The following is a 56,548-nucleotide window of genomic DNA, read 5'->3' on the forward strand; positions in this document are numbered from 1 at the left end:
GAGATCCCGGAGAACGTGTACGCCGGGCTGAAGGCGTCGCCCGTCACCGATGTGCACATCTTTGGCCGCCGCGGCCCCGCCCAGGTGAAGTTCACGCCGCTGGAATTGCGGGAGCTGTCCCATTCACGCGACGTGGACATCGTGCTCTAYGASGASGACTTCGACTTTGACGAGGCCTCCGATGCCGCSATCAAGACCAACAACCAGGTCAAGACCATGGTCAACACGCTGACCAACTGGCTGGCCGAGGAGCACGATCCGACGCGGGTCCCGGCGTCCCGSCGCCTGCACCTGCACTTCCTGCACAMSCCGGTGGAAATCCTGGGCSAAAACGGGAAGGTCAGCGCCATCACCTTTGAGCGCAMYGAGCTGGACGGCACCGGCAACGCCCGCGGCACSGGCGAGCTGCTCACCTACCCGGTGCAGGCCGTCTACCGGACCGTGGGGTACTTTGGCTCGGCCCTGCCGGACGTGGAGTTTGACGCCCGGCGCGGCGTGATCCCCAACGAGGCCGGTCGGGTGCTGGACGGGGACGGCGCTCCCGTCCCCGGGCTGTACGCGACGGGCTGGATTAAGCGCGGCCCCGTCGGCCTGATCGGCAGCACCAAGGGCGACGCCCTGGAAACCATCGGCTGCCTGCTCGAGGACCGGATGAGCCTGCCCGTGGCGGWGCACCCTGGCGAAAACGAGATCGTTCAGCTGCTGGAATCGCGCGGCGTGATCTACACCACGTGGGAGGGCTGGAACAAGCTGGACGCCCATGAGCGCCACCTGGGTGCCACCTACGTGCCCGAGCCGGGCCTGGAGGTCGTGCGCGAACGCGTCAAGGTCGTCGACCGCGAACAAATGGTCAACATCTCCACCAAATAGGCCCGCCCCACCGGTGCCGGGACCACGCGGCAACAGGAAGCAGGCGCACGTGCCCCATTTCGACCTCGTCATCATCGGCACCGGGTCCGGCAATTCGATCCCCGGCCCCGAGTTTGGGCACTGGAGCATTGCCATCGTCGAGGACGGCCTCTTTGGCGGGACCTGCCTGAACGTCGGCTGCATCCCGACCAAGATGTTCGTGCACCCCGCCGAGCTCGCCGCGGCATCCCGGCACGGGCGCCCGCTCGGCGTCGAGCTGACCCTGGACGCCGTCGACTGGGCCGGGATTCGCGAGCGCATCTTCGGGCGCCTCGACGCCATCGAGGCCGCCGGGCGGGCCTACCGGGAGGGGCCCGAATGTCCCAACGTGACCGTGTTTGCCGGGCGGGGCGCCTTCACCGGGCCCAAGACGCTGCGCATTGCCAAGCACGACGGCGGGACCGTCCAGATCACCGGCGAGAAGTTTGTGCTGGCCGCCGGGTCGTGGGCAGTGGTTCCCGAGATCCCCGGGCTGGCCGACGGCGGCGTGCCGTTCCACACCTCGGACACCATCATGCGCCTGGAGGCGCTGCCGGAGCGCCTTGCCATCCTCGGCGGCGGGTACATCGCCGCGGAGTTCGCCCACGTGTTCTCCGCCTTCGGGGTGGACGTCACCCAGATTGCCCGCGGGCCGCGGCTGCTGCGCGCCCAGGACACGGACATCTCCGAACAGTTCACGAAGGAGGCATCCGCCCGGTACCGGGTCCTGCTGGAGACAACCGTGCGATCCGTGTCCCGGTCCGGCGCGGGGGTCCTCCTGGACGTGGCGACCCGTGAGGGGCCGCAGCGCATCGAAGCGGACGTGCTGCTGGTCGCCGCCGGGCGCCGGCCCAACGGCGAGCACCTGGATGCTGCGGCGGCGGGGATTGAGTTGGACGGCCGTGGCCGCGTGATCGTGGACGACTTCCAGCAGACCACCGCCGAGGGCATCTACGCCCTGGGGGACGTGTCCTCGCAGCACCAGCTCAAGCATGTGGCCAACCATGAGGCGCGTGTGGTCAAGCACAATCTGGCCCATCCCGGCACCCCGATCCGGGCGGACCACCGTTTCGTCCCGGCTGCGGTCTTCGCCGATCCGCAGATCGCGTCCGTGGGGATCACCGAACGGTATGCCCGCAAACACAACATTCCCTATCTGGTCGCCACCCAGGCCTATGCGGACATTGCCGCCGGCTGGGCCCGGGAGGACACGGGGCACTTTTTGAAGGTGCTGGCCGACCCGGCAACCGGACAGTTGCTGGGCGCCCACGCGATCGGACCCGAGGCGGCCACGGTCATCCAGCCGCTGATCCAGGCCATGTCCTTCGGACAGTCCGCCCATGAGGTGGCCCGCGGCCAGTACTGGATCCACCCGGCCCTCTCGGAGTTGGTGGAGAACGCGCTGCTCGGGCTGGGCGCGCCGCAGGACTGAGGTGGCTGCCGTGCCGGGGGCGCCAAGGGACGGGATTTGCATCTCACATAGTGAGAAGGGCTCGGTGTAACAAGATTTTTCTGCTAGTGCTTCGGTAAAGTCGTGGGGTTGAAAAAAACCGAAGATTAAGCGATTTCCATGAACTTGTTCCGAACTAAATCCATTGAGCACTCCATCTCCGACGCCGATGAGCCCGGCCGCACCCTGAAACGGACCCTGAGCACCTGGGACCTGATGATCATGGGCATTGCCGTGGCGGTCGGCGCCGGCATCTTTTCGGTTGGGGCCAAGGCGGCCGCAAGCTACGCCGGCCCGGCCGTCACCGTCTCCTTCGTGCTGGCCGCCGTCACCTGTGCGCTGGCCGTGATGTGCTACGCGGAATTCGCCACCGCGATCCCCGTCACCGGCAGCGCCTACGTATTCACCTACGCAACCATGGGCGAGCTCATGGCCTGGGTCATCGGTTGGAACCTCATCCTGGAACTCCTCATGGCCGCCTCGGTGATCGCCAAGTACTGGGGCGTCTACCTCAGCGACTTCCTTCAGGTGATGCACCTCGACATTCCCGCCAGTGTCTCCCTGTTCGGGCTGCCCGTGTATTGGGGGCCGCTGGTCGTGGTGGCCGCGTTCACCGTGATACTGGTCCTGGGCACCAAGCTCTCCGCCCGCATCAACAACGTGTTCACCATGATCAAGATCGGCATTGTGCTGTTCGTGATCGTGGTCGGGTTCTTCTATGTAAAGTCGGCCAACTTCGCCCCGTTCGTGCCGGCCTCCCAACCTGCCCCGGCCACCGACGCCTCCTGGGCCACGCAGCCGTTCCTGTCCTTCCTCACCGGCGCCACCCCGGCCATGTACGGTTTCACCGGCATCATTTCCGGCGCCGCCCTTGTCTTCTTCGCCTTCATCGGCTTCGACGTCGTCGCCACCAGCGCCGAAGAGGTGAAGAACCCGGCCAAGACCCTGCCGCGGGGCATCTTCGCCGGCCTGGCCGTAGTCACCGTCTTGTACATTCTGGTCACCCTGGTGGTCACCGGCATGGTGTCCTACAAGGACCTGGCCGCGGAGGCGGAGCCGTCGCTGGCCACGGCCTTCCACCTGGTCGGGGCGGACTGGGCCGTCGTGATCATCTCGCTCGGCTCGCTCATCGGCCTGACCACCGTCATCATGGTGCTGCTCATGGGCCTGGCCCGGGTCAGCATGGCCATGAGCCGCGACGGGATGCTGCCCCGGGCGCTCAGCCGCACCTCGGCGAAGCGGGGCACGCCCGCCCGCACGCAGATCCTGTGCGGCGGCGTCGTCGCCCTGCTGGCCGGGTTCACGCCCGTGGAACTCCTGAGCGAGATGATCAACATCGGCACGCTGAGCGCCTTCGTCATGGTCAGCATCGGCATCCTGGTGTTGCGCCGCAAGCGCCCGGACCTCAAGCCGTCGTTCAGGGTTCCGTTCGGCCCGGTGATCCCCGTCGTCTCGGCCCTGCTGTGCATCTACTTGATGTTCAACCTGGCCACCGTGACGTGGGTGTTCTTCGCCTGCTGGGTGGGGCTCGGGCTGATCATCTACTTCTCCTACGGACACTGGAATTCGCGCCTGGGCCGCAAGCAAGCGAGCGCTCTTGCGGAAAAGGTGCCGGTCGGGTTGAGCCGCTAGCGGCCAAACCGGCATCGCCGGGGCGCCGTTGTGGAAATCCGCTGGGGAATGAGCAACAGTGGATGTCTGCAACGGCGCCCTTTGCATGGTGAGGAGGTCAACATGCGCACGACCGTGACGGATATCGCGGACCTGGCCCCGGAGGCCGTCCTGCTGGCCGGGGCGGGCCGGGCCATCTTGCTGCAGCTGGCCAACCCCGCCGTGGGGCACGCCGTGGCCCGGCACTCCGGCTTTGCCGCGGACCCCCTGCCCCGGCTGCACCGGACGCTCAGCTACGCCTATGCGCTCACCAACGGCACCCCGGCCCAGCAGCGCCTGGTGAAAAGCCGTGTACAGCGGGCGCACCTGCCCGTCGAATCCGCCGGCTCCGTGCCCCCATATTCCGCCGCCGACCCGCAACTCCAGTTGTGGGTCGCCGCCACCCTGTACGAGACCACCATGCGCGTGCACGACGCCGTGTTCCCGGCCCTGCCCCCGGACGTTGCCGAGACGGTGTACCGCCAACATGCCGTGCTGGGCACCGCCCTGGGCATRCCCGCCGATCTGTGGCCCGCCAGCCGCCGCGACTTCGCCGCATATTGGGAGCGGCAGGTGGCGGCGCTGTCGGTTGACCCCACGATCCGCGGCGTGGCCCGGGAGTTGCTGGCCGCCCGGCAGGCGCCGCCCTGGATCAGGACACTCATGCCGCTGGCCCGCTTCATCACGGCGGGGCTGCTCCCCGCCGGCGTGCGGGAACAATACGGCCTCTCCTGGTCGCCCCGGAAGGAGAAGCTGCTCGCGGCAACCTTCCGGATGGCGGCGCTCCTGGTCCGGGTGACCCCGACGCGCATTCGCCACGCCCCCATGCGGCACTACATGAAGCGTCTGCGCTGACTTTCCCCATGTGCGGCATGCGCCGACTTCCCCATGCCGCAGGCGCCGGCCCTACGGCGCCGCGTACCGGATCACCCAGTCCACGAGCGGACGCAACTGTTCCCACCGGGCGGAAATCTCCTGCTGCGCCCCGGCCGTGGCCAGCCAGTCCGGCCGGCCCAGCACGACGGAGCCGCTGAGCGTCTTGTGCTTGAGCAGCTCCGCCCGGGGATGATCCTTCGCAAAGCCGCGCGGCACCGTCTTGAGCAACTCCCCGTCGACTGAGAAACCGGCCTCCGCCAAGGCGCGGACGATGGTGGCCAGCCCGGCCCCGCTGGTGGGCGCATCCACGGCCATGCGGAACCGGGCCAGCTGCGCGGGGGAGTGGGAGTGGTAGCCGCCGCCCACGAGCAGGCCGTCGGCGCTAACCTGAACGTAGAAGCCAACACCCTCGTAGTTGGACACAAAGGCGCCCTGGGCGGTCTTGTACGGGGACTTGTCCGGTGAAAACCGCACATCCCGGTACGGCCGGAAGATCTTGGCCGGGCCAAAGACCGGGGCCAGTTCCGCCAGGAGGCTTTCCAGCGGCAGCTTCACGACGGCGTCGTACTGATCCTTGTGGGCCAACCACCAGTCTCGGTTGTTGTTGTCCTCAAGTTCGGCATAAAACTCGATCGCTGCTGTTGGAATGCCGGCAAATGTCCTCATACTTTGGATAGTACGGAAACCGGGTGGGCAAGACCAGAGGGACCACCGACGCTGTGGACGGCGGCGGGCCGGGTGTGCCTGTGGAGGACGACTCGCCGAACAAGACTTTATTGGACTCAGTCCAAAAAGCATGAAAGGGTGGGGCACATGGTCGAACTACGGAATCCCGAGGACATGTTGCGGGCCGCTGCGCTGCGCGTGACCCGTCCGCGGGTTGCCGTGCTTGAGGCGGTCCGCGCCCATCCGCACGCTGACGCCGACACCGTCCTTGGGGCGGTTCGGACGCAGCTGGGCGCGGTGTCCCGGCAGGCCGTCTATGACGTGCTCGGGGCACTGACCGACGCCCATTTGGTGCACCGGATCGAGCCGGCGGGTTCGCCGGCCCGCTATGAGGCCCGCGTGGGCGACAACCACCATCACGCGATCTGCCGCTCGTGCGGGGACATCGCCGACGTCGACTGTGCCGTCGGCGCGGCGCCGTGCCTGCACGCCTCCGACAGCCACGGATTCACCATTGACGAGGCCGAGGTCATCTACTGGGGCACCTGCCCGAACTGCACCGACGCCAAGACCTAACACCCTGCAAAACCAAACAATCCCACTAGGAGCAAACAATAAACATGGCTAACGACAACACCTTGCCGCTGACCACCGTTGCCGGTGCGCCGGTTGCCAACAACCAAGACAGCCTGACCGCCGGCCCCCGCGGCCCCATGCTTCTGCAGGATGTTTGGTTCCTGGAAAAGATGGCCCACTTTGACCGCGAGGTCATCCCCGAGCGTCGCATGCACGCCAAGGGCTCGGGCGCGTTTGGCACGTTTACGGTCACCAACGACATCTCCCGCTACTCCAGCGCCAAGATCTTCTCCGARGTGGGCAAGCAGACGGAGATGTTCGCCCGCTTCTCCACCGTGGCCGGTGAGCGCGGCGCCGCCGACGCCGAACGTGACATCCGCGGCTTCGCCGTGAAGTTCTACACCGAGGAAGGCAACTGGGACCTGGTGGGCAACAACACCCCCGTGTTCTTCYTSCGCGACCCGCTGAAGTTCCCCGACCTGAACCACGCCGTCAAGCGCGACCCACGCACCAACCTGCGCAGCGCCGAGAACAACTGGGACTTCTGGACGAACCTGCCCGAGTCCCTGCACCAGGTCACGATCGTCATGTCCGACCGCGGCATCCCGGCGTCCTACCGCCACATGCACGGCTTCGGCTCACACACCTACAGCCTGATCAACGCCGAAGGCGAGCGTTTCTGGGTCAAGTTCCACCACGTCAACCAGCAGGGCATCAAGAACCTCACCGACGAGGAAGCCGGGGCCCTCGTGGGTGCCGACCGCGAATCGCACCAGCGCGACCTGTTCGACGCAATCGAGAACGGCGACTTCCCGAAGTGGAAGCTCATGGTCCAGATCATGCCCGAGGCCGACGCGGAGACCTACAAGTACCACCCGTTCGACCTGACCAAGGTCTGGTCCAAGAAGGACTACCCGCTGATCGAGGTGGGCGAATGGGAACTGAACCGCAACGCGGAGAACTACTTTGCCGACGTCGAGCAGGCCGCCTTCTCCCCGGCCCACGTGGTTCCCGGCATCAGCTTCTCCCCGGACCGCATGCTCCAGGGCCGCCTCTTCTCCTACGGCGACGCCCAGCGCTACCGCCTCGGCGTGAACCACCACCAGATCCCGGTGAACGCCCCGAAGAACCCCGTCAACTCCTACCACCGCGACGGTGCCATGCGCGTGGACGGGAACCAGGGCCGCACCCCCGGCATCGAGCCGAACTCCTACGGCCGCTGGGCCGAGCAGCCCGCCTACGCCGAGCCCGCCCACGCCGTTGGTGCGGTGGCCGACCGCTTCAACTACCGCCAGGACGATGCGAACTACTTCGAGCAGCCCGGCATCCTCTTCCGCGAAAAGATGACGCAGGAGCAGCGCCAGGTGCTCTTCGAGAACACCGCGCGCGCCATCGACGGGGCATCCCAGGCCACGATCGAGCGACACATCTACAACTGCACCCAGGCGGATCCCGCCTACGGTGAAGGTGTTCGCAAGGCGATCGAGGCCCTGCAGGCGTCCAAGGGCTAGGTTCCCATGACACTGCCCGGGACCGGCCCCCACGGCCGGTCCCGGGCAGTCTTGTCTCTCGCGGCCGACGCCGGCACGCCCGGTGTGGCAGACCCCGCCCCGCGAAGCAGACCCTGGCCCGCGAGGTAGTGGCTGGGCAACAGCGTTCTTGCGGCCAATGGTCTGTGTCGCGGCGCGGGGTCGTCTTCGCGAGCGGGGGCCCGTGTCGCGGCCGTCCCGCCGTGCCGGAGGGGCCTCAGGCCAGGAGGTGTTCGCGGCCAAACATGGCGGCGGCGGCGCGGGCGGAGGGCGTTCCGGCGTCGAGGTCGGCGCCGGCGGCCCGCAAGGCGGCCACCACGGCGTCCTCGCCCTTGAACAACGCCCCGGCGATGGGGGTTTGGTCCCGGTCATTGCGGATGTCGGGGTCGGCGCCACGCTTCAACAACATGCCGACCGTCTCGATCCGGCCGTTGTAGGCGGCGAGCATCACCAGCGTGTTGCCGCCGTCCCCCACCACGTTTGCGTCCAGTCCGTGGTCCAGGAATTCCGCCAGCTCCGCCGTGGCCCCGTCCCGGGCCAGGTCCATGGCCATCCGCACCAGTTGGGCGCGCTGATCATCGTTAAGAGTGGGTTCATTGCTCACGCCTCAAGCCTAGGCGATCGCGGCCCGCAGGTCCCGCCGTGGCCCGGACCCGCTCCCGGCCCACACTAGGATAAAGCCGTGCCCAGACTCCTTGCCGACATCACCCCGCTGCGGGAAAGCCCGGCATATCTGCGGCTGTGGGTGGGCAACGGGTTGTCCTCGATTGGCACGCAGCTGACCGTGGTGGCGGTCAGCCTGCAGGTGTACGACCTGACCGGCTCCACGCTGGCCGTGGGCATGCTGGGCCTGGTGGCCCTGATCCCGCTGGTGTTTTCCGGGCTGTACGGGGGCTCGATCGCCGATGCCCACGACCGCCGCACCGTGGCCCTGCTGTCCTCCACCGCCCTCTGGCTGGTGACGATCGCCATCGCGTTGCAGGCCTGGCTACAGCTGGAGGCCACCTGGATCCTGTACGCGCTGGTGGCCGTCCAGTCGGCGGCGGCCGGCGTGAACGGCTCAGCCCGCAGCGCGATCGTGCCCCGCCTGGTGCGCCTGGAGCTGCTGCCGGCCGCCAATGCCCTGAGCATGATCGTCATGGGCCTGGGAACCACCCTCGGCCCCTTGCTGGCCGGCATCCTGGTGGCCAACGTCGGGTACGGCTGGACGTATACGGTCGACGTGCTCACCTTCACGGCGTCGCTGTGGGCGCTGTTCAAGCTCCCGCCGCTGCCGCCCCTGCCCATCCACGGCGGAGACGGCACCATCCGGCGCGCCGGCCTCACATCGGTGCTGGAGGGGTTCCGGTTCCTTGGCAGCCGGCACAACGTGCGCATGACGTTCCTGGTGGACATGTGCGCCATGGTCTTTGCCCTGCCCCGCGCCCTCCTCCCGGCCATCGGTGCGGTCTGGCTGGGCGGCGGCGAGCAAACGGCGGGCCTCCTGCTGGCCGCCATTGCCGCCGGTTCCTTCCTGGCCGCGCTGTTGTCCGGTCCGCTGGGCCAGGTGCGCCGCCAGGGGCTGGCCGTCATTTGGTCCATCACGTTGTGGGGTGCGGCCATTGTGGCCCTGGGCGGCACCGTCCTGGCCGCCGGTCACCGGGACGACGCCGGGACCTCGCCCTGGCTTGTGGGTGCGGTGGCGGCGCTGGTCGTCGCGGGGGTGGCCGACTCCATCAGCTCCGTGTTCCGCTCCACCATTTTGCAGTCCGCCACCCCGGACCACCTCCGCGGACGGTTGCAGGGCATTTTCGTGGTGGTAGTGACCGGCGGACCCCGGCTGGGCGACGCCTTTGCCGGCACCGTGGGGCAGTGGCGCGGGGAGGGATGGGCGGCCGTCATCGGCGGTGCCCTCTGCATTGCGGCGGTCTGGGGGCTGGCCGCGTGGCAGCGCGGATTCGTGCGCTACGACGCCCGCCACCCGGAGCCTTGACCGGGAGCCCCGCCGGGAACATTGCCCCGGCCAAAATCGTTGACAACATAAGACGACTTAAGACAACAGGGACGGATGCAACGGGAGGACAATCGGTGCACAGGCATTTCAACGGGCTCAAGACCGCGGCCCTTTTCGGGGTGCTGTGGGCGGTACTGCTGGGCATCGGCGCGACCATCGCCGGCGGGACGGGCAGCTCCGCGCCGCTGTGGATCTTCGCGCTGATCGGCGTCGGCACCACGGCGTACGGCTACTGGAACAGTGACAAGATCGCCATCCGGTCCATGCAGGCCTACCCGGTCACGGAGGCCCAGGCGCCCGGGATCTACCGGATTGTCCGCGAGCTTTCCGTCAAGGCCAACCAGCCCATGCCGGCCATCTACCTCTCACCCACGCAGGCGCCCAACGCCTTCGCCACGGGCCGCAACCCGCAGAACGCGGCCGTGTGCTGCACCGAGGGCATCCTGGACCTGCTCGACGAGCGCGAACTGCGCGGCGTCCTGGGCCACGAACTCATGCACGTGTACAACCGCGACATCCTCTCCTCTTCGGTCGCCGCCGCGGTCGCCGGGGTCATCACCTCCGTGGCGCAGCTGATGCTGTTCTTCGGCGGGGGCGACCGCCGGAACGCCAACCCGATCGCCATGATCGCCATGGCGCTGCTGGCCCCGCTTGCGGCCTCCATGATCCAGCTGGCCATCAGCCGCACCCGCGAATACGACGCCGACGAAGACGGCGCCCGGCTCACCGACGATCCCCTGGCCCTGGCCTCCGCGCTACGCAAACTCGAACTCGGCGTCCAGCGCGCACCCCTGCCGGAGGACCAAAAACTGGTCAACACCAGCCACCTCATGATCGCCAACCCGTTCCGCAACGGCGGCGCCCGCAAGCTGTTCTCGACCCACCCGCCCATGGCCGATCGCATCGCCCGGCTGGAGAAGATGGCCGGCCGCCCGCTGCAATAAGCCCCTTCGTGAGGGCCCAACGCAGGTGAGGGCCCAACGCAGGGGACGGGCTAGGCGAAGGCGGCGAGGATCAGGGCGGCGTGTGTCAGCGACGCCCGGTCGGTGGTGGCGTGGACGGCCAGCCGGATCCGGTCCGGGCCGTGCAGGGTGGCCGTGAACCCGGCCAGGGCGAGGGCCGTGTGGGCCTCGGCGGCGTTGCCGTCGGGAAAACCGGCCACCACGATCCCGGCCCGCCGCGCAGGGTCCCGGGGCGAGCGGACGTGCACGCCGGCGTCGGCCAGGCGCTCAATCAGGAAAGCCGCGGAGTCCTCGACGCGGGCGGCAATCCGGGCAACTCCCGCCTCCTCAATGAGCTCCAGGGCCGTGGCGAAGGCGCCGGTGGCAAACGGGGACAGGTTGGAGACGTTGAACTTGAGGGCGTCCTGGCGGGGCGCGTGCTCGACGGCGTCGTAGCGTGTGGGGTTTACAACGCCGTTCCAGCCGCCCAGGGCGGGACGGATGCGCTCCAGCCCGGCCGCCGAGAACGCCATGGCACCGGCACCCCAGCCGCCGCGCACCCACTTTTGGCTGCCCGTCACCAGGGCGTCGGCCACGGACCAGTCGATGTCCGCCACGCCAAAACCCTGGATGCCATCCACCAGCAGCAACCGGTCCGGGCCCATGGCCTCGCGGATGCCGGCCAAATCGGCACGGTAGCCGGTGCGGAAGTCGACGGCGCTGACGGCAACCGCCGTCGTCTCCGGCCCCAGCGCCTCCCGCACCAGCTCCGCCGTGACATGCTGCCCGACCCCGCCCATGAGGCGCACGCGGGCGGCCCCGGCCTGCCCCGCACGCAGCCACGGGTAGACGTTGGCGGGAAATTCGCCCGCCCCGACCAAGACCTGGCCGCCGTCGAGTCCAAAGGCCAGCTGAAAGAGCCCGTAGGAGGCCGCCGGGATCAAGGCGACCCGGTCAAACGCAAATCYGCTCAGGCGGGAAAAGACCCGCCGGGCCCGCACATCCTCGGCGTGCAGGCGCTCGCTGGCCCCGACGCCGCCGCCCGCGGCCAGGGCCATCAAGGCCGAGGCCGTGGCCAGGACCCGGCCGGACGGCGGGCCGTAGCTGGCGAAGTTCAAATAACCGGGCTGCTCGCCAAACGCCGAAAGATAGTCCGGCGGAAGCACTGACGATGACTGCATGGCGGGGCGTCCTTTGCGTGGAGGGAGCGGCCGTCTGCCAGGTTCCGGCCACGCACCAAACGTTAGCGCACCCGCCGGGTTGCGCAAGCGCGGTACTGACCCGGCCGGCCGGTGGCCGGGATCGTTCCTTTCGCACCGGGCAGTAGGACAGAATGGAGGCATGCGACTGATTTTGATTCGGCACGGCCAGACGCCCAACAACATCCTGAACCTGCTGGACACCGCCGTCCCCGGGGCGGCCCTGACCCCGCTGGGCCACCGGCAGGCGGCCGCGGTGGCGGGCGATCTCCGGGACGAGGAAATCAACGCCCTCTACGTCTCCAACCTGACCCGCACGGCGCTCACCGCGGCGCCGCTGGCGGCGCAGCGACAACTGGCCCCCCGAGTGCGGGAGGGGCTGCGCGAGATCAGCGCCGGCGACCTCGAGCTCAGGGGAGACCGAGACTCCCTCAAGGCCTACCTGGGCACGGTGAGGTCCTGGCTGTCCGGCGACCTGGCCGTCCGCATGCCCGGCGCCGACACCGGCCACGACGTCCTGGCGCGCTTTGACGCGGTGGTGCGGGAGGCGGCGGAGGCGGCCGACGGCGGGGCGGTCGCCATGGTCAGCCACGGTGCCATGATCCGGTTCTGGGCCGGCTACCGCGCCACCAACCTGGACTGGACCGACGTCAAATACCATGAGCTCTCCAACACGGGCATCGTCTCGCTGGAAGGCACGCCCGGAAAAGTTTCCGGCCGCGGCGGCTGGAAGATCACCCAATGGCGCGGCACCCCGGCCGGCGGGTTGACCGGCACGGACTTTGACGGGCCGACGGCGGACCTCGCCGCGAGTGAAATCGTCACCGGCCATGACCAGGGGTAAGCCCGGGACCCCCCGCCCGGGAGGCGGGTCCGGCCAGGCGGGCGCGGCCACCGGTCCTGCGGGCGCGGGCCATGCCCCCCACTCTTCGGCACTTGCGGTGCAGGCGCCGTTCAGCACCGTGAACCTGTGGCGGCTGAAGAAGCTCAGCTGGGTGTGGCTGGCCACCGCCGCCGTGTGCATCACGTTGCTGGCGGTGGGCGCCCCGCTCAACATGACCCTGTACCGGATGGTGCTCCCGTTTGGCCTGGGCATGGCGATCTTGCATTCGGCGTCGCTGGGGCTGACCGCGGCCCGGCCCGCGGCGGGCGTGCTGGTCTCCCTGGTGCCGATGGTGATCATGCCCCTGGTCTCGGATCCGCACGGCGCCGTGCCCATGCCGTTCAGCGTGGTGGCGATGGTGACCCAGGTGCTGGTCATCTGCGTGGCCGGGCTGCGCAGCCACTGGATGCTGGCGGCCGGCGCCTGGCTGGCCAGCGTTGGCGTGGGGGTCAGCTCCAACTACCTGTCCCTGCCGGGCGGACAGTCCGAGGGCGCCCAGATCAACGTGGTCATCTTCGCCGCGGTTTCCGGCGGGCTGATGGTCTCCGCCGTCGTGGCCCAGCAATGGCAGCACCTGCGGGCGGAACTTGCCGCGGAGCGCACCCTCAGTGCCGAGGAACAATCCCGGCGCCGGCTGGCCGAGGAGCGCACCCGGATCGCCCGCGAGCTGCACGACGTCGTGGCGCACGGCATGTCCGTGGTGGTGGTCCAGGCCACCACCGCCACGTACCGGCACCCGGGTCTGACGGAGGATCTGAAGCGGGAGTTTGAGGACATCGCGGACAACTCGCGCCGCGCGATGGCCGAGATGCGCAGCATGCTCGGCTCGCTGCGCAACGCCGAGGCCGGGCGCGAGATGGGTCCCCAGCCCGGGCTGGGCGACCTGCCCGGGCTGGTCGCCTCCGCGCGCACCGCCGGGGTGGCCGTCGCCGAGCCCGACCTGTCCGGCGTCGAGGTGGGCAGCGTGGGCGAGGTCATTGCGCTCACGGCCTACCGCATCGTGCAGGAGGCGCTGAGCAACGTCATCCGCCACGCCCCGGGCGCCACGGTGCATATTTCCCTGGCGACAACCCAGGACCGGCTGAAGGTGACGGTGGTCAATTCGCCCTCCGCCCTTGGCTCGGTCATGGCCCAGCTGGACCGCGGCTCCCACGTGGGGCAGGGGTTGATCGGCATGCGGGAGCGGGCGACGATCGTCGGAGGCGCGGTCACCGCCGTGCCGACGCCCGGCGGCGGCTTCTCCGTCGTGGCGACCCTGCCGCTGATCAGCATCAACAAGGCCCGGACCGGAAAGATCGCAACGTGAGCATTCGAGTATTGGTGGTGGACGACCAGGCCATGGTTCGGGAGGGATTCGCCGCGCTCCTGGGCGCCCAGGCGGACATCGAGGTGGTGGGCCAGGCCGAGGACGGGGCCGCGGCCGTGGAACTGGCCGCCGAGCACCACCCCGACGTGGTGCTCATGGATGTCCGCATGCCCGTCATGGACGGGCTGGAGGCGGCCCGGCGGATCCTGGCCCGGAGCGGCGACGACGCCCCCGTCCATGTGCTGATGCTGACCACCTTTGACGTGGACGACTACGTGTACGACGCCCTCCGGCTCGGTGCCAGCGGCTTCCTGCTCAAGGACGCGCTCGCCGAGGACCTCGTGGCGGCCGTGCGCATCGTGGCCGCGGGCGACGCCCTGCTGGCGCCGTCGGTGACCAGGCGGCTCATTGAGCAATTTGCCCAATCCGGCTCCCGCCCGGCACCGTCCCGCGAACGGTTGTGCGGGCTGACCGAACGCGAACTGGAGGTCATGACGCTCATTGGGCGCGGGTTCTCCAACCAGGAGATCGCGGCCGCGCTCTTCATCGCCCAACAAACCGTCAAGACCCATGTGAGCAAGATCCTGGGCAAGCTGGAACTGCGGGACCGCGTTCAGGCCGTGGTGCTCGCCTACGACACCGGACTGGTCGAGCCCGGCGGCTGATCGGCCGGCGGCTGGGTGATCTTGAACATCGCCCCGGTGGGGTCCGTCAGTCCGGCAATCCGGCCAAAGGGACTGTCCTCCGCGGGCCGGACCACCGTGGCACCCAGGGCGAGCGCGGTCGCGACGGAGGCATCGACGTCGTCCACCTGGAAGTACACCTGCCAGTTGGAGGGGACCTGCTCGGGAAGATCGTTGCTGGCGTCCAGGATGCCGGCCTTGGCCGCGTCACCCGCGCCCAGGGTCACGTACCGGAACTGGGGGGTGTCGCCAAGAACGCTGGTTTCCCAGCCAAACACGTCCTGGTAAAACTTCACGGCCGCCGGATAGTTCTTGCTCCAGAGCTCGTGCCAGACGGCCGCGCCGGTTTTGGCGTGGGCCTGGAAGCCGGTGTGGCCGCCGAATTCCCACACGCCCACGGCCGCGCCGCCCGGATCGCCCAGCATGGCCATCTTGCCTTGTTCGGGCACGTCCATCGGGGCCATGTAGGTCACGCCGCCGGCCGCGGTGGCCGCGGCGACGGTGGCCGCGATGTCATTCACGCGCAGGTAGGTCGTCCACATGTCCGGGTAGCCGCCGTCGTCCTGGTTGCTTTGCATCAGCCCGGCCACGGTCTTGCCGTCCTTGGACGCCACGATGTAGCCGCCGTACGTTTCCTCGTCCCCGACTTCGTACGTCCACCCGAAAAGCGCCGCGTAAAACGCCCGGGCCCGGGTGGTATCGGAGGTCATGAGGTCCACCCAACAGGGGGCTCCGGCCGGAATGTCTATGGTGCTCATGGGAACTCCTGCGCAAGTGACGGAATGGGAATAGTGCAGAGCCTATGCGCTGCGCCATGGCCGGACAAGGGTGCAGGGGCGCCCGCCGGCTGGGAGTTCACCGGGTGTTTGTTCGCGGCTAGCGCAGGTTCACGAACTGCAGGTCGGCCTCGTCAAACTTGCGCAGCAGCGCCATGACCTCCTGGAGGTCGTCGCGGCTCTTGGAGCTCACGCGCAGTTCATCGCCCTGGATGGTGGACTTGACGCCCTTGGGCCCCTCCTCGCGGATCAGCTTGTTGATCTTTTTCGCCACGTCCTGGGCGATGCCTTCGACGATCCCCGCTTCCAGCCGGTACTCCTTGCCGGACGCGTACGGCTCCCCGGCATCGAGCGACTTCAGCGAAATGCCGCGCTTGATCAATTTGGATTCAAAGACGTCCATGACGGCCTTGACGCGCTCCTCCGAGTTGGCCTTCAACAGGATCTTCTCCCCGCTGAAGTCGATCTCCGCGCCGACGCCCTTGAAATCGTAGCGCTGGGCGACTTCCTTTTGGGCCTGGTGCAGCGCATTGGCGACCTCTTGCTTGTCGACCTTGCTCACGACGTCGAACGTTGACTCACTGGCCATGGTTCCTCCACTTGCTCGCGGTTTTGACTACCTAGATTTGCCTTCTAGCCTAGCTGGCCCGGCCGCCGGCGCCCCGGTCCGTGCGGCCGCGCGCCGTTCACAGTTCGCTCCAAGCGGACGTTCGGCGGGAGCACATTCGCCCCCGGCATCGTTGTGCCCTGTAAGAGCACGGCAACCAGGAGGACCGATGAGCAAGCCACGACGTACGACGCCGGCACCCGCCACCGCGGCGCCCGCGCCCCTGCCTGTGGGCGGGGCCAAGTCCCGTCCGGGGGTGAAGGCAAGTGTCGGCACCGCGGTGGCCGCCGCGACCCTGGCGGCCGTCACCGTGCTGTCCGCTCCGGGCACCGCTCCGGCCCCCGCCTCCGCGTCCGTGACCTCGCGGATTGCCGGGGTGCAGGAGGACATGGCCCGGGCCGTGGCCCTGCGGCAGGTGACCGCCGAACAGGCCGCATTCCTAGAAAACCAGCTGGTCCGGCGGATCCAGGCCGGTACCTAGGGGGAGATTTTCGCGGCCGATTTGCCCGATTCGATTCTTGGCCAAATTCCTTGTATTGTTTTACTGCTCCCACTTGCTGGGTGCGGGTGCCGGACTCCCTGGGAGTGCGGCAGAGAATGGCAGATTACCCGAGTGGCCAAAGGGGGCTGACTGTAAATCAGCTGGCAACGCCTTCACTGGTTCGAATCCAGTATCTGCCACCATTGAAAAAGCCCGGAACCTCACGCCACGCCGTGACGTTCCGGGCTTTTTGCATTTCTCCGGCCGCCAAGGCCGCCGAAACCCGGGGAGCGGGACCCGGTTGCGCCGCGGCGAACTACAGTTAAGCCATGAAATTCGTCGTGCCACTCGTCATCCTTGTGATCGTTTGCCTCGCAGTCATCCTCGTGGCCCGGGTGCTCGGCCGAAAAGGCACCGGTCCGCAGGGCGGGCGGGACGTCGTCGCACCCCGGGCGCGGAAGGCGCGCGGCACGCAAGCCACGCGCAAGGGCGTCCAGATCACCCGCAGCATGGCGGCCGAGGCCAGTGCCCGGCTCACGCCCGAGCAGCACCGAAGCATCTATTCACTCATTGCACAGCAGCAGGTGGTCGGTGCCATCAAGGAATACCGGCACGCCACCAAATCCTCACTGCGGGAGTCGGCCGCGGCGGTGACGGCCCTGGGGCAATTCCCGCAGCCGGCGCCGGAGCCCGGCTGGAGCGCCCCGGCCCCGCCCGCCCGCACCGGCGTCCCGGCCGGGTACCGCTACCGGGCCATCGTCTCCCGTGGCGAGGAGGTCCGCGAGGTGGCCAGCACCCGGCTCAACGAGGACATTTTCCAGCAGATCCGCTCCCTCGCGCTGGGCGGGAATTACGACGACGCAGCCGCACTGCTGCGTCGCCACGCCGACATTGCCGAGGACCAGGCTCGGGAATTCGTTTCCATGATTGGCCCGGAGGAGTAGCCGCCCGGTGCGGCGGCAGTTCTTAAACACGCGTGCCCGATCCCTGGACGGGGCCGGGCCTTGGCATTGGGTGGCACTTATCGAGACGCGGGGGACCCCGCTTCCAAGGTGAAGCCGTCCTGGTGATGGATCAGCTGTCGTCCCATGCCGGCGTCGAGCTGGATCCACAGGCACTGGCGGTCGCGGGTCACGGTTTCCACGCGGCCGGACAGCCGCCAGCCGCGGTCATTGACGAGGGCCACCGGCTGGTCCGGGGCCAGGGCGGGCCACAGTTCGTGGTCGCCGAGGTGGTCGATGGAACGGTGATGGCTGGGTCGGGTCATGATTCCTCCAGGTTCTTGAGATGGCTAACACCGCAATCGTGCCCGCTCGGGGTGAACGAGCCGTGAACTCGGGGTGTCGTGGGGTCCTGGCGGGAGCGGGCCGGCGGGCAATCGGCGGCGTCGATCGCAAAGACGAGCGAATCAAGCCATGTCCCGCGGATCAGCCGGTCATTTTTGCGGTGGCCCACCTGTTGCATGCCCAGCTTGCGCAGGACGCCGGCGGAGGCGGTATTTTCCGGCCGGCAGGTGGCCGTGATGCGCCCCAGGCGCAGAGTGGAGAAGCCGAAGGTGAGCATGGCCCGGGCCGCCTCCGTCGCGTAGCCGTGGCCCCAGCACTCGTGGCCCAGCACGTACCCGATGTCCGCCTGGTTGCCGGCGCCCAGCGTCAGGCCAATCGAACCGATGGGCGGGCCGGCCGCGACCGTGACGGCCAGGGTGTAGCCGGTGCGCGGGATCGCCCGGGCAGTCTTGGCGCAAAAGTCCAGGAAGTCTCCGGTGTCCCGTCGTGTGTTGGGGCCCCATTCCACGAAGATCGACGTCCGGGGGTCGGAGGCAAAGGCATGCACGGCGTCGAAGTCCGCTTCCGTGAACTCACGCAAGACCAGGCGCTCCGAACTCAATTCCATGGGGCCATCCTAGTTCGCCTTGACAGTTAGGCAATCTAATTATTAGACTGCCTAACTATGAGTGAGGAACTTCTGCAGTTGGCGGGGCGCTACCGCGACATCCTGCGCCAGGCCGTCTACCTGGTGCGCTCCCTTGATGCCGACGGAGAGCTCACTACGCGCCAGGTCAGCACCTTGAACATGGTTGCCGCCGATCCCATGCGGGTCAGCGCGATCGCCCGGTATTCGGGCATTCGGGTGCCCAGTGCCACCGAGCAGGTCATCAAGCTCGAGGCCGCCGGCCTCGTGGAGCGCATCGCCGATGACTCCGATGCCCGCGTGGTTCTGGTCCGGCTCACGGACGCCGGCCGGGCGCAGCTCGGCGCGGCCAACGCACGGCGCAACGCAACCATCGCGGAGGCGCTCGAGACGCTCAGCGACGAGGAACGCCTCGCCATATCCAACGCCATTGCCGCCATTGCGAAGCTCAACGCGGCACTGACCACCTGAGCGGCATCCTGCCCACCAGGTATTTGAACCAGCCATAGAGGAGAAAACGTGCAGGCCAAGACGGCGGAAAGCACAACCCGCGGGATCGAAACCGCACGTGTCGATGAGAAACTCTCGATGCTCAAGCAGCCCAGGGCCGTGTGGGCGGTGGCCTTCGCGGCCGTCTTCGCGTTCATGGGCATCGGACTGGTTGACCCGATTCTGCCGGCCATCGCGGCGAACCTGCGGGCCACGCCCAGTGAGGTTTCACTGCTGTTCACCAGCTATTTCTTGGTCACGGCCATCGCCATGCTGGTCACCGGATTTGTTTCCTCGCGGATCGGCGGCAAGAAGACGCTGCTGATTGGGCTGTCCGTGATTGTGGTCTTCGCGGCCCTCTCCGGCATGTCCAACACGGTCGGTGAGCTCGTCGGGTTCCGGGCCGGCTGGGGGCTGGGCAATGCGCTGTTCGTGGCGACGTCGCTGGCAGTCATGGTGGGCGTTGCCTCCGGCGGTGCGGCCACCGCGATCATTTTGTACGAGGCCGCGCTGGGCCTGGGCCTGTCCCTTGGCCCGCTCATGGGCGCGCTGCTGGGCGGCTGGCAATGGCGGGCGCCGTTCTTCGGCACGGCAACGGCCATGGCCATCGCGTTTGTGCTGTTGATCATCTTGCTGCCCGCGACACCGGCGCCCGCGAAGAAGACCCGGCTGCGCGATCCGCTGCTGGCGCTCGGGCACAAGGGCCTGCGCACCACCGCCGGCAGCGCCCTGTTTTACAACTACGGCTTCTTCACCATCCTGGCGTTCGTGCCCTTCATCCTGGGCTTTGACGCCTACGGCATTGGGTCGGTGTACTTCGGCTGGGGCGTGGCCGTGGCGGTGTTTTCCGTTTTCGTGGCGCCACTTGTACAGCGCCGGTTCGGCCCCACGCGGGCCCTCATGGGATCGCTGCTGGGCCTGATGGTCGTGTTGGCGGGACTGGCCCTGGCCGCCGGGCACTCGGTGCCGGCGATCGTGGCCCTGACGATCATCTCCGGGGCGCTGCTGGGCATCAACAACACGCTCTTCACCGAACTGGCCATGTCCGTCTCGGACTCCCCGCGGCCCGTCGCCAGCGCCGGCTACAACTTCGTGCGCTGGATGGGCGGGGCCATGGCGCCGTTCCTGGCCGCGAAGATCGCCGAGCACTCCAACGCAAGCGTCACGTTTTTCGTCGCCGCCCTTGCGGTCCTGGTCAGTGCCGCCGTCATCTTTGGCGGACGCAGGTACCTGACGGCACACGAGCCCCACGGAGTGTAGGGCCGCCCGGGCGCTCACGCGCTGAGCGAAATTTATAGCCAGCCTTCAGGGCCGTCCCGTACCGTTGGGGGATGGCTACAGTTGATATCACCACCGAGTCCTTTGGCCCCACCATTGAAGGCAACGACATCGTGTTCGTTGACTTCTGGGCCTCCTGGTGCCAGCCGTGTGTGCGGTTTGCGCCCACCTACGAGTCCGCGTCCCAGAAGCACGACGACGTCGTCTTCGCCAAGGTGGACACCGAGGCGCAGCAGCAGCTGGCGGCCGAGGCAAACATCACCTCAATCCCCACGCTGATGGCGTTCCGCGAGAAGGTGCTGGTCTTTGCCCAGCCCGGCGCCCTGAACGGCGCCCAGCTCGACGAGGTCATCACGGCCGTCAAGGGCTTGGACATGGCAGATGTGCACGCCGCGGTCGCCAAGGCGCAAAGCGAAGGCAAAGCCGCCGAGTAACTCCTCCGCCCGTCCTCGAGTGCGTAGATAATGACCCCATCCGGCCCGGATGGGGTCATTATCTACGCACTCGCCGTGCCGGCCGGTCAGCGCCGTTCCCACGCGACCGGCTCGGCCAGGAGCGCGCTGAGGGACTCGTTGAGATCCTGGAGGGCGATTCCCTTGCCGTGCATCTCGAGATCCTGCTCGGACGCCCACTGTTCGGTCAAGACGATTCTCGTCTCCGACTCCTCGGTGATTTCATACCGGAGGCACCCCGGCTCCTCCAGGACCTGCTCGATCGCGATGTCCAGGGCGAGCTTCACGCGGAAGAATTCGCCGTCATTGGGGATGAAGATGGCCTCAAGGTTGATGATCTCACTCATGGGATCAGCCTAGGCGACGGACCCGGCGGGCCGGGACAGGGTTCCAAAGTGTGAACGCGCCGCGAGCCTAGCGGGCGGACACGCTCAGTGCCGGCGGTGGTCCTGGATGGTCATGCGGGGGCCGAACGCCGGCTTGCGAAAACCACTCAGGTACAACATGCGCACCACCCGCTGCCGGTGCCCGCGCCACGGCTCCAACAGCTCGAGCATGCCGGCGTCATCGACGGCCCGCCCGGACAGCGCCCACCCCACATAGGCCGCCAGGTGGTAGTCGCCCACGGCCACCTGGTCGGGATCCCCGTGCGTCCGCTGCGTCACTTCCGCCGCCGTCCACGGCCCGATCCCGGCAATGGCCTGCAATTTTGCGGCGGCGTCCGGGGCGGGCAGCCGGGCCAGCCGTTCCAGGCCCGACGCCGATCCCAGGATTCGCATGACCGTCGCCGAGCGCTGTGGCCCGACCCCGGCCTTGTGCCACTCCCAGGACGGGATGGCGGCCCACCGCCTTGGGGTCGGGGCGACCAAGAGGTCGGCCGGGATGCCCGCAATGCTGCCGGCGCCGGGGGCCGGGGTGCCAAAGGTGCGCAGCAGCGTCGCATAGCCGCGGTGGGCCTCAAGCGAGGTGACCTTTTGTTCCACAATGGCCGGGACCAGCGCGTCAACCACCCGCCCGGTGGCGGGCAGGCGCACGGCCGGGTGCCGGCGTCGGGCCTCCCTGACAAGCGGGGGCAGCGAGGAGGCGAACCCGGGGGAGTCAAAGAGGGACCAGTCGTCATGGGCGCCCAGCAGCGCCGGCACGCCCGCGAGCGCGTGGTCCGCCCCGGGTCCCCAGGCGCGTGCGTGCACCGTGGTGCCGGCGGACCGGAGGCCCAGGGTGGCCGGGCCGTCGGGGGTGTTGAAGGCCAGCCAGGCCCCGTCCGGACCCAGGCGAACCGTGCGGTCCGCGGGGCCGCGGCCGATGATGCCCAGCGTCTGGTGCAAATTGTAGGGTCCGCCGGCATCCCAGGCCAAGGCGGGACCGGTGTGCGTGGCGGTGGCGGTCATGGTTCCATGGTCGCACGCGGAGCCGACGGCCGGTGGCACGAGGCTCGGAGTGCACCCTATATTGGCCAGTAGCGATAGTCGTTAAGGATGGGGTAAAGATGGCTGCTTGGTCGACGGTTGGATTCGCCATAGTGCTGGTGGGCCTGGCGGTCCTGTTCACGATCCTGCGCCGACGAGGCGGTGCCGACCCCACGCACGACGGATACCGGGCAACCACGGTGACCCGGGTGGCCAAGGTGACGCGCGCCGTCGCATTTCTCTTCGTGGCGGTCAGCACCGTGGGGGCGGCGAGCGAGGTTGCCGCCAATTCCTTTAGCCCGATGGTCAGGGTCACCCTGCCGGTCCGGGAATTTTGGCCGGCCACGCCGGCCGGGGTGGAACTCTACAACCAGCACGCGCAGGTGGTCGGCGGCGGTTTCACGCAGGCCGTGGTCAGCGTGCACGGCCTGGACCTGGCCACCCGGATCTGGCTCACCGCGGGAACCCTGCTCCAATGTGCGGTCGGGGTCATCGTCGGACTGCTGATTGCCGATCTCTGCCTGGGCGTCTTGAACAAGACCCTGTTCCGGCCCGGGCTGATCCGCGGGATTCGCCGGATCGCCGTCACCGTCCTGGCCGGCGGCATCGCCTGGCAGCTCTGCCACCTGGTGGGCGGAAATCTCGCCGCCCGCCAGGTGCTCGGCGCGTCCGGGCAGGACATCGGGCTGCCGACGGCCGGGTTTGCCTGGGACATCAACTTCTGGCCGATCGGGGCGGCGATGGTGCTGTTTGTGCTCGCCGCCGCGTTTCGCCACGGCGGCATGGTGCCCAAGGATGCCGCGGGCCGAACCGGCGGCTGACGACGTGCCGGCCGTGCCGCCGTCGTGCCCGGCCAACAGCACGTGACCCGCAATAGATGTCGAAAACCGCCCCGAAATTGACGATTTCCGACATCTATCGCGGGTCAGATCATAGGGCGGAGACGCGGCGGGCCGTCTGCTCCAGGACGTCCCGGCACGCCAGGATGGCCGGACGACGCCGGCTGGCGCGCCGGGCGGAGGTGAAGACCGTGCGCCGGGGCAGGCCGGGCAGGTCGATGAGCGTGAGCGCCGGCGGCCGGCCGGTCCACATGAGGTCGGGGAGCAGGGCCACGGCATTGCCGGACTCAATGAGCCGGATCTGGGCCTGGAGGTCGGCGGTTTCAAAACGGACATCGGGCTCAAAGCCGGCCTGCCGGCACGCCTGCTCGGCCCAGTGCCGCGACGCCGCCCCCCGCGGTTCCATGACCCACGGCAGTTCCGCCGTATCCTCGATGTGCGTGATCGAGCCGCCGCGCAGCCGGGCCATGCCGCCGGAAACGCCCGCCGGCGGGACGGCCAGCCGAATGGCATCGGTGGTCAGGACCACCCGATCCAGCTCGGGGTGCCGAGGAGCGGCATGGCCCGGGTACTGCTCGGCCACCACCAGGTCAAAGTCCCGCGCCCAGGTTTCATACAGCGCCGTCTCCGGTTCGCGCTGCGTCATCTCGATCCGGACGTCCGGATAGGTCGCCGCCATGGCCGTGAGCATCTCCGGCAACAGCGCCAAGGCGGCGGACTGGAAGACGGCCAGTTTCACCGTCCCGGTCACCGAGGTCAGCGAGGCGGACATGTCCGCCTCGGCCCGTTCGAGTGTTTCGAGGATTTCCGCCGTGTGCGCCACCAGGATCTCCGCCTGCGCCGTCAGCTGGACGCGCCGGCCCACCTTGCGCAGCAGTTTGACGCCCGCTTCCTTCTCCAGCTGCGCCAGTTGCTGGGACACGGCGGACGGGCTGTATTGCAGGGCCAGGGCCACGTCCGCCAGGGTGCCGCGAATCTTCAATTCACGCAAGAGGCGCAGGCGCTTGACGTCCAGCACGGGACCCTCCTCATAAGTTAGTGGAATTGACTCATAATCATCATAAATCACCACTTTTACTTATTGAATATTCCTCGCATACTGAGGGTGGGGGAACCGTTGCCGCGTCACCGCCGACGYGCCGACCGGCCCCCGCCGCACCCGCCTGAGCCCAGTAGAAAAGAACGCACCAACGACCATGACCAGCCCCATCACAGCGGCCACCGCCGCGAACATTCCGGATCCCGGCGACGATCTTGCCGAGGAAACCATCGCCCTTGTCCGGCATTGGCTCACCGAGGCCGCCAAGATCCCTGCGGATGTTTCGGCCCAACGCCTGGCCGGGGTCCTCAAGGACCCCAACGGACTGGACTTCACCGTCGGGTTTGTCGACGGCGTGATCCGCCCCGAGGACCTGGCCGTGGCCGGCCGCAACCTGGCCACGCTGGCCCCCAAGGTGCCGGCTTTCCTGCCCTGGTACATGCGCGGGGCGGTGCGCCTCGGCGGCGTCATGGCCCCGGTCATGCCGCAAATCGTCATCCCGATCGCGCGCAAGGTGCTCCGCGAGATGGTGGGCCACCTGATCGTCGATGCCACCGACGCCAAGCTGGGCCCGGCCATCGCCAAGATCCGCCGGGGCGGGGTGGATCTGAACATCAACCTCCTGGGCGAGGCCGTCCTCGGCGAACACGAGGCCGCCCGCCGCCTGGAAGGCACGCTGCGCCTGCTGGCCCGGAACGACGTCGACTACGTCTCCATCAAGGAATCCTCCACCGTGGCCCCGCACTCCCCCTGGGCCTTCGAGGACGCCGTCAACCACGTGGTGGAGAAGCTCACGCCCCTGTACACGCTGGCCAATTCCTTCCCCAAGCCCAAGTTCATCAACCTGGACATGGAGGAATACAAGGACCTGGGCATGACCATCGCCGTATTCAAGCGCATCCTGGACAAGCCCGAATTCAAGACCCTCGAGGCCGGGATCGTGCTGCAGGCCTACCTGCCGGACACCCTGGCCGCCATGATCGAGCTCCAGGAGTGGGCCGCCGCGCGCCGCGCCGCCGGCGGCGCGGCCGTCAAGGTGCGCATCGTCAAGGGCGCCAACCTGCCCATGGAACAGGTCCAGGCCTCCGTCTACGGCTGGCCGCTTGCCACGTGGGGGACCAAGGCGGACTCCGACACCAACTACAAGCGCATCGTGAACTATGCACTGACCGCCGAGCACATCAACAACGTGCACATCGGCGTGGCCGGGCACAACCTCTTCGACGTCGCCCACGCCTGGCTGCTCGCCAAGGACCGCGGCATCGCCACCGACACCGGCCAGCTGGAATTTGAGATGCTGCTGGGCATGGCCACCGGCCAGGCCGAGGCCGTCCGCCGGGACGTCGGCTCCCTCCTGCTCTACACGCCGGTGGTCCACCCCGGCGAGTTCGACGTCGCCATCGCCTACCTCATCCGACGGCTGGAGGAGGGCGCCAGCCAGGACAACTTCATGTCCGCCGTGTTCGAGCTTTCCGAGAACGAGGCCCTGTTCGAGCGCGAGAAGAACCGCTTCCTGGCCTCCCTGGCGAAGCTGGACACCGACGTCCCCGCCCCCAACCGGGTRCAGGACCGCACCGCGCCCGCCCGGCCGGCGGCCACGGATGCCTTCGCCAACACCCCGGACACGGACCCGGCGCTGCCGGCCAACCGCGCCTGGGGCCGGGAGATCCTGGCCCGCATCCCGTCCTCGACCCTGGGCAACGACCTTGTGGAATCCACGCGCGTCGGCGACCTCACCCAGCTCAACGCCATCGTGGACACCGCCCTGGAGCACGGCCAGGCGTGGGGTGCCATGACCGGCGCCGAGCGCGCCGCCATCCTGCACCGCGCCGGCGACGTGCTGGAGTCACGGCGCGCCGAGCTCATGGAGGTCATGGCGCACGAAACCGGCAAGACCCTCGACCAGGGTGACCCGGAGGTCAGCGAGGCCATCGACTTCGCCCATTACTATGCCGAGCGGGCCAGGGAGCTGGACGCGGTCGACGGCGCACGGTACGTCCCGGCGCGGCTGACCGTCGTGACGCCGCCGTGGAACTTCCCCGTGGCCATTCCGGCCGGCTCCACGCTCTCGGCGCTGGCCGCGGGCTCCGCCGTCGTCATCAAGCCGGCAACCCAGGCGCGCCGCAGCGGCTCGCTGATGGTCCAGGCACTGTGGGACGCCGGCGTGCCCCGCGAGGTTCTGGCGCTGGTGCAGCTGCAGGAGCGCGAGCTGGGGCGGGCGCTGGTCTCCCACCCGAGCGTTGATCGCCTCATCCTCACGGGCGGGTATGAGACGGCCGAGCTGTTCCGCAGCTTCCGCACCGACCTGCCGTTGCTGGCCGAGACCTCGGGCAAGAACGCCATCATCGTCACGCCCAGCGCCGACCTGGACCTGGCCGCCAAGGACGTGGTCCAGTCCGCCTTCGGCCACGCCGGGCAGAAATGCTCCGCCGCGTCCCTGGTGATCATGGTCGGCTCCGTGGCGCAGTCCGCCCGCTTCCGAAACCAGCTGATCGACGCCGCCTCCAGTTTGTTCGTCGGCTACCCGGAAACCGCCACCACCCAGATGGGGCCCGTCATCGAACCGGCCGCCGGCAAGCTCCACACGGCGCTGACCACCCTGGACGCGGGCGAAGCGTGGGCGATCGAGCCGAGGCAGCTCGATGAGACCGGCCGCCTCTGGTCCCCGGGCGTGCGCACCGGCGTCGCGGCCGGTTCCCACTTCCACCTGACCGAGTTCTTCGGACCGGTCTTGGGCGTCATGACCGCAGACACCCTTGAGGAGGCCATCGCCCTGGTCAACCGGATCGACTACGGATTGACGTCCGGGCTGCACTCGCTGGACTCCGCGGAGATCGGCCTCTGGCTGGACACCGTCCAGGCCGGGAACCTGTACGTGAACCGCGGCATCACCGGGGCGATCGTCCAGCGCCAGCCGTTTGGCGGCTGGAAGAAGTCGGCCGTCGGGGCCGGCACCAAGGCCGGCGGCCCGAACTACCTGATGGGCCTGGGCAACTGGGTTTCCCGGCCGTCCACGGCCGACGCGCCGCTGGGCGACGCCGCCAAGAAGATGCTCACGGCGGCCTCATCCGCCGGCCTGTCCGCCGACGAGCTGGCCTTTTTGACCCGCTCCCTGCACAGTGACGCCGCCGCCTGGGCCTCCGAGTTCGGCACGGCCAAGGACGTCTCCGCCCTGTCCGCCGAACGCAATGTGTTCCGCTACCTGCCCTTGCACCCGCTGGTCCGCCTGGCCGAGGGCGAGCCGGTGGTCAAGCTGCTGCGCGTCCTCGCGGCCGGGATCGTGGCCGGGGCCACCCCGGCGGTCTCCACCGCCGTCGCCCTCCCCAACGCCGTCCAGGCGCTGTTGGTGAGCCTGCGCATCAGCGTCACCGTGGAGAACGACGCCGCCGCGCTGGCCACCGCGCGGCGCTTCGGGGCCGGGCGCCTGCGCCTGATCGGCGGGGATTCCTCGGCCGTCCATGAGGCAACGAACGGCCGCCCCGACCTGGCCATCTACCACGGCGAGGTCACCGAGGCCGGGCGCGTGGAAATGCTGCCGTTCCTGCACGAGCAGGCCGTCAGCATCACCGCGCACCGCTTCGGCACCCCGAACCACCTCTCGGACGGGCTGATCTAGCCGGGCGCCTACTCCTGGGAGATGCGCACGGTGTTGCCGGAGGGATCGCGGAAGGCGCAGTCCCGCGGGCCCCACGGCTGGGCGATGGGCTCCTGGAGCACCTCGGCACCGTTGGCCCGGGCCTGTTCGAACGTTGCGTCGAGGTCGTCGGTGCGGAACACCAGCATCGGCAGCACGCCCTTGGTGAGCAGTTCCTGGAGGGCGTCGCCGTCGGCCTGGGAGCGGCCGGCATGCGGTTCGGAAATGACGATCCCCAGGCCCGGCTGCGCGTCGCTGCCCAGCGTGACCCAACGGAAGCCGCCGGAGGCGACGTCGTTGAGCACGGACAGGCCCAGCGCATCGCGGTAAAACGCGATGGATTCATCGGTGTTGTTGACGGTGACATTGGTGTACTGCAGTGAAATGGTCATGACCCCTACGCTAACCGGCGCCCTGGCGCAGGGCTTCTCCATTCCTGCTCGACTTGGGTTCGGCCGGGCTGCGCAGGGGCCGGGTCGCGAACCTGGCAAAGCAGGCGGGCATGGCCTCCACGGCGTCGTGCGCACGGCCGCGGTAGGCGCTGGGCGATTCACCCATGAGCTCGGTGAACCGCGAACTGAAGGAGCCCAGGGAGGTACACCCGACGGCCATGCAGGCGTCCGTGACGGACGCCCCGGCCCGCAGCAGCGCCGCCGCCCGCTCGATGCGCCGGGTCATGAGGTAGCCGTAGGGGCTCTCGCCATAGGCGGCGCGGAACTTGCGGGAGAAATGGGCCGGGGACATGAACGCCTTTTGGGCGATGGTGGGCACGTCGAGGGGGAGCGCGTAGTCGCGGTCGATCGCGTCCTTGGCCCGGCGCAGGTGCGCGAGATTGGCGAGCTCCTCGGGGGTCATGGGTTGAGGCTACCACCGCCGAAGGGCGCCCCAAACGGTAACCTTCGTTGGCTTGAGGCGAAGCCGGAGGATACGTTGGAGTCATGAAGTATGCGAACTCCGTCCTGGACCTCATCGGCAACACCCCCTTGGTCAAGCTCAACAAGGTCACCGAAGGCATCCAGGCCACCATTTTGGTGAAACTTGAGTACATGAACCCGGGCGGCTCCGCGAAGGATCGGATCGCCGTGAAGATGCTCGATGAGGCGGCGAAGGAGGGGCGGATTCGCCCCGGCGGGACGGTGGTGGAACCCACCAGCGGCAACACCGGTGTTGCCATGGCCATGGTGGCCCAGGCCCGCGGCTACAACTGCATCTTCGTCGTTCCGGACAAGGTGGGCGAGGACAAGCGCGCCGTCCTGGCGGCCTACGGCGCGGAGGTGGTGGTGACCCCGACGGCGGTTGCCGCGGACAGCCCGCAGTCCTACTACGGGGTCTCCGACCGCCTGGTCCAGGAGATTCCCGGCGCCTACAAGCCGGACCAGTTTTCCAACCAAAACGGCCCGCTGAGCCATTACGAGACCACGGGACCGGAGATTTGGCGGGACACCGAGGGCAAGGTCACCCACTTTGTGGCCGGCGTCGGCACCGGGGGCACCATCACCGGCACCGGCCGGTTCCTGCGGGAGGTCTCCGCGGACCGCCCGGCGAGCGAGGGTGGGGAGGTCCGGGTCATCGGCGCCGATCCGGAGGGCTCCGTCTATTCCGGGGGCACCGGCCGCCCGTACCTGGTGGAGGGCGTGGGCGAGGACATGTGGCCGGCCTCCTATGACCCGAAGGTCCCGCACGAGATCATCGCCGTCACCGACAACGACAGCTTCGCCATGACCCGCCGGCTCGCCCGCGAGGAGGGCCTGCTGGTGGGCGGGTCCTCCGGCATGGCCGTGGTGGCCGCGCTGGAAGCCGCCAAGGGGCTGGGACCGGAGGCCGTCGTCGTCGTCCTCCTGCCGGACAGCGGCCGGGGCTACCTGGCCAAGATCTTTGACGATAAGTGGATGCAGTCGTACGGCTTCCTCAAGGTCACCGACGAGCCCGCCATCGGCGACGTGCTCAAGACCAAGAACGGGCAGTTGCCGGACCTGGTCCACATCCACCCGAACGAGACCGTCCGGGACGTCATCAACCTGATGGCCGAATACGGGGTCTCCCAGATTCCGGTGCTCTCCGCCGAACCGCCCGTGGTGATGGGCGAGGTGGTCGGCTCCGTGGACGAGCGCACGCTGACCGGCAAGCTGTTCCGGCACGAGGCCAAGCTGACGGACAAGATCACCGACCACATGCAGCCGCGGCTGCCCATCATCGGATCGCTGGAACCCATCTCCGCCGCGCGCACCAAGCTGCAGGACGTGGACGCGCTCATGGTGACGTTCGTGGGCGCCCCCGTCGGCGTGCTGACCCGCCACGACCTCCTCAACTACCTCAACGACTAGCGGCCCCCGCGCCCGGCGGGCAACACGACCGGACAATTTTAGGAGAAATACCATGACCGAAGGTTTCAACACGCGCGCCGTCCACGCCGGGCAGTCCCCGGACCCCACCACCGGGGCCGTCATCCCGCCGCTGTACCAGACCACCACCTTCGCCCAGGACGGGATCGGCAAGCTGCGCAACGGCTACGAATACGGCCGCGGCACCAACCCCACCCGCGACGCCCTCCAGAGTCAGCTCGCGGCCCTGGAAGGCGGGGACTTCGCGTTCAGCTTCTCCTCCGGCCTGGCCGCCGAGGACGCCCTCATCCGCGCCCTGCTGGTCCCGGGCGACCACATCATCATGGGCAATGACGTCTATGGCGGCACCTACCGGCTGATCAACCGGGTCCTGTCCGTGTGGGGCATCAGCAACGCGGCCGTCGACATGTCCGACGCCGGTGCCCTGCGTTCGGCCGTCGCCGCCGGCGGTCCCGAGGGCAAGACGAAGATGATCTGGGTGGAGACGCCGTCGAACCCGATGATGAAGATCACCGACATCGCCGCACTGGCCGAGGTGGCGCACGACGCCGGGGCCCTGCTGGTCGTCGACAACACCTTCGCCTCGCCCTACCTGCAGAACCCGCTGGCGCTGGGCGCCGACGTCGTCGTGCACTCCACCACCAAGTACATCGGCGGGCACTCGGACGCCTCCGGCGGCGCCGTCATCCTCTCCGACGCCGCGGCGGCCGAGAAGATCGGCTTCGTCCAGTTCGCAGTGGGCGCCGTCTCCGCGCCGATGGAGGCGTGGCTGACCACCCGCGGGCTCAAGACGCTGGGGGTGCGCATGGAGCGCCACTCCGCCAACGCCCAGGAAATCGCCGAATGGCTGCTGACCCGCCCCGAGGTGGAAAGGGTGCTCTACCCGGGCCTGCCGGACCACCCCGGGCACGAGCTCGCCGCCCGGCAGATGCGCAATTTTGGCGGCATGATCTCGGTGCAGTTCAAGGGCGGGGAGGCGGCCGCACGGAAGGTCGCCGAGTCCACGCACCTGTTCACCCTGGCCGAGTCGCTTGGCGGGGTGGAGTCGTTGATGAACTACCCGTCGGAGATGACGCACGCCTCCGTCAAGGGCACCGAGCTGGCCGTGCCGGTGAACCTGATCCGGCTGTCCGTGGGCATCGAGGACGTGGCCGACCTGATCGCGGACCTCACCCAGGCCCTCGACGCCCTCTAAACCCCCTTCGGGGGCGCGGGGGCTCAGGCGCGGGGGGCCGGGACGCCCCGGCGGGCAACGGGGTCGTAGGTGTAGACCGGCTTGCCGCCGATGAAGACCGTCAGGGCCCGCTGCATGACATCCAGCGGGTCCCCGCTCCACAGCACCAGGTCCGCGTCCTTGCCGACGGCGAGGGAGCCGATCCGCTCCGCCAGACCCAGCACCTTGGCGGGATTGATCGTGACGGCCCGCAACGCCGTCGCCCGGTCCAGGCCCTCCTTCACGGCAAACGTGGCCTGGTGGATGAGGAAGTTGATGGGCACCACGGGGTGGTCGGTGATCAGGGAGATCTCCACCCCCGCGGCGGCAAGCTTGCCGGGGCTCGCCAGGGACCGGCCCCGCAGTTCCGGCTTGGACTTGGTGGTGAACAGCGGACCAATCAGCACCGGCGTGCCGCGCGTGGCCAAAACGTCCGCCAGGACGTGCGCCTCGGTGCCGTGGTCCAGCACCAGGTCGTAGCCAAATTCGTCGGCGAGCCGCAGGGCCGTGGCGATGTCGTCGGCGCGGTGGCAGTGCTGGCGCCAGGGGATTTCCCGGCGCAGCACCATGGCCAGCGCCTCCATCTGCGCATCCCGCGGGCGCGGCTCCGGCTTCGCCAGCCAGTTCTGCGCCGCCATGAACGCCTGGCGAATCACCAGTGCCGTGCCCAGCCTGGTGGAGGGGGTCTGCTTCTTCTCCGCGTAAATGCGCTTGGGATTCTCCCCCAGCGCCGACTTCAGCCCGCTCGGGGAACGCAGCACCATCTCCTCGATGTACCGTCCGTGCGTGTGCAGCGCCACCGCCAGCCCGCCGATGGGATTCCCGGATCCCGGGTTCACGTTTACGGTCGTGATGCCGCCGGCGAGGGCGTCGTCAAAGCCGGGGTCAAAGGGGTCGACGGCGTCAATGGCCCGCACCGCGGCCATGACCGGGTCGGTCATCTCATTGACGTCGCTGGTGGATCCCACCTCGCCCTCGGGGTGCAGCCCCAGGTGCACGTGCGCGTCAATGAAGCCCGGCAGCAGCCACTGGCCCTTGGCGTCCAGCACGTCGGCGCCGGCCGGGACCTGCACGGACGCGCCCAGGGCCAGGATCTTCCCGCCCTCCACCAGGACCGTGCCGTCGAAGGGGTCGCCGTCGATCGGGACCACGTGGGCATTGGTGATGGCCAGGACCCGCCTTTTCGCGGCGGCCGCCGCCTCACGGATCGCGGCGCTGATCGCGGCGGTGTCGGCCGCCGGCCGTGCGGGGGCGGTCCTGCCGGCCTTGCCCGCACCGCTCGGCTTGCCCGGGGTCGCGGGCTTCGTCACCCGTCCCGGAACAAATGCGGGCCGGGGGGTGGGCTGTGGGGAGGTCATGACGGCCTTTCGAGGCGTGTGCGCGGATGGTGCGGGGGCCGGGGCGGGCGCCGGCCTGAACCGCCGGTCTCCGCGGGCCCCTCCCCAAACCTACCGTCTGGGCAGGCCCGCCGGCTCTCCCCGCCCCGGAGCGGCGGCCCGCCCCGGGGCGGCTAGGCTGGGCCCATGCAGGGAAAGATTGCGCTCGTGACCGGCGTGGGCCGCAGGGTGGGCATCGGTGCCGGCATCGCCCGGGCGCTCGCCGCCGACGGCTGGGACCTGGTCCTGAACTACTGGCAGGACTACGACGCCCGCATGCCCTGGGGTGTGCAGCCCGACGACATCAGCGCCCTCGGCGTCGAGCTTGAGGCCGCCGGCGCGCGCGTGTGGGCGCTGCCGGCCGACCTCGGCGACCCGGCCGGCGTCGAGCACCTCATGGCGCGGATCGCCGAAGTGGCGGGGCCGTTGCGGGGGATGGTGCTCTCGCATTGCGAGTCGGTGGATTCGGGCGTGCTGGATACGACGCTGGAGAGCTTTGCGCGCCACTTTGCCGTCAACACCCGCGCCAGCTGGCAGCTGGTGGCCGCGTTCGCCCGGCAAATCACGCCCGACGGCGGCGCCATCGTCGCGCTGACCAGCGACCACACGGCCCACAACCTGCCCTATGGGGCGTCCAAGGGCGCCCTGGACAGGATCGTCATTGCCGCCGCGCGCGAACTGGGCGGGCAGGGGATCAGCGCCAACGTGCTCAACCCCGGCCCCGTGGACACCGGCTGGATGGACGAGCGGGTGCGGGCGGAAATGACCGCGCTGCAGCCGGGCGGGCGGCTGGGCACCCCGGCCGACGTCGCGCCCACCGTGGCATTTCTGCTCTCCCCGGGCGGGCGCTGGGTCAGCGGGCAGCTGCTCAAGGTCGACGGCGGCTTCTCGGCGTAAGAGTCCCGCGCGGTGGATGCGCGGCGGCCCTGCGAGAATAAGCGGTATGGCACGCGGCATCTTGCGGATCTTTCTGGGGGCGGCCCCCGGCGTGGGTAAAACCTACGCCATGCTCACGGAAGGCCGTGTCCAAGCGGCGGCCGGCGTGGATGTGGTGGCCGGGATCGTGCTGGACCGGGGCCGGGCCCAAATCCGGGACCAGCTGGCCGGGCTGGAACAGCTGCCCACTCGGAACATCAGCTACCGGGACGTGGACTATGCCGAACTCGACGTGGCCGCCCTGCTGGCCCGCCGCCCGGCCCTGGCCCTGGTGGACGAATACGCCCACTCCAACGTCCCCGGCGCCGGGAACGCCAAACGCTGGCAGGACGTGGAGGAGCTGCTGGCGGCCGGCATCGACGTCTACTCCACCCTTAATGTCGAGCACCTCGCGTCCCTCGGCGATGTCGTCGAGGCCATCACGGGTGTGCGGAAGCAAGAAACCGTCCCGGATGAGGTGGTGCGCCGGGCGGACCAGATCGAGCTGGTGGACCTCCCGCCCGAACTCCTGCGCCAGCGGCTGAGCGCGGGCAAGATCTACGCGCCGGATAAGGTGGATGCCGCGCTGGCCAATGACTTCCGGCTCGGCAACCTCACGGCGTTGCGCGAACTGGCCCTGCTGTGGCTGGCCGACAGGGTGGAAGAAGGTGTGGCCCGGTACCGGCAATCGCACGGCATCGAGGCCAGCTGGCCCACACGCGAACGAATTGTGGTGGGGCTGACCGGCGGGCCCGAGGGCGACTACCTGCTGCGCCGGGCCGCCAGGATCCTCAGCCGGGTCAGCGGCGGGGAACTGCTGGCCGTGCACATACCGCGCTCCGACGGCGTGGCCGGGAACTCCCCGCAGGAACTGGAGGCCCAGCGCCAACTCGTCACCGATCTGGGCGGCACCTACCATTCGGTGGGCGGCGACGACCCCGCCGAGGCACTCCTGGACTTTGCCCGCAGCGTTGGCGCCACCCAAATCGTCATCGGCTCCTCGCGCCGCAAACCGTGGCGCGGCATTTTTGCCGGTCCGGGCGTCGGCACCAAAGTGGTCCGCGACGCCGGCGACATCGACGTGCACATGGTCCCGCACCCCTTGGGCGGCAAGGGCCGGGCGGCGCTGGGGCGCGGGGAGTTGAACAGCTCGCGCGTGGGGGCCGGGTTTGCCCTGGCCCTGGTGCTGCCCGTGCTGGTGCAGCTGGGCGCCGGGCATCTGAGCCTGCAGCTGGCCATGCTCATCCAGTTTGCCGCCGCCATCGCCGTGGCCCTCGTGGGCGGGCTGCGCCCCGCCGTCGCCGCCGCCGTCTGGAGCAGCCTGCTGCTGAACTTTTACTCCGCCCCGCCCGTGGGAACCCTGACCATCAGCGATCCCGAGAACCTGCTGGCCCTGGGCATCTTCCTGGTGACGGCCGTGGCCGTGGCGCTCGCGGTGGACAAGTCCGCCCGCAGGTCCCGCGAGGCCGCCCGGGCCGGTGCCGAGGCGGCCACGTTGAGCGAGCTGGCCCGCGGCATCCTGGCCTCCCAGGACACGGTCCAGGTGTTCCTGGAGCAGGTCCGCGAACACTTTGGCATGCGCACCGCCGTGCTCTTTAGTCGCGACGGGCCCGGACTCTCCGCCTGGCACCCGGATGCGTCCGTGGGGGAGGACCCGCCCCGGACCCCCGAGGAGGCGGACAACGTGGAGGAGGTCTCCGACCACTGGGTGCTGGGCCTTGGCGGGCGCATCCTGCCGGCCAGCGACCGGCGCCTGCTGGGCGCCTTTGGGGCCCACCTCATGGCATTGGAGCAGCGCGAGGCGCTGACCGTCAGCCAGCGCGAAAACCTGCAATTGGCGCAGGACAATAAGATCCGCACCTCCGTGCTGCGCGCCGTGTCCCATGACCTGCGCACGCCGCTGGCCGGGATCAAGCTGGCCGTGAGCAGCCTGCGCCAAAGCGATGTCCGGTTCTCCGCGGAGGACGAGGCCGAGCTGCTGGCCACCATTGAACATTATTCGGACCGCATGGATGCCCTGGTGGGCAACTTGCTGGACATGTCCCGGCTCAGCGCGGACATGGTCTCCCCGGTCATGGGCCCGGTGACGTGGCCGGAGGTCCTGCCGGCGGCCCTGCGCGGGGTGTCGGACGAACGCATCCGCCGCGAGCTGCCGCCGAACATGCCGCCGGTGGAGGCGGACCCCGGCCTGCTGGAGCGCGTCATCGCCAACATTGTGGAAAACGCCGTGAAATACGCGCCGGATTCGGAAGTGCTGGTGGTCGGCTCGGTGGGTGGCAGCGGCAGCGCCACGGTGGCCGGGCGCCCGGCCAGCGAGCTGCGCATCGTGGACCACGGAAAAGGGGTTCCGGACGCCAATGTGATGGCCATGTTTCGCCCCTTTCAAAGGCTCGACGACGTCTCCTACGGCGCGCAGGGCGGCACCGGCGTGGGCCTTGGCCTGGCGGTGGCCAAGGGCTTCACCGAGGTCATGGGCGGGGTGCTCGAGGCCGAGCAGACGCCCGGCGGGGGACTGACCATGATCATCCGGCTGCCGCTGTCCACCGGCGCCGGCCTGGAAACACCGTGAGGAGGGGACGGGCATGAGCACGGTCTTGGTGGTTGATGATGAGCCGCAGATCCTGCGCGCGCTGCAGATCAACCTGCACGCGCACGGTTACCAGGTGGTGCCGGCGCCCAACGGGGCCGCGGCGCTGCTGGCCGCGCAAACGCACGCGATCGACGTCGTCGTGCTGGACCTGGGGCTGCCGGACATGGACGGGCTGGAGGTGATCGCCGGGCTGCGCGGGTGGACGGAGGTGCCGATCATCGTCCTCTCCGCCCGGCACGGCTCCCATGACAAGGTGGAGGCGCTGGACGCCGGCGCCGACGACTACGTGACGAAACCGTTCGGGCTCGATGAGCTGCTGGCCCGCCTGCGGGCGGCCACCCGGCGGGCCGGCACCCGGGTCGATGAGCCGCTGGTGGAGACGGACGAGTTCACGGTGGACCTGGCCAACAAGCGCGTCACGCGGGACGGCGCCCCCGTGCGCATGACGCCGACCGAATGGAGCGTGCTGGAGCTGCTGGTGCGCAACCCCGGGCGGCTGGTCAGCCAGCGGCAGATCCTCTCCGAGGTGTGGGGGCCGGCCTACGCCAAGGAGACCCACTACCTGCGCGTCTACATGGCCCAGCTGCGGCGCAAATTGGAGCCGGACCCGGCCAATCCGGCGCATCTGCTCACGGAGGCCGGCATGGGCTACCGCTTCCAGCCGTAGCCGGCATCCGGCCCGCACCCCGGCCTGCCGTAGATTTATGGCATGAACATCCCAGCGCCCCGGCTCGGCACCGTCCTGGCCGTGTGCCGGGTCCACCAGCTGGCCACCACCCGGACGGGATTCGGCACCACTGCCATCGACAAGCGGCCGGTTGACGGGCCGGCAAGCGTGTTGACGTACGGGGTGTTCGGCGATGTCCAGGCGGACCGGGAAAACCACGGCGGGCCGGACCAGGCGCTCTATGCCTACTCGCAGGAGGACAGCGACTACTGGACTGCGGCGTTGGGCCGGGAGATTCCGCCCGGACTTTTTGGCGAGAACCTGCGCACCCGGGGAGTCGAGACCACCGGTGCCGTCATTGGCCAGCGGTGGCGCGTGGGCGCGGACGTCGTCCTGGAAGTGACCTCGCCCCGGGTTCCGTGTGCAACCTTCGCCGAGCGCATGGGCGAGCCGCAATGGGTCAAGAGGTTCACGCAGGCGGGCCGGATCGGCACGTACCTGCGGGTCCTTCGGCGAGGCAAAGTACAAGCCGGGGATGCCATCGCGGTGGAGTACACGCCGTCGCACGGCATCACGGTGGGCAAGTTCTTCTCCAACCCCACCCTGGCGGATGTGAACGTCCTCCAGGGACTGCACGACGCCGGGGAACTCACCTTAAGTGCCCACTACTGGCCGTATTTCGCCAGGATCCGCCAGCAGGCCACCTGACCACCGGACGGGAGCTGTGCGGAATCTCACGGGCCGGCATCGACACTACCCGTCCGGGGTGGGTAACCTATGCCGTACAATTTAAATATCCCCCACTCCGGTATCTCCTTTTTTATTTTCTGCCCAATTCTTGAGGCAGGAGCCTGAAGTGTATGGGGCCCGCTGTCATTGTGCGGGCAAGTTGCGTTCATAGGGGATTGCCGGCAAAGAAAACGCCATACGGTGTTGGCACCCGCTGACACCTGCGTCCGTGCAAACGGCGTACCGCTATGGCATGGAAGTCCTGCCACGGGATGTGCATTGCGGCTGGATTTCTTTGTAATGCGGCACCCTCGCCGCCTGGCCCTATGAATGAGGACATCCTTACCATGCCCGAAAACCTGACCGAAGAACCCACCAAAGTCGCCGTTGACCACGACGAGGTTCAGATGACCTTTGCCGACCTGGGCATTGACGGCCGCGTGCTGTCCGCCCTCGTCGACGTGGGCTATGAGACGCCCTCGCCCATCCAGGCGGCCACCATCCCGCTGCTGCTCGAAGGCCGCGACGTCGTCGGCCTGGCGCAGACCGGAACCGGCAAGACGGCCGCCTTCGCCGTCCCGGCCCTGTCCCGCATGGCCGAGCTGATGGACCTGAACGGCCCCACCAAGAACACGCAGATCCTGGTGCTGGCCCCCACCCGCGAGCTGGCCCTGCAGGTGGCCGAGGCCTTCACCTCCTACGCCAAGTACATGGACAACTTCTCCGTCCTGCCCGTTTACGGCGGCTCCGCCTACGGCCCCCAGCTGGCGGGCCTGCGCCGCGGCGCCCAGGTTGTTGTCGGCACCCCGGGTCGCGTCATTGACCACCTGTCCAAGGGCTCCCTGGACCTCTCCCACCTGCAGTACCTGGTCCTGGACGAGGCCGATGAGATGCTGCGCATGGGCTTCGCCGAGGATGTGGAGCAGATCCTCTCCCAGACCCCGGACGAGAAGCAGGTGGCCCTGTTCTCCGCCACCATGCCCGGCGCGATCCGCCGCATCTCCAAGCAGTACCTGAACAATCCGGCCGAGATCACCGTCAAGTCCAAGACCACCACGGGCGCCAACACCCGCCAGCGGTACCTGCAGGTCATGGGCCCGCACAAGCTCGACGCCCTGACCCGCGTGCTCGAGGTTGAGGAGTTCGACGGGGTCATCGCGTTTGTGCGCACCAAGATGGCCACCGAGGACCTCGCCGACAAGCTCAAGTCCCGCGGTTTCCAGGCGGCCGCCATCAACGGCGACATCCCGCAGCAGCAGCGTGAGCGCACCATCGAGGGCCTGCGCGACGGCCGCTTCGACATCCTGGTCGCCACGGACGTTGCCGCCCGCGGCCTGGACGTGGAGCGCATCTCGCACGTCATCAACTATGACATCCCGCACGACACCGAGTCCTACGTGCACCGCATCGGCCGCACCGGCCGCGCCGGCCGTTCCGGGGACGCGATCCTGTTCATGACCCCGCGCGAGAAGTACCTGCTGCGGGCCATTGAAAAGGCCACCCGCCAGCCGGTGGAACAGATGCACCTGCCCAGCGCCGAGACCATCAACAGCCTGCGCCTGGGCAAGTTTGCGGAAAAGATCACCGAGACGCTGGCCAGCCAGGACGTGGCGAAGTTCCGCGACCTCATCGCCAGCTATGAGCAAGAGCACGACGTTCCGGCCGCCGAGATCGCCGCGGCCCTGGCCGTCATGGCCCAGGGCGGCCAGCCGTTGCTGGTCAACGACCTGCCGGCCGCGCCGGAATACCAGAAGCGTGAGCGCTCCAAGGACGGCTTCGGCTCCCGCGGCCCGACCCGGACGCTGACGGAGGGCAATGCCACCTACCGCATCTCGGTGGGCCGTCGCCAGCGCGTCATGCCCGGCTCGATCGTGGGCGCCATTGCCAACGAGGGCGGGTTGTCGTCGGCGCAGATTGGCGGCATCGACATTCGCTCCGACCACACCCTGGTGGAGTTGCCGGCCGAATTGAGCAAGGACCAGTGGCGGGCCCTGAGCCGGACCCGCATCGGCGGCGAGCTGATCAACCTGGAACTGGACAAGGGACGCCGTCCCTCCAGTGGCGGCGGCTACAACGACCGCAATGACCGCGGCCAGGGCGGGTTCAAGAAGAAGTACGACGGCGATCGCGGCGGCTACCGCGGCGGCGACCGGGACCGCGGTGCCGACGCCGGTGACCGCGGCCAGGCCCACACCGGCCACGGTGGCGGCGACCGCCGCCCCCGCCACGAAGGCGGCAGCCAGAACTTCAACAGCAAGGGCAAGTGGTAATTCACCCTTGATGCGGGCGGCGCTGCCGCCCGCATCATTGCCGCAGTCGCAGTGTGGGCGGTTCCAGCCGGTGGTTGGAACGGCCCACACGGCGCTTAAGTTCAACCGTCCGGGGCGGCCCGTGTGAGATTTCTCATGGCGCCTCGCGGTGATGGATTTCGGCCCGGTTCGGGCGCCGTGGTGTGCGCGCGGAAGGAGTCCGGCGGGGGAGGGGAACTCGATTTCGCATCAGGGAAAACCACTGGTAAAGTATTTTCTCGTTGCCCCCCTAGCTCAGTGGTAGAGCGCGTTCTTGGTAAGAACGAGGTCACCGGATCGATTCCGGTGGGGGGCTCACAAATGGGTGGGCTCGTGTCAAGACGGTTTTGGCCGGCAAGCACGGGCCTGACCCATTTATGGCGGCGTAGCTCAGTTGGTTAGAGCGCACGACTCATAATCGTGAGGTCGGGAGATCGAGCCTCCCCGCCGCTACAAAAACAGCAGGCCAGGAACCCCACGGTTCCTGGCCTGCTTTGTCATGGGCGGGCACCCGTGACGTCGAGCCGGGGGTGGCGGACGTGCCCACTGCGGTGTGTACTGGGAGGGGAGAGGCGCCGGGCTCCGCCACCGTGACGAAAGGACTTGTTGTGGACAGGGTACTGATCATCGGGGGGCACGGAAAAGTTGCGCTGTTGCTGGCGCCCCTGCTCAACGCGGCCGGCGTGGAAGTCGCCGGCGTGATCCGCAATGCCGCGCAGATTGACGATGTTGCGGCGGCCGGGGCCACGCCCGTGGTCCACGACGTCGCATCCTCCTCCGCGGAGGAGCTGGCGGCGCTGCTGGCGGGCTATGACGCCGTGGTCTGGTCCGCCGGGGCCGGCGGCGGCAGTCCCGAACGCACGTATGCCGTGGACCGTGACGCCGCCATCCGCTCCATGGACGCCGCGGTCGCCGCCGGCGTGTCCCGCTACGTCATGGTGTCCTACCTGGGGGCCGGCCCGGACCACGGCGTACCCCCGGACGACAGCTTCTTTCCCTACGCCCAGGCCAAGGCGGCCGCCGACGACCACCTGCGCAGCTGCGCACTTGCCTGGACCATCCTGGGGCCGGGCGCGCTGACCCTGGACGCGCCGACCGGAACCATCGCCACCACGCCCGCACCGCACCGGCGCAACACCTCCCGCGGCAATGTGGCCCTCGTGGTTGCGGCCGCGCTCAAGCGCCCGGACACGATCGGGCGGACCATAGAATTCACCGACGGCGACACCCCCATTGCCGAGGCGCTGACCCTCTAGGGCCGGAGCGCCCGCCCGTCCCGCTCGCCGGATGCACGGCCTTTTCTTGACCCCCGCCCGGGTTCGGGTGTGCACTGATGACACCCGCACGCACGACGCCGTGCCGCGGGGCAACCCGAACGGGCCGAGCCGCCGCAGGGCATGGTCCGGCAAGGAAAGGGCGCCACATGGGCATGCTGAGTACCTGGCTCCGGCGGTTTCTCTGCCCGCCCCGCGTCCCCGAGGTCCCGGCGGTTCCCGCGCCCCCGAGCCTGGAACCGGTATTCGTGCGCTGGTTCACCGGCATGGCGGCCGTCGTGTCCGTGACTCTGTGGCTGGCCATGGCCGAGGTGAACCGGCTGGTGGCCGACGCCGCCACGGCCACCGGACGCAGCGCCTCGGCCAGTTCCCTGCAGGCGCTGGATTCCCGCCTCGGGCAGGAGAACTGGAAACTCTGGAGCACCCTGTCCTCCGGGCTCCGGGTGCAGGTGGCCAATCTGCTGGGCGTCTACACGGTGCTGGACCTGCTGTTTGCGGTCGCCTACCTCAGCCTGCTGTGGCGCTTCTTCCGGCCCAAGGCCCTGCCGCAAGTCCTGCTCGCCGTCATCGCCGCGGGGGAACTCGGCGAGGCCCTGCTCCAGCTCGGTGCCGTCGCCGGGCTGCGTGCCGGCGCCGTGCCGGACATCCTGGGGCCCTCCCTGGTGGCAACGTGGGCCAAGTGGGGCGGCCTGGGCCTGCTGGTCGTGGCCGTGTTCGGCTATGGCACTTTCCGGGACAGGCTCCGGCGTTCGCTGCACCGGGCACGGCGTGCCCTGTTCTTCCAGCGCGTGTCCGTCGCCGTCGTCGTGCTCATCTCGGTGCTGTCGCTGCTGCCCATCCCCGGCGTCAGCGACCAAATGCCGGACACCGAACGCGCCTGGGCCCCGCACGGGCCGGCGTCCTTGCACTTCTGGGTCACCAGCGCGGCCGTGCTGGTCGTCGGCGCCGGACTCTTTGCCCTCGGCCGCCGGCGCAGCGAACTGGCCTGGGACCTCTTCTGGCCCGGACCCACGACCCCCAAACTCCGGCCGAACTACCTGTGGTGGACCTATGGGCCGGCGGTCCTGCTGCTGGGCATGCTCCTGGTGATCGTCACCGGCGGACTGGTCAACTGGCCCAACGACCAGTTCTGGTATTTTCTGGCCGTCCCGCTCGGGCTTGCGGGCCTCAGCCTCGCCATCTCCGTGCTGCTGGGACGCCAACTGCCCGCCGCCGCCCATCCCGCCGACCCCGGCCGGGCCGTGGACATCTGGCGCTGCGGGGACGTGCTCTCGATGGTGTTTGTGGCCGCCGGCGGCATGGCCCTGGTGCGGTCATTCACGGCGCCCGTGGCGCTGGAGCTTGCCGCGCGGATGGCGGGGCGCGGCGTCGGCCGCGGCGCCGTCGACGCCGGCTGGTCGCCGTTCTTCCTGCTGGCCGGCTTTGTCATTGTGGTCGCGGCCTTCCCGCTGGGGGCGTTGATCGTGCGCCTGAGCTGGGACAGGCTGCTGATGCCCCCCGTCCGTGCCGGCAGCGCCACAAAAAGGGTCTCCGCCGCCACCGTGGCGGTGTTCGCCGTGGTCCTGGCCGGCCTGACGTTTGTGCCCACGGGCTTCAGCAACTACCTGGGCGTGGCGGGCACCGCGGTCCTCGCGGTCGGGTCCTGGGCCATGGTGGTCGGGTTCCTGGTGGTGGCCCTGCAGCGCCAGCGGCCGCTGCCGGTGTTCGAGCGGCTGGGGCTGCGGGCCACACCCGTGCTGACCATCATCGCCGTCGTCCTGGCCCTCGGCTCCGTCAACGGCGGTGATCCACGCCTGCACGCCGTCCGGCAGGCCGCCGACCCGGGCGTCGGGGCCGCGCAGCCCGTCACCGCCCGCGAGACGCTCCAGGAACGATTTGACGCCTGGCTGGGCACCAGCATCGGCTGCCGGCAAACCATCCCCGGCGCCGCCGCGCCGGCCGGCGTGAGGATCCGCCCCATGCTCCTGGTGGCTGCCGAAGGCGGCGGCATCCGCGCCGCCAGTTGGACGGCGCAGGCCTTTGACGCGCTGGCGTCGGCGGGCCCGTGCGGCAGCCAGGCCGTGCTGTTTTCCAGCGGCGTCAGCGGCGGCTCCCTCGGACTGACCCTGGTGCACCTCTACGGCGGGCCCCGGGCCGTGGCGCTGATGCCGGACGTCGCGGATACGCGGGCGCTCGCGGCAAGCGTGGCCGGGGCCGCGGTGGGGGACATGATTGGCTCCGGCACCGGCCTCATGGTGCCGACGACCATCGACGGCGCGCGGGCATGGAATGACCGGGCCGGGCTGATGGAGTCCCTGTGGACCCAATCGGCCGCCAGGCTGGCGGAACCGTTCACCGCGGAAGTCGCCGGCCCGGCCGGCGCGCTGATCCTCAATTCGACGGATGCGCTCAGCGGCTGCCGCCTGTTGATCAGCCAGCTTGACCTGCCCGACCCCGCGGCGGCGGTCCCGGCCGGGACCGTGCACCCCTCCTGCGTGGACAGCCGCAGCCTGCCGCTGTCCATCGACCTCTATGACCAGCAAAGGACATGCCCGCTGTTCCTGCGCTGGTCCACGGCCGCCCTGCTCTCGGCACGGTTCCCCATCATCTCCCCGGCCGGCCGGGTGGCGGCGGTGACCGCCGACGCGCAGGGGCAGCCCGGATGCCGGACGGACGGCGGCTACCAGGCCATCGACGGCGGCTACTCGGAAGGCTCCGGGCTGGGGACGGTCAGTGACGTTTGGCCCGCCCTTGCCGAGATGATCCGCAACCACAATGCCTGCGCCGGCGCGCCCGGCGATGCCGGGTGCGCCGGGGCCCCGGTCACCGAGGCCACCCGGGACATCATTGTGCCGGTCTTCCTGTACCTGCAAAATTCGCCCGGGGCGGACATTGTCCCGCGCGCGCCCAAGGCCGCCGGTGAATTGGCCATTCCGCTGGTGGGCCTGAACGCCAAGAGCCTGCAGTCGGCGTCCTCGACCTGGCTGCAACGGCTCGAGGGGTCCGCGGACGTCTGCCCACTGGCACAGGCAGAGAGCGCGTGCCAGCGGGCCGCCGCCTACGTGCGCACGGCACTCAACGGCCATGCCGCCGTCGTGGTGGCCCCCAGCAGCGTGCCGGCCCTGGTACCGCCGCTGGGCTGGTCGCTGTCGCCGATGAGCCAGGCCCAGCTGACCGCCGCGATGCGGACCGAGGCCGGCACGCTGGCGGGCCCGGGCGCCGCGCCCAGGTTCGCCAACCTGCTGGCGTTCCTGCGGCGCGCCGGATAGGTGGTGCAAATCGCCAGCCCCCGCAGCCCTGTGTTGTAGGGAGACACAACATCATTGGCCGCCCGGCCCGTATACGGTAGATGTATGTCTAGCACCGTCGGCAGCGCCGCATCGAACAAACCCGTCCGCCCCCGCAACATTCCGGCCGAGATTGCCCGGTCCTGGCTTCTGGTGCCCGCAACCCGGCCCGAGATCTTCGACGAGGCGGCGAACTCCCGTGCCGACGCCATCGTGCTTGACATCGAAGATGCGGTCGACCCCAAGAACAAGGCCGATGCCCGCGCCGACGTCATCAAATGGCTGCGCGACGGCGGCAAGGCATGGGTGCGCATCAATGACGTGCACTCGGACTTCTGGGCCGACGACGTCGCCGGGCTGCGCAACAATCCCAACCTCTTGGGCGTCATGCTGGCCAAGACGGAAAACGCGGAGCAGGTCAAGGAGACCTACCACCGCCTCGACGGCAAGACGCGCGTGCTGGCCCTGGTCGAGTCCGCGCTCGGCATCGAGGAAGCCAACAACATCGCCCGCGCCGAGGGCGCCTTCCGCCTGGCGTTCGGCTCCGGCGACTTCCGCCGCGACACCGGCATGGCGGCGGACCGTGAGGCGATGGCCTACCCCCGGGCCAAGCTCGTGGTCGCCAGCCGGGTCGGCAACCTGCCCGGCCCCATCGACGGCCCCACCGTGGGCACCAACCACCCGATCCTGCGCGAACAGTCCGCCATCACGGTGACCATGGGCATGACCGGCAAATTGTGCTTGGCGATCGACCAAACCACCATCATCAACGAGGTCATCAGCCCCACCCCCACCGACGTCGCCTGGGCCACCGACTTCATGGATGACTTCAACGCCCGCGGCGGCGTCATCCGCGACGGCTCCGACCTGCCCCGCCTGGGCCGGGCCGAAAAGATCCTCAAGCTGGCCGTGGCGTACGGCGTCCAGCCCGCCGTCTAGTTCGATGTCTGAGCCCCTCGAGCCCCTCGAGCCCACGGGCCCGGGGGCCGGCTCTGCCCAGGCCCTGGTCCGCGGGGTCTCGTGGACGCCGGCCGGGCCCGCCCTGTCGCTGACCACGGACGACGGCGACACGTATCTGCCGCTTCGTCCCGGGCAGTGGCTGCGGTTCCGGGTGCGGTCCGGGGTGGGCGTGCCCGCCCGGTACTGCCTGGGCTACACGGTGGTGCAGGGGCCGACGGATACGCGGCATTTTGCGTGCCCCACACACCAGCCCGCAGCGCGCGGCTACCAGTGCGGCTCATGCTTTGCCCGCGACGACTTCCGGTTCATGCACGATTTCCACCGCAGCGGCATCGCTCCTGCCGGCCTGAGGGCCTATTTGGCGCAGCCGCACTGGCTCTACATCGCCACCTTTGCCGACGGCGCCGTCAAGGTCGGCACGGCGTCGCAGCGGAGCAAGTGGAGCCGTTTGGCCGATCAGGGGGCCGTGGCGGCGCAGTATGTGGCGCGTGCGCGCGACGGTTCCGTGGTGCGGGTCCTGGAGGACCTGGTGAGCAGCGACTTGGGGTTCACGCAGTTTGTCCGCGGGAGCGCAAAGTTTCATGCCTTGCTTTCACCGCGGCCACCGGCGCTGCTGGAGACCGCCAATGGTGAGGCCGCCGGGCAAGTCCGTGCGATGCTCGACGGGGTTGCCCTGGACGGCTTTGACGTGGTCCGCGAGTCGTGGGAGCCCAGCCCCTGCTCCGGCACGATCACCGGACCGACTCCGCGAATCGCCTATCCCCGACCGCTGGATGCCGGAGGGCACGGAATGCGGCTGGAATCGATGGCCGGCAGCCACGCACTGGTCACCCTTGACGACGCGGACCCGGTGTTTTTGGCGGACCTGTCGGCGCTGAAGGGCCGCAAGATCCACTGTGGCGACTACGCAACCGACGTCCCGGCCCTGCAGGAATCCCTGTTCTAAGAACTCATCTAGACTTGAATGGTGCTTAACGACTTTTGGGAAACTGCGCCGGCCGCCTACAAATATGCGGTCTTTGGCGGCATGGGCCTGACCGCGCTGGGCATCATCATCGTTGTCATCGGCGCCCTCTCGAGCACGCCGGCACTGACGTTTGTCGGATTGCCCTTCATCGGCGTCGGACTCGTGGCGCACATGGCATCACTGTTCCTGCGCGGGCGCGCCGTTCGCAAAGCGCTCAAGAAAGCCGAAAAGCGCGGCTGATCCGACCCCCGCAAAATCGTCACGGCCATTGCCACGAGGCGTCAGTGGGCTGCCGGCTCGCCCTTCGGGGCCGTCCGCAGCGTGCGCAGGCACATGACCGCGGCGCCGAGCATGAGCGCCACGCCCACCATGGACACCAGCCCGGAACCGGAATCAAAGGCATGCCGGGCCGACTCAAGCAGCGCGGCGGCCTGCTCCGCGGGCAGCCCGGCGGCAACATCGATGGCACCGCCCAGGGTCTGGCCCGCCGCTTGCCGGTCCGCGGCCGCGAGATGGGCTGGGACGGCAACATTGAGGCGGTAGGCGGCGGCCAGGATGCTGCCCAGGACGGCGGTGCCCAACACCGAGCCGACCTCGTAGGCGGTCTCCGAAATGGCCGACGCCGCACCGGCCTTGGCGGGCGGGGCCGCGCTGAGAATGAGGTCGTTCGAGATGGTTTCGGCCACGCCGACGCCGGCCCCCAAGATGGCGAACGCGATCACTATGCCGGCCACGGACCCGCTGCCATTGAGCCAGACGGACAGGAAGCCGGCGGCATTGAGCAGCAGGCCGCCCGCCACCAAGAGCGACGGCCGTACGTACCGGGCCAGTGATGCCGCCGCAAACCCCGTGGCAATGGAGATGACCAGCCCCGGGACCAGCACAAAGGCGGCCTGCGTGGGGGACAGGCCCACCACCAGTTGCAGGTGCTGCGTGACGAAGTACAGGAAACCGACCAGGGAAAAGATGCTCAGCAGGTTTGCCAGCACGCCGCCGCTGAAGACGGGGTTGGAAAACAGGCGGACATCAAGCATCGGGTTCCCTTGCCCGAGCTGGCGCCGCACAAAAGCGACGCCCAGGACCAGGCCCGCCGCGATCAGCGCCGCGTTCCAGGCCGTGAGCCCCGTCTGGGCGACCTCCTTGATGCCAAAAATGGTGGGGACCATGGCGCCGAGGGACAGGGCGATGCTCACCGGGTCGATCCGGCCCGGCGCCGGGTCCTTGGAGGCCGGCACAAAGATGGGCGCCAGGATCAGCAACGGAACCAGGACCGGGACGGACAGCAGAAAGACCGAGCCCCACCAGAAGTGCTCCAGCAAGAACCCGCCCACGATCGGACCCAGCGTGGCGCCGCCGGAAAAGCAGGCCGCCCACACGGCGATGGCGGTTCGGCGCTGGTCCTGGCGGACAAAAATGTTCCGAATGAGCGACAAGGTGGAGGGCATGAGCATGGCGCCGAACACGCCCAGCAGGGCGCGGCAGCCGATGAGCGTTCCGGCGTCGGGGGAGAAGGCCGCCAGCACGGACACGACGGCAAAGCCCGTGCTGCCCAACAGCAGCAGGCGGCGCCGGCCTAAGCGGTCGGCCAGGCTGCCCATGGGAACCAGCAGGGCCGCCAGGACCAGCGGATAGACGTCGATGATCCACAGCAGCTCCGGTGCCGACGGGACGAGGGCCAGCGAGATGGAGGGAATGGCGAAGCTCAGCACGGTGTTGTCCACGGAGACCAGCAGCACCGGCAGCATCAACACGGCCAGCGCCACCCAGGCTCGGGCCCGGGCTCGCGGGGATTCGTGGAGTGTGCCCGGTGCCGCTGCGTCAAGTGTCAAAGCCATGACAACAATTCTAAACCGTCTAGACGGTACAGTAAACCGTCCGGACGGTGCAGTTCATCACTCTTGTAGGCTGGACTGATGACCAACCAACCGTCGGCCCGGGACCGGGTGCTGCAAGCCTATGAGGAATTGCTGATCAATGACGGGCCCCGCGCGGCGACCCTGGACGCCGTGGCCGCCGGCGCCGGCGTCTCCAAGGGTGGGTTGCTTTACCACTTCAAGAGCAAGGAAGCCCTGACCGCGGGGCTGTTGGAAAAACTGCGCGCCCTGGCCGCGCAGGACTTTGACCTCATGGCCAGGGATCCGGCCGGCTGCGCCAGCTACTACGTGCGCACCAGCGTCTTTGGCGGCACCACCTTTGATCGGGCCGTCGTGGCGGCCATGCGCCTGGCCCAGGGCGAGGACGACACCGTCAGGGCCGCATTCTCCGAAATTCACGCACGCTGGTACCAATTGATCCTCGGCGACGTGGGGGATCCCGCCGTCGCCCGGGCCATCATGCTCCTGGGCGACGGCTTGTACTACAACGCGGCCCTGTTCGGGCTGCCCACGTCCGAGAAGACCAGTGGGAGCGACGCCGTCGACGTCCAGGCGCTGTTGCGGGTGGTCGAGCAGATGCGCGCCGGCGCCCGGCCCTAGCGTGCGGGGCCCGCCGGCACAACGATAGGCTTGGGGCCATGACCATCAACCCGCAGCTGCAGGGGCGCAGCTATCCCGCCGGAGACGCATACAGCGTGGGCCGTGAATCCATTCGTGAGTTTGCCCGGGCCGTCAAGGCCGGCCATGCCGCCCATTTTGACGTCGCAGCCGCCCGGGCGCTCGGGCACGCMGACCTCGTGGCCCCGCCAACCTACGCCATCATCGTCGCCCAGCGCGCCGACGCCCGCCTGATCAACGATCCCGAGTCCGGCATCGACTTTTCCCGCGTGGTGCATGCGGAACAAAAATTCACCCACCACCGCCCCATCGTGGCCGGCGATGAACTGGTGGCCGAACTCCACGTCGACACCGTCCGCGCCATGGGCGGCGGGGCCATGATCACCACCCGCGCCGAGATTTCCAGTGTGGCCGGCGACGCCGTGGCCACCACCGTCTCCGCCATCCTCGTCCGCGGGGAGGGGCAGTGAGGAACATTGCAGATCTCGCCGTCGGGCAGGAAATCGGCGCACGCACCCTGGAAATTTCGCGGGCGGACCTGGTGAGGTACGCCGGGGCCTCGGGCGACTTCAACCCAATTCACTGGAACGAACGCTTTGCCCGGGAGGTGGAGCTGCCCGGCGTCATCGCCCACGGCATGTTCACCATGGGCGCGGCCGTGCAGCTGGTCACCGACTGGGCGGGCGATCCGGCGGCCGTGATTTCCTATGGAACGCGGTTCACCAAGCCCGTGCCGGTGGCAGACCTCGACGGCGGGCCGGGCGCCGTCGTCGAGGTGACCGGTATCATCGGCGCACTTGACGCCGACGCCGCCACGGCCCGGGTCGACCTGACGGTCACCCTCGATGGACAGAAAGTGCTCGTCAAGGCCCAAGCCACCGTCCGCGTGGCGTGAGTGATGTCAGGGCCTGGCGCAACCGGGTAATCACCGCGGACACCGGTTTCGGGCTGGTGCCGGCCTTCCTGCTGGCCCGGGTGGGGCGCAGGCCAACCCCGTCCGCGGGGGCCAAAAATGTTGCCGCTAGGCTTGAAGCGTGAGTGAAAAGATGCTGCTAAGTTCCCTGACCACCCTGGGCGTGGGCGGTCCCGCCCGCCGTTATGTCGAGGCGGCCACCGAGGCGGAGATCATCGCCGCCGTCCGGGCCGCGGACGACGCCGGTGAGCCCCTTTTGATTGTGGGCGGCGGTTCCAATCTGCTCGTCTCCGACGACGGCTTTCCCGGCACGGTCCTCAAGATTGCCAGCCAGGGGTTCAAGGCGACCTCGGAGGACTCCTGCGGCGGTGCGTCCGTGGTGGTTGCCGCCGGCCATGACTGGGACGACTTTGTCCACCAGTCCGTCCTGCACGCCTGGAGCGGGCTGGAGGCGCTGTCCGGGATCCCCGGGCTGACCGGGGCCACGCCCGTGCAAAACGTGGGGGCCTACGGCGCCGACGTCTCCCAAACGATCGCCGCCGTCCGGGTCTGGGACCGGGACAAGAACGCCGTGCGCACCTTCACCAACTCCGAACTGAAGTTTGGCTACCGGGACTCCATCATCAAGGCCACCACGGTGGACGGCTCGCCCCGCTACGTGGTCCTGACCGTGGAGTTCCAGCTGTTGCTGGGCCGGATGAGCGCGCCGGTGAAGTATGCCGAGCTGGCCCGCCGGCTGACCGTTGAGGTGGGCAGGCGGGCCGGCGCCCTGGACGTCCGGCGCGCCGTGCTGGCCCTGCGCGCGGCCAAGGGCATGGTGCTGGATCCGGCCGATCGTGACACCTTTTCCACCGGCTCCTTCTTCACCAACCCGATTGTCGGCGCCGCCGAGGCGGCCGCCCTCCCCTCGGACGCCCCCCGCTACCCGGCCGCCGACGGGGACCGGGTCAAGCTCAGCGCCGCCTGGCTCATTGAGCGGGCCGGCTTTGCCAAGGGCTTTGGGCTGGAGGACGGCGCGGTGGCCTCCGGCCGGGCCGCCCTGTCCACCAAGCACACGCTGGCCATTACCAATCGGGGCCGCGCAACGGCGTCGGACGTGCTGGCCGTGGCGCGCACGGTGCGCGACGGCGTCGAACGCAAATTCGGCATCACCTTGCACCCCGAACCCGTCCTGGTGGGGTGCAAGCTCTAACGCGCCCTGCCGCTTTAGGGCGCACCCCGTACTCCGGTAGGGGGTCAAGACGGCTCCCGGGTGTGATGTGCAGGGGTGCTGGGCTCCGTAGCGTTAATGCAAGATTCAGATACTTCCATTAACGCGGCGATTGCAGGTGCCGCGATGCCTCAAAGGAGCGCGATGTCCTCGGCCACACTTGACACCACCGACCTATTTGCGGAGGCGCCCGCCCCGGTCCGGAAGAAACCTGCCCGGGACCGCCATGTCACCGACTTCATCCAGTTGTGCGAGCAGGTCCGGGCCGCCGGGCTCATGGAACGCAACATCAACTGGTACGTGGGCCGCTTCATCCGCCAGGGCCTGGGGTACCTGGCCATTCTGGCGCTATTTCTGACGCTGGGACAGTCCTGGTGGCAGCTGGTCACCGCCGTGCTGCTCGCCTTCCTGTGCACGCACACCGCGTTTCTCTCCCACGACGCCGCCCACCGCCAGGTCTTTGCCTCGGCCAAGAAGAACGCCTGGTTGGCCCGCATTGCCGGGAACCTGTTCGTCGGCCTGAGCTACGGCTGGTGGATGAACAAGCACGGCAAGCACCACCTGAACCCGAACAAGATCGGCGTCGACGGCGACATCGATCCCGGAGCCCTCGTCTTCGATCCCGAAAACGCCGCCAAGCGCACCGGCTTTGCCAAGTGGTTTGCCCGCCGCCAGGGCGCCTTCTTCTTCCCGCTGCTGACGCTGGCCGCACTGGACCTGCACTTCTCCGCCATCGGCCGGGTGCTCGATCGCAAGCAGATTGTGCCCCACCGCAAGGCCGAGATCGCCATGCTGGTGGTTCGCCTCGTCATCCTGCCGGCCTTCACCATCTGGTTCCTGGGCTGGGGAATCGGCCTGGCATTCATCGCCGTGCAGATCATGGCCCTGGGCGTCTACATGGGCGGCTCGTTCGCCCCGAACCACAAGGGGATGCCGCTGGTGCCCAAGGACGTCAAGATTGACTTCATGCGCCGCCAGACCCTGATGAGCCGCAACATCTCCGGCGGCTGGTGGGTCGACGCCGGCATGGGCGGGCTGAACTACCAGATCGAGCACCACCTGTTCCCCACCATGGCCTCCAAGAACTTGAAGGCCGTCCAGCCGATGGTCCGGGCCTACTGCGCTGAGCGCAACATCACCTACACGGAGACCACGCTGGGTCAGTCATACATGATCGTCATGCGCTACTTGAACCGCGTGGGCCTGGGCCAGCGCGACCCCTTCGAGTGCCCCATCACCGCACAGCTGCGCTCCGCCCGCTGACCGGCGAAACCGTCGGGGTCCGGGTGCGGCCGAACGTCGCCGGCCCGGCCCGGGCGGGGGAGCGGCCGGGGCTATATTGGGGGCATGAGCGCCACAGTCTCACCCACCACGGTTGCCCGCCTCCGGCTGGCCAGCCAATGGATTTTACCGCCAACGTCCGCCAGTCCCGCGCCGGGGCCGGCGGACGTTGTGCGTTGGCTGACGGCCCTGCAGGGTCAGGACTTTTCCGGGGCCTTGTGGTCGATCGGCCTGCGTGCCCCCGGCGCCACGCGCGACGACGTCATGGCCTGCTTCAATCGCGGGGAGATCGTCCGGTCCTGGCCCATGCGGGGCACCCTGCATGTCACGGCCGCCGAAGACCTGGGCTGGATACTCGGCCTCACGGGCGGGCGGATGGTCACCGGCATGGCGGGCCGCCATCGCCAGCTGGGCATCACGACGCCGGACCTTGAGCGGGTGCGCGACGTCGCCCTGGCGCTGCTGGAACCGGCGGGCGGGCAGGTGTCCGGCCGGGCCACCCGCGAGGAGCTGCTGGCCGCCTTCCGCGCCGCCGGCCAGCGAACAGACGCTCAGCGCGGCATCCACCTGCTGTGGCTGCTGTGCCTGACGGGCACGCTGGTGCAAGGACCCCTTGAAGGCGGGGCCGGGAACGGAACGCAACAGCAATTTGTCCTCATGGATGCGTGGATTTCACGTCCGCGGGTCCTGGCGCGGGACGCGGCCCTGGCCGAGCTGGCGTTGCGCTACTTCCGCAGCCACGGCCCGGCCACCGTCAGGGACTTCCAGTGGTGGACGAAGCTGACGCTCAAGGACGTCACCGCGGGGCTGGCCCAGGCAAGGGGCCAGCTGGCGTCCCTTGACTGCAACGGTGTCACCCATTGGCTGGCCCCGGAAACCGCGGCGTTGCTGGGGAGCGGCCCGGCGCCGGGGGCCCGCTCGGTGATTTTGCTGCCCGGCTTCGACGAATTCCTGCTCGGCTACTCCGACCGCGGCGCCGCCCTGGCGCCGGACCACGCGGCACTGACCGTGCCCGGGGGCAACGGCATGTTCAAGGCGACGGTCGTGGCCGGCGGCCAGGTGGCCGGGACCTGGCGCAAGGCGAAAGGGGCGGCCGAAAAGCGGCGGGAAGTCGCCGGCGTCGTCCTGCCCGAACTCTTTGGCGGGCTCAGCCCCGCACGGCACCGGGCGCTGGAAAAATCCGCGGCGACCTACGCCCGCTTCTTAAACACCGACTGACCCGCAGTAGATGTCGAATTTTGCCGAAAATCGGGGAAATTTCGACATCTATTGCGGGTCAGTTGGGGAAAACGGGAAAGGGAATGGTGCTAGCGTGTGCCGACCGCGATGTTCAGCATGCGGCGCAGCGGCTCGGCGGCACCCCAGAGCAGCTGGTCCCCGACCGTGAAGGCGCTGATGTATTCCGGACCCATCTCCATCTTGCGGATGCGGCCCACCGGAACATCCAGCGTGCCGGAGGCGGCCACCGGGGTGAGGTCCGCCATGGAGGCCTCCTTGGTGTTCGGCACCACCTTGGCCCACTCGTTGTCGGCGGCCAGCAGCCGCTCGATTTCGGCGACGGACAAATCTTCGCGGAGCTTGAGCGTGAGCGCCTGGGAGTGGGAGCGCATGGCGCCGATGCGCACGCACAAGCCGTCCATGATGATGCGGTCCTCGGCGGTGGTGCCCAGGATCTTGTTCGTCTCCACGCCGGCCTTCCACTCCTCCCGGGACTGCCCGTTGCCCAGGTCCGCGTCAATCCACGGGATCAGGGAGCCGGCCAGCGGCACGCCGAACTGGCTGGAGTCGATGCCCTCGCGCTGGTGGGCCAGGACCTTGCGGTCAATTTCCAAGATGGCCGACGCCGGGTCGTCCAGTTCGCTGGAGACCTCCCCGTTGAGCGTGCCGAACTGGTTCAGCAGCTCGCGCATGTGCCGGGCGCCGCCGCCGGAGGCGGCCTGGTACGTCATGGAGGTGCCCCATTCGACCAGCTTGTTCTTGAACAGGCCGCCCAGGCCCATGAGCATGCAGGAGACGGTGCAGTTCCCGCCGATGAAGTCCTTGGTGCCGTTGGCCAGGCCCTTGTCGATGACGTCGCGGTTGATGGGGTCCAGGACGATGATGGAGTCCTCGTCCATGCGCAGCGTGGAGGCGGCGTCCAGCCACAGCCCGTCCCAGCCGCGGCCGCGGAGTTCGGTATGCACGCGCTTGGTGTAGTCCCCGCCCTGGGCGGTGACGATAATGGGCAGCTTGGCCAGCGTGTCCAGGTCAAAGGCGTCCTCCAGTGTTCCGGTGCCGCCAAATTCGGGGGCCGCGCCGCCCGCGTTGGAGGTGGAGAAGAAGACGGGGTTGATGGTTGCGAAGTCGCCTTCGGCCTGCATGCGCTGCATCAGGACGGAACCGACCATGCCGCGCCAGCCAACCAGGCCTACGGAGGGAACACTGTTGAGGGTCATGACCCCCAGTTTAGTGGGGCCGGCACATCTGGCGAAGTTCGTTTCACGAGATGAACGGCGCAGCTACTCCGGGGCCGCGAACTCGGAGTCGCCCCGGGCCCACAGCGTGAACCGGTATTCGGTGCCGTTCGCCGACGTGTGCCAGCCCTCCCGCGGCGTCGCCCCGCGGAAGGTCCACTCCGGTCCCAGCACCGGCGCCTGCGTGTCCCCCGGCACGTCCGTGTTGATGACGGTGACGACCGCGACGTTGGTTTCCGCCAATACCTGGTCAAAGATCTGCCCGCCGCCAATCACCCAGACCTCGTTGCCGCCGGGGGATAGCTGGGCCTCCACCAGGGCCTCGGCCACGGAGTCCAGCACGACGGCGCCGCTGGCCTCGGGCGTCCCCGCCCACCCCGCCTGGCGGGTCACCACAATGTTGGTCCGCCCGGGCAGCGGGCGGAACTTCTCCGGGAACGACGCCCAGGTCTTGCGGCCCATGACCACCGGGTGGCCCAAGGTGACGCGCCGGAAATGGGCCAGGTCCTCGGGCAGCCGCCACGGCATGCCGCCGTCGCGGCCGATCACGCCCTGGTTGGTCTGGGCCCAGATCATGCCAATGATCGGGGCGGTGAACCGGTACAGGGTCGGCAGCTCGGGGGTGGGGGAGTCGGCGCTCATACGGCGATCGGGGCCTTGATGGTGGGGTGGTGGCGGTAGTTGACCAAGTCGAAGTCCTCGTAGGCGTAGTCAAAGATGGACTCCGGCGTGCGGGCGAAGCGCAGCTGCGGGTACGGGTAGGGCTCCCGCGAGAGTTGTTCGGCGACCTGGTCGAGATGGTCGTCGTAGATGTGCACGTCGCCGCCGGTCCAGATGAACTCGCCCGGGTCCAGGTCCAGCTGGTGCGCCACCATCATGGTCAGCAGCGCGTAGGAGGCGATGTTGAACGGGACGCCCAGAAACGTGTCGGCGGAGCGCTGGTACAGCTGGCAGCTGAGCTTGCCGCGACCGTTTTCCGCCGGCGCCACGTAGAACTGGAAGAACGCGTGGCACGGCGGCAGGGCCATGTTCGCCAGCTCGCCCACGTTCCAGGCGGAGACAATGTGCCGGCGCGAGTCCGGGTTGGTGCGCAGCGACTCCATGACCCGGGCGATCTGGTCGATGTGCCCGCCGTCCGGGGTGGGCCACGAGCGCCACTGGACGCCGTAGACCGGACCCAGCTCGCCGGCGTCGTCCGCCCACTCATTCCAGATCGTCACGCCGTTGTCCTGGAGCCAGCGCACATTGGAGTCCCCGCGCAGGAACCAGAGCAGCTCCATGGCGACCGACTTGAAGTGCACCCGCTTGGTGGTGATCAGGGGGAAACTCTCCGAGAGGTCGAAGCGGAGCTGGCGGCCAAAAACGCTGCGCGTGCCGGTGCCGGTGCGGTCCGACTTTGCGGTGCCGTTGGCCAGCACGTCGCGCAGCAGGTCCTCATAGGGGGTCACAATAGTCACGCGCACCAGTCTACTGGTCAGCTACCGCAGGTCGAGTGCGTAGATAAGGCGGTTCCCGGGCGCGGGAACCGCCTTATCTACGCACTCGAGCGGGGAGTCAGTCCTCGTAGGGCCTGAACTGCTCCACGGCGAGGATCCAGCCCGGCTCGGCGACCGAGACGTGGGCAACCAGCACCTCCCCGGGCGCCAGGTGGGGATCGGAAATGGGCAGCCTGGCGGACAGCTCCGGGTCCATGTGCAGGGCCAGCGCACCCAGGACGGTGGGCAGGACGGGGCGGTGCGTGCACAAGGCCACGGGGCTGGATTTGGCCAGTAGCCCCTCCACCACCGCGGCGACCTTGGCCGGCTTGCGCTTGTGGTCGGCCTCGGTCAGCCAGGTGACCACCTTGACCTTGGCCTTGGTGGCCTGGGCATACGGGGAGATCGTGGCGATGCAGCGCATCCACCCGCTGGTGAGGATCTTCCCCGGATGCCAGGACATCAGCAGGCGCTGCACATACAGCGCCTGACGCTTCCCGGTCGCGGCCAGCGGGCGTTCACCCTCGGCCCGGGTCCAGGCCGAACGGGGCTTGGCCTTGGCATGGCGGATGACCAGCAGCGGCC

General features: G+C 68.8%; 53 protein-coding genes, 3 tRNA genes and 1 pseudogene (1 of these 57 cut by a window edge). 39 read left to right on the plus strand and 18 right to left on the minus strand.

Features of this window, described 5'->3' with window-relative positions; all coding sequences use genetic code 11:
* The 4 genes and pseudogenes from AB4Y80_RS03125 to AB4Y80_RS03140 all read left to right on the plus strand — a co-directional run.
* Positions 1-870, plus strand: a pseudogene (locus AB4Y80_RS03125) (pyridine nucleotide-disulfide oxidoreductase); the annotation flags it as partial.
* A 49-nt stretch (positions 871-919) separates the two neighbouring features.
* Complete coding sequence (locus AB4Y80_RS03130; RefSeq protein WP_442211873.1) at positions 920-2,320, plus strand: mycothione reductase; 1,401 nt, start codon at positions 920-922, stop codon at positions 2,318-2,320.
* Positions 2,321-2,458: 138 nt separating this feature from the next.
* Positions 2,459-3,970 (plus strand): amino acid permease, encoded by a 1,512-nt coding sequence (locus AB4Y80_RS03135; protein WP_442211874.1) that lies wholly within the window; start codon positions 2,459-2,461, stop codon positions 3,968-3,970.
* Between the two features lie 102 nt (positions 3,971-4,072).
* Positions 4,073-4,843: an oxygenase MpaB family protein gene (locus tag AB4Y80_RS03140; RefSeq protein WP_442211875.1), complete on the plus strand. Its 771-nt coding sequence runs from the start codon at positions 4,073-4,075 to the stop codon at positions 4,841-4,843.
* A gap of 51 nt (positions 4,844-4,894) precedes the next feature.
* On the opposite strand, the gene AB4Y80_RS03145 is transcribed toward AB4Y80_RS03140, so the two are convergent.
* On the minus strand, positions 4,895-5,530 hold the full coding sequence (locus AB4Y80_RS03145; protein WP_442211876.1) for a DUF2461 domain-containing protein: 636 nt from the start codon (positions 5,528-5,530) through the stop codon (positions 4,895-4,897).
* Between the two features lie 147 nt (positions 5,531-5,677).
* Between AB4Y80_RS03145 and AB4Y80_RS03150 the strand changes: the two genes are divergently transcribed.
* Entirely contained in the window at positions 5,678-6,106 is a 429-nt protein-coding gene (locus AB4Y80_RS03150; RefSeq protein WP_442211877.1) for a Fur family transcriptional regulator, read from the plus strand.
* Positions 6,107-6,150: 44 nt separating this feature from the next.
* Entirely contained in the window at positions 6,151-7,617 is a 1,467-nt protein-coding gene (locus AB4Y80_RS03155; protein ID WP_442211878.1) for a catalase, read from the plus strand.
* A 235-nt stretch (positions 7,618-7,852) separates the two neighbouring features.
* Here the strand turns inward: AB4Y80_RS03155 and AB4Y80_RS03160 are convergent, their stop codons facing one another.
* Positions 7,853-8,239: an ankyrin repeat domain-containing protein gene (locus AB4Y80_RS03160; RefSeq protein WP_442211879.1), complete on the minus strand. Its 387-nt coding sequence runs from the start codon at positions 8,237-8,239 to the stop codon at positions 7,853-7,855.
* 78 nt (positions 8,240-8,317) lie between these two features.
* On the opposite strand from AB4Y80_RS03160, the gene AB4Y80_RS03165 reads away from it, so the two are divergent.
* A complete protein-coding gene (locus AB4Y80_RS03165) occupies positions 8,318-9,607 on the plus strand; it encodes an MFS transporter (protein WP_442211880.1) in 1,290 nt (429 codons plus the stop codon).
* A 95-nt stretch (positions 9,608-9,702) separates the two neighbouring features.
* A complete protein-coding gene (gene htpX / locus AB4Y80_RS03170) occupies positions 9,703-10,572 on the plus strand; it encodes a zinc metalloprotease HtpX (RefSeq protein ID WP_442211881.1) in 870 nt (289 codons plus the stop codon).
* A 50-nt stretch (positions 10,573-10,622) separates the two neighbouring features.
* Here htpX and AB4Y80_RS03175 read toward each other — a convergent pair whose 3' ends face one another.
* Positions 10,623-11,750 carry an aminotransferase class V-fold PLP-dependent enzyme gene (locus AB4Y80_RS03175; RefSeq protein WP_442211882.1) on the minus strand — a complete coding sequence of 376 codons (1,128 nt, stop codon included), beginning with the start codon at positions 11,748-11,750 and terminating at the stop codon, positions 10,623-10,625.
* Between the two features lie 160 nt (positions 11,751-11,910).
* Here AB4Y80_RS03175 and AB4Y80_RS03180 point away from each other — a divergent pair, with 160 nt between their 5' ends.
* From AB4Y80_RS03180 to AB4Y80_RS03190, 3 genes are read left to right on the plus strand one after another with little or no spacing between them, the layout of a single operon-like run.
* Positions 11,911-12,612, plus strand: a complete 702-nt coding sequence (locus AB4Y80_RS03180) for a histidine phosphatase family protein (RefSeq protein WP_442211883.1) — start codon at positions 11,911-11,913, stop codon at positions 12,610-12,612.
* Entirely contained in the window at positions 12,599-13,957 is a 1,359-nt protein-coding gene (locus AB4Y80_RS03185) for a sensor histidine kinase (RefSeq protein ID WP_442211884.1), read from the plus strand. The genes AB4Y80_RS03180 and AB4Y80_RS03185 overlap by 14 nt, the downstream gene beginning before the upstream one ends.
* Positions 13,954-14,622 (plus strand): response regulator, encoded by a 669-nt coding sequence (locus AB4Y80_RS03190; RefSeq protein ID WP_442211885.1) that lies wholly within the window; start codon positions 13,954-13,956, stop codon positions 14,620-14,622. The genes AB4Y80_RS03185 and AB4Y80_RS03190 overlap by 4 nt, the downstream gene beginning before the upstream one ends.
* On the opposite strand, the gene AB4Y80_RS03195 is transcribed toward AB4Y80_RS03190, so the two are convergent.
* Positions 14,589-15,398: a VOC family protein gene (locus tag AB4Y80_RS03195; protein WP_442211886.1), complete on the minus strand. Its 810-nt coding sequence runs from the start codon at positions 15,396-15,398 to the stop codon at positions 14,589-14,591. The genes AB4Y80_RS03190 and AB4Y80_RS03195 overlap by 34 nt on opposite strands.
* Before the next feature lie 118 nt (positions 15,399-15,516).
* Positions 15,517-16,005 (minus strand): YajQ family cyclic di-GMP-binding protein, encoded by a 489-nt coding sequence (locus tag AB4Y80_RS03200; RefSeq protein ID WP_442211887.1) that lies wholly within the window; start codon positions 16,003-16,005, stop codon positions 15,517-15,519.
* A gap of 187 nt (positions 16,006-16,192) precedes the next feature.
* Here AB4Y80_RS03200 and AB4Y80_RS03205 point away from each other — a divergent pair, with 187 nt between their 5' ends.
* The 3 genes from AB4Y80_RS03205 to AB4Y80_RS03215 all read left to right on the plus strand — a co-directional run bounded on the left by AB4Y80_RS03205 (position 16,193) and on the right by AB4Y80_RS03215 (position 17,448).
* Positions 16,193-16,504: a hypothetical protein gene (locus AB4Y80_RS03205; protein ID WP_442211888.1), complete on the plus strand. Its 312-nt coding sequence runs from the start codon at positions 16,193-16,195 to the stop codon at positions 16,502-16,504.
* 118 nt (positions 16,505-16,622) lie between these two features.
* Positions 16,623-16,707: transfer RNA gene (locus tag AB4Y80_RS03210), tRNA-Tyr, on the plus strand.
* Between the two features lie 138 nt (positions 16,708-16,845).
* Positions 16,846-17,448, plus strand: coding sequence for a hypothetical protein (locus tag AB4Y80_RS03215; protein WP_442211889.1), 603 nt, complete (start codon positions 16,846-16,848; stop codon positions 17,446-17,448).
* A 77-nt stretch (positions 17,449-17,525) separates the two neighbouring features.
* Here the strand turns inward: AB4Y80_RS03215 and AB4Y80_RS03220 are convergent, their stop codons facing one another.
* Together AB4Y80_RS03220 and AB4Y80_RS03225 are read right to left on the minus strand one after the other, a co-directional pair.
* The gene (locus AB4Y80_RS03220) at positions 17,526-17,771 is read right to left on the minus strand and encodes a hypothetical protein (RefSeq protein WP_442211890.1); all 246 of its coding nucleotides are present in this window, start codon (positions 17,769-17,771) and stop codon (positions 17,526-17,528) included.
* A complete protein-coding gene (locus AB4Y80_RS03225) occupies positions 17,768-18,397 on the minus strand; it encodes a GNAT family N-acetyltransferase (protein WP_442211891.1) in 630 nt (209 codons plus the stop codon). Before AB4Y80_RS03225 ends, AB4Y80_RS03220 begins: the two co-directional genes overlap by 4 nt.
* A 57-nt stretch (positions 18,398-18,454) precedes the next feature.
* Between AB4Y80_RS03225 and AB4Y80_RS03230 the strand changes: the two genes are divergently transcribed.
* The 3 genes from AB4Y80_RS03230 to AB4Y80_RS03240 all read left to right on the plus strand — a co-directional run bounded on the left by AB4Y80_RS03230 (position 18,455) and on the right by AB4Y80_RS03240 (position 20,616).
* Positions 18,455-18,886, plus strand: a complete 432-nt coding sequence (locus AB4Y80_RS03230; protein WP_442211892.1) for a MarR family winged helix-turn-helix transcriptional regulator — start codon at positions 18,455-18,457, stop codon at positions 18,884-18,886.
* 48 nt (positions 18,887-18,934) lie between these two features.
* Positions 18,935-20,164 (plus strand): MFS transporter, encoded by a 1,230-nt coding sequence (locus tag AB4Y80_RS03235; RefSeq protein WP_442211893.1) that lies wholly within the window; start codon positions 18,935-18,937, stop codon positions 20,162-20,164.
* 71 nt (positions 20,165-20,235) lie between these two features.
* Entirely contained in the window at positions 20,236-20,616 is a 381-nt protein-coding gene (locus tag AB4Y80_RS03240; RefSeq protein ID WP_442211895.1) for a thioredoxin family protein, read from the plus strand.
* An 86-nt stretch (positions 20,617-20,702) separates the two neighbouring features.
* Here the strand turns inward: AB4Y80_RS03240 and AB4Y80_RS03245 are convergent, their stop codons facing one another.
* Together AB4Y80_RS03245 and AB4Y80_RS03250 are read right to left on the minus strand one after the other, a co-directional pair.
* Positions 20,703-20,981: a putative quinol monooxygenase gene (locus AB4Y80_RS03245; protein ID WP_442211896.1), complete on the minus strand. Its 279-nt coding sequence runs from the start codon at positions 20,979-20,981 to the stop codon at positions 20,703-20,705.
* A gap of 84 nt (positions 20,982-21,065) precedes the next feature.
* Entirely contained in the window at positions 21,066-22,022 is a 957-nt protein-coding gene (locus AB4Y80_RS03250; protein WP_442211897.1) for a DNA-3-methyladenine glycosylase family protein, read from the minus strand.
* Between the two features lie 98 nt (positions 22,023-22,120).
* On the opposite strand from AB4Y80_RS03250, the gene AB4Y80_RS03255 reads away from it, so the two are divergent.
* On the plus strand, positions 22,121-22,861 hold the full coding sequence (locus AB4Y80_RS03255) for a hypothetical protein (RefSeq protein WP_442211898.1): 741 nt from the start codon (positions 22,121-22,123) through the stop codon (positions 22,859-22,861).
* A 109-nt stretch (positions 22,862-22,970) separates the two neighbouring features.
* On the opposite strand, the gene AB4Y80_RS03260 is transcribed toward AB4Y80_RS03255, so the two are convergent.
* Positions 22,971-23,897 carry a LysR substrate-binding domain-containing protein gene (locus AB4Y80_RS03260; RefSeq protein ID WP_442211899.1) on the minus strand — a complete coding sequence of 309 codons (927 nt, stop codon included), beginning with the start codon at positions 23,895-23,897 and terminating at the stop codon, positions 22,971-22,973.
* 178 nt (positions 23,898-24,075) lie between these two features.
* On the opposite strand from AB4Y80_RS03260, the gene AB4Y80_RS03265 reads away from it, so the two are divergent.
* Complete coding sequence (locus AB4Y80_RS03265; protein ID WP_442211900.1) at positions 24,076-27,534, plus strand: bifunctional proline dehydrogenase/L-glutamate gamma-semialdehyde dehydrogenase; 3,459 nt, start codon at positions 24,076-24,078, stop codon at positions 27,532-27,534.
* An 8-nt stretch (positions 27,535-27,542) separates the two neighbouring features.
* Here AB4Y80_RS03265 and AB4Y80_RS03270 read toward each other — a convergent pair whose 3' ends face one another.
* The gene (locus AB4Y80_RS03270; protein ID WP_442211901.1) at positions 27,543-27,944 is read right to left on the minus strand and encodes a VOC family protein; all 402 of its coding nucleotides are present in this window, start codon (positions 27,942-27,944) and stop codon (positions 27,543-27,545) included.
* Between the two features lie 10 nt (positions 27,945-27,954).
* Positions 27,955-28,407, minus strand: coding sequence for a helix-turn-helix transcriptional regulator (locus AB4Y80_RS03275; RefSeq protein ID WP_442211902.1), 453 nt, complete (start codon positions 28,405-28,407; stop codon positions 27,955-27,957).
* An 83-nt stretch (positions 28,408-28,490) separates the two neighbouring features.
* Between AB4Y80_RS03275 and AB4Y80_RS03280 the strand changes: the two genes are divergently transcribed.
* Positions 28,491-29,876 carry a cystathionine beta-synthase gene (locus AB4Y80_RS03280; protein WP_442211903.1) on the plus strand — a complete coding sequence of 462 codons (1,386 nt, stop codon included), beginning with the start codon at positions 28,491-28,493 and terminating at the stop codon, positions 29,874-29,876.
* Between the two features lie 52 nt (positions 29,877-29,928).
* Positions 29,929-31,089, plus strand: coding sequence for a cystathionine gamma-synthase (locus AB4Y80_RS03285; protein WP_442211904.1), 1,161 nt, complete (start codon positions 29,929-29,931; stop codon positions 31,087-31,089).
* 23 nt (positions 31,090-31,112) lie between these two features.
* On the opposite strand, the gene AB4Y80_RS03290 is transcribed toward AB4Y80_RS03285, so the two are convergent.
* Entirely contained in the window at positions 31,113-32,465 is a 1,353-nt protein-coding gene (locus AB4Y80_RS03290) for an amidohydrolase (protein WP_442211905.1), read from the minus strand.
* Between the two features lie 165 nt (positions 32,466-32,630).
* Here AB4Y80_RS03290 and AB4Y80_RS03295 point away from each other — a divergent pair, with 165 nt between their 5' ends.
* The 12 genes from AB4Y80_RS03295 to AB4Y80_RS03350 all read left to right on the plus strand — a co-directional run bounded on the left by AB4Y80_RS03295 (position 32,631) and on the right by AB4Y80_RS03350 (position 46,379).
* Complete coding sequence (locus AB4Y80_RS03295; RefSeq protein WP_442211906.1) at positions 32,631-33,380, plus strand: SDR family oxidoreductase; 750 nt, start codon at positions 32,631-32,633, stop codon at positions 33,378-33,380.
* Positions 33,381-33,426: 46 nt separating this feature from the next.
* Positions 33,427-35,967: a DUF4118 domain-containing protein gene (locus AB4Y80_RS03300; RefSeq protein WP_442211907.1), complete on the plus strand. Its 2,541-nt coding sequence runs from the start codon at positions 33,427-33,429 to the stop codon at positions 35,965-35,967.
* 13 nt (positions 35,968-35,980) lie between these two features.
* On the plus strand, positions 35,981-36,655 hold the full coding sequence (locus AB4Y80_RS03305; protein WP_442211908.1) for a response regulator: 675 nt from the start codon (positions 35,981-35,983) through the stop codon (positions 36,653-36,655).
* A 42-nt stretch (positions 36,656-36,697) separates the two neighbouring features.
* The gene (locus AB4Y80_RS03310) at positions 36,698-37,363 is read left to right on the plus strand and encodes an MOSC domain-containing protein (protein ID WP_442211910.1); all 666 of its coding nucleotides are present in this window, start codon (positions 36,698-36,700) and stop codon (positions 37,361-37,363) included.
* Between the two features lie 347 nt (positions 37,364-37,710).
* A complete protein-coding gene (locus AB4Y80_RS03315) occupies positions 37,711-39,654 on the plus strand; it encodes a DEAD/DEAH box helicase (protein ID WP_442211912.1) in 1,944 nt (647 codons plus the stop codon).
* 262 nt (positions 39,655-39,916) lie between these two features.
* Positions 39,917-39,988 (plus strand) — tRNA-Thr (locus tag AB4Y80_RS03320).
* Between the two features lie 63 nt (positions 39,989-40,051).
* Positions 40,052-40,125 (plus strand) — tRNA-Met (locus tag AB4Y80_RS03325).
* 155 nt (positions 40,126-40,280) lie between these two features.
* Positions 40,281-40,928: an SDR family oxidoreductase gene (locus tag AB4Y80_RS03330; RefSeq protein ID WP_442211913.1), complete on the plus strand. Its 648-nt coding sequence runs from the start codon at positions 40,281-40,283 to the stop codon at positions 40,926-40,928.
* A 167-nt stretch (positions 40,929-41,095) separates the two neighbouring features.
* Entirely contained in the window at positions 41,096-44,194 is a 3,099-nt protein-coding gene (locus AB4Y80_RS03335) for a hypothetical protein (protein WP_442211914.1), read from the plus strand.
* A gap of 84 nt (positions 44,195-44,278) precedes the next feature.
* Positions 44,279-45,151 (plus strand): HpcH/HpaI aldolase/citrate lyase family protein, encoded by an 873-nt coding sequence (locus AB4Y80_RS03340; RefSeq protein ID WP_442211915.1) that lies wholly within the window; start codon positions 44,279-44,281, stop codon positions 45,149-45,151.
* Positions 45,152-45,155: 4 nt separating this feature from the next.
* Positions 45,156-46,118: a DUF2797 domain-containing protein gene (locus tag AB4Y80_RS03345; protein ID WP_442211916.1), complete on the plus strand. Its 963-nt coding sequence runs from the start codon at positions 45,156-45,158 to the stop codon at positions 46,116-46,118.
* Positions 46,119-46,139: 21 nt separating this feature from the next.
* Complete coding sequence (locus AB4Y80_RS03350; protein ID WP_442211918.1) at positions 46,140-46,379, plus strand: DUF3188 domain-containing protein; 240 nt, start codon at positions 46,140-46,142, stop codon at positions 46,377-46,379.
* Positions 46,380-46,420: 41 nt separating this feature from the next.
* On the opposite strand, the gene AB4Y80_RS03355 is transcribed toward AB4Y80_RS03350, so the two are convergent.
* Positions 46,421-47,974 (minus strand): MFS transporter, encoded by a 1,554-nt coding sequence (locus tag AB4Y80_RS03355; protein WP_442211919.1) that lies wholly within the window; start codon positions 47,972-47,974, stop codon positions 46,421-46,423.
* Between the two features lie 78 nt (positions 47,975-48,052).
* On the opposite strand from AB4Y80_RS03355, the gene AB4Y80_RS03360 reads away from it, so the two are divergent.
* The 6 genes from AB4Y80_RS03360 (at position 48,053) to AB4Y80_RS03385 (ending at position 53,253) form a co-directional block, all read left to right on the plus strand.
* On the plus strand, positions 48,053-48,613 hold the full coding sequence (locus AB4Y80_RS03360; RefSeq protein WP_442211920.1) for a TetR/AcrR family transcriptional regulator: 561 nt from the start codon (positions 48,053-48,055) through the stop codon (positions 48,611-48,613).
* 38 nt (positions 48,614-48,651) lie between these two features.
* A complete protein-coding gene (locus tag AB4Y80_RS03365) occupies positions 48,652-49,101 on the plus strand; it encodes an FAS1-like dehydratase domain-containing protein (protein WP_442211921.1) in 450 nt (149 codons plus the stop codon).
* Positions 49,098-49,526, plus strand: coding sequence for a MaoC family dehydratase (locus AB4Y80_RS03370; RefSeq protein ID WP_442211922.1), 429 nt, complete (start codon positions 49,098-49,100; stop codon positions 49,524-49,526). Before AB4Y80_RS03365 ends, AB4Y80_RS03370 begins: the two co-directional genes overlap by 4 nt.
* 151 nt (positions 49,527-49,677) lie before the next feature.
* Positions 49,678-50,736, plus strand: a complete 1,059-nt coding sequence (locus AB4Y80_RS03375; RefSeq protein ID WP_442212111.1) for a UDP-N-acetylmuramate dehydrogenase — start codon at positions 49,678-49,680, stop codon at positions 50,734-50,736.
* A 162-nt stretch (positions 50,737-50,898) separates the two neighbouring features.
* A complete protein-coding gene (locus AB4Y80_RS03380; RefSeq protein ID WP_442211923.1) occupies positions 50,899-52,017 on the plus strand; it encodes a fatty acid desaturase family protein in 1,119 nt (372 codons plus the stop codon).
* An 84-nt stretch (positions 52,018-52,101) separates the two neighbouring features.
* Positions 52,102-53,253: a winged helix DNA-binding domain-containing protein gene (locus tag AB4Y80_RS03385; RefSeq protein ID WP_442211924.1), complete on the plus strand. Its 1,152-nt coding sequence runs from the start codon at positions 52,102-52,104 to the stop codon at positions 53,251-53,253.
* An 89-nt stretch (positions 53,254-53,342) separates the two neighbouring features.
* Here the strand turns inward: AB4Y80_RS03385 and asd are convergent, their stop codons facing one another.
* The 4 genes from asd to AB4Y80_RS03405 form a co-directional block, all read right to left on the minus strand.
* On the minus strand, positions 53,343-54,470 hold the full coding sequence (asd, locus tag AB4Y80_RS03390) for an aspartate-semialdehyde dehydrogenase (protein ID WP_442211925.1): 1,128 nt from the start codon (positions 54,468-54,470) through the stop codon (positions 53,343-53,345).
* A 63-nt stretch (positions 54,471-54,533) separates the two neighbouring features.
* A complete protein-coding gene (locus AB4Y80_RS03395) occupies positions 54,534-55,130 on the minus strand; it encodes a dihydrofolate reductase (RefSeq protein ID WP_442211926.1) in 597 nt (198 codons plus the stop codon).
* On the minus strand, positions 55,127-55,945 hold the full coding sequence (locus AB4Y80_RS03400; RefSeq protein WP_442211927.1) for a thymidylate synthase: 819 nt from the start codon (positions 55,943-55,945) through the stop codon (positions 55,127-55,129). Before AB4Y80_RS03400 ends, AB4Y80_RS03395 begins: the two co-directional genes overlap by 4 nt.
* A gap of 97 nt (positions 55,946-56,042) precedes the next feature.
* Positions 56,043-56,548, minus strand: the 3' portion of a protein-coding gene (locus tag AB4Y80_RS03405; RefSeq protein WP_442211928.1) for an NUDIX hydrolase. It continues 463 nt past the right edge of the window; the window shows 506 of its 969 coding nt (coding positions 464-969); its start codon lies off the right edge, out of view — the gene reads right to left on this strand; its stop codon occupies positions 56,043-56,045.

The sequence above is a fragment of the Specibacter sp. RAF43 genome (genome assembly GCF_052114065.1).
GTDB lineage: Bacteria > Actinomycetota > Actinomycetes > Actinomycetales > Micrococcaceae > Specibacter.

Coding starts and splice junctions, on each gene's coding strand:
- AB4Y80_RS03135 (WP_442211874.1), top strand. CDS start 2,459: ATGAACTTGTTCCGAACTAAATCCATTGAGCACTCCATCTCCGACGCC.
- AB4Y80_RS03145 (WP_442211876.1), bottom strand. CDS start 5,530: ATGAGGACATTTGCCGGCATTCCAACAGCAGCGATCGAGTTTTATGCC.
- AB4Y80_RS03150 (WP_442211877.1), top strand. CDS start 5,678: ATGGTCGAACTACGGAATCCCGAGGACATGTTGCGGGCCGCTGCGCTG.
- AB4Y80_RS03180 (WP_442211883.1), top strand. CDS start 11,911: ATGCGACTGATTTTGATTCGGCACGGCCAGACGCCCAACAACATCCTG.
- AB4Y80_RS03185 (WP_442211884.1), top strand. CDS start 12,599: ATGACCAGGGGTAAGCCCGGGACCCCCCGCCCGGGAGGCGGGTCCGGC.
- AB4Y80_RS03195 (WP_442211886.1), bottom strand. CDS start 15,398: ATGAGCACCATAGACATTCCGGCCGGAGCCCCCTGTTGGGTGGACCTC.
- AB4Y80_RS03200 (WP_442211887.1), bottom strand. CDS start 16,005: ATGGCCAGTGAGTCAACGTTCGACGTCGTGAGCAAGGTCGACAAGCAA.
- AB4Y80_RS03205 (WP_442211888.1), top strand. CDS start 16,193: ATGAGCAAGCCACGACGTACGACGCCGGCACCCGCCACCGCGGCGCCC.
- AB4Y80_RS03220 (WP_442211890.1), bottom strand. CDS start 17,771: ATGACCCGACCCAGCCATCACCGTTCCATCGACCACCTCGGCGACCAC.
- AB4Y80_RS03225 (WP_442211891.1), bottom strand. CDS start 18,397: ATGGAATTGAGTTCGGAGCGCCTGGTCTTGCGTGAGTTCACGGAAGCG.
- AB4Y80_RS03230 (WP_442211892.1), top strand. CDS start 18,455: ATGAGTGAGGAACTTCTGCAGTTGGCGGGGCGCTACCGCGACATCCTG.
- AB4Y80_RS03240 (WP_442211895.1), top strand. CDS start 20,236: ATGGCTACAGTTGATATCACCACCGAGTCCTTTGGCCCCACCATTGAA.
- AB4Y80_RS03245 (WP_442211896.1), bottom strand. CDS start 20,981: ATGAGTGAGATCATCAACCTTGAGGCCATCTTCATCCCCAATGACGGC.
- AB4Y80_RS03250 (WP_442211897.1), bottom strand. CDS start 22,022: ATGACCGCCACCGCCACGCACACCGGTCCCGCCTTGGCCTGGGATGCC.
- AB4Y80_RS03255 (WP_442211898.1), top strand. CDS start 22,121: ATGGCTGCTTGGTCGACGGTTGGATTCGCCATAGTGCTGGTGGGCCTG.
- AB4Y80_RS03270 (WP_442211901.1), bottom strand. CDS start 27,944: ATGACCATTTCACTGCAGTACACCAATGTCACCGTCAACAACACCGAT.
- AB4Y80_RS03275 (WP_442211902.1), bottom strand. CDS start 28,407: ATGACCCCCGAGGAGCTCGCCAATCTCGCGCACCTGCGCCGGGCCAAG.
- AB4Y80_RS03280 (WP_442211903.1), top strand. CDS start 28,491: ATGAAGTATGCGAACTCCGTCCTGGACCTCATCGGCAACACCCCCTTG.
- AB4Y80_RS03285 (WP_442211904.1), top strand. CDS start 29,929: ATGACCGAAGGTTTCAACACGCGCGCCGTCCACGCCGGGCAGTCCCCG.
- AB4Y80_RS03290 (WP_442211905.1), bottom strand. CDS start 32,465: ATGACCTCCCCACAGCCCACCCCCCGGCCCGCATTTGTTCCGGGACGG.
- AB4Y80_RS03295 (WP_442211906.1), top strand. CDS start 32,631: ATGCAGGGAAAGATTGCGCTCGTGACCGGCGTGGGCCGCAGGGTGGGC.
- AB4Y80_RS03300 (WP_442211907.1), top strand. CDS start 33,427: ATGGCACGCGGCATCTTGCGGATCTTTCTGGGGGCGGCCCCCGGCGTG.
- AB4Y80_RS03305 (WP_442211908.1), top strand. CDS start 35,981: ATGAGCACGGTCTTGGTGGTTGATGATGAGCCGCAGATCCTGCGCGCG.
- AB4Y80_RS03310 (WP_442211910.1), top strand. CDS start 36,698: ATGAACATCCCAGCGCCCCGGCTCGGCACCGTCCTGGCCGTGTGCCGG.
- AB4Y80_RS03315 (WP_442211912.1), top strand. CDS start 37,711: ATGAATGAGGACATCCTTACCATGCCCGAAAACCTGACCGAAGAACCC.
- AB4Y80_RS03335 (WP_442211914.1), top strand. CDS start 41,096: ATGGGCATGCTGAGTACCTGGCTCCGGCGGTTTCTCTGCCCGCCCCGC.
- AB4Y80_RS03340 (WP_442211915.1), top strand. CDS start 44,279: ATGTCTAGCACCGTCGGCAGCGCCGCATCGAACAAACCCGTCCGCCCC.
- AB4Y80_RS03345 (WP_442211916.1), top strand. CDS start 45,156: ATGTCTGAGCCCCTCGAGCCCCTCGAGCCCACGGGCCCGGGGGCCGGC.
- AB4Y80_RS03355 (WP_442211919.1), bottom strand. CDS start 47,974: ATGGCTTTGACACTTGACGCAGCGGCACCGGGCACACTCCACGAATCC.
- AB4Y80_RS03360 (WP_442211920.1), top strand. CDS start 48,053: ATGACCAACCAACCGTCGGCCCGGGACCGGGTGCTGCAAGCCTATGAG.
- AB4Y80_RS03375 (WP_442212111.1), top strand. CDS start 49,678: ATGCTGCTAAGTTCCCTGACCACCCTGGGCGTGGGCGGTCCCGCCCGC.
- AB4Y80_RS03380 (WP_442211923.1), top strand. CDS start 50,899: ATGTCCTCGGCCACACTTGACACCACCGACCTATTTGCGGAGGCGCCC.
- AB4Y80_RS03385 (WP_442211924.1), top strand. CDS start 52,102: ATGAGCGCCACAGTCTCACCCACCACGGTTGCCCGCCTCCGGCTGGCC.
- asd (WP_442211925.1), bottom strand. CDS start 54,470: ATGACCCTCAACAGTGTTCCCTCCGTAGGCCTGGTTGGCTGGCGCGGC.
- AB4Y80_RS03395 (WP_442211926.1), bottom strand. CDS start 55,130: ATGAGCGCCGACTCCCCCACCCCCGAGCTGCCGACCCTGTACCGGTTC.